At 39.6% G+C, this 57671-nt stretch carries 46 protein-coding genes (2 of these 46 running past the window's edge); 20 read left to right on the forward strand and 26 right to left on the reverse strand.

Features of this window, described 5'->3' with window-relative positions; all coding sequences use genetic code 11:
- The 5 genes from CLV94_RS06530 to CLV94_RS06550 form a co-directional block, all read left to right on the forward strand.
- Positions 1-276, forward strand: partial view of an iron-containing alcohol dehydrogenase gene (locus tag CLV94_RS06530; RefSeq protein WP_121375606.1) — the 3' portion only. Its footprint begins 885 nt before the window's first position; 276 of the gene's 1161 nt are visible here — the last part of the coding sequence; the start codon falls outside the window, past its left edge; the stop codon is at positions 274-276.
- A gap of 328 nt (positions 277-604) precedes the next feature.
- A complete protein-coding gene (locus tag CLV94_RS06535; protein ID WP_121375607.1) occupies positions 605-1600 on the forward strand; it encodes an NAD(P)H-dependent glycerol-3-phosphate dehydrogenase in 996 nt (331 codons plus the stop codon).
- A gap of 8 nt (positions 1601-1608) precedes the next feature.
- The gene (locus CLV94_RS06540) at positions 1609-2607 is read left to right on the forward strand and encodes a TerC/Alx family metal homeostasis membrane protein (protein ID WP_121375608.1); all 999 of its coding nucleotides are present in this window, start codon (positions 1609-1611) and stop codon (positions 2605-2607) included.
- 81 nt (positions 2608-2688) lie between these two features.
- Positions 2689-3858, forward strand: a complete 1170-nt coding sequence (locus CLV94_RS06545) for an ankyrin repeat domain-containing protein (RefSeq protein ID WP_121375609.1) — start codon at positions 2689-2691, stop codon at positions 3856-3858.
- Between the two features lie 24 nt (positions 3859-3882).
- Positions 3883-5214, forward strand: a complete 1332-nt coding sequence (locus tag CLV94_RS06550; RefSeq protein WP_245982470.1) for an ankyrin repeat domain-containing protein — start codon at positions 3883-3885, stop codon at positions 5212-5214.
- Here the strand turns inward: CLV94_RS06550 and CLV94_RS06555 are convergent, their stop codons facing one another.
- The 3 genes from CLV94_RS06555 to CLV94_RS06565 form a co-directional block, all read right to left on the reverse strand.
- Entirely contained in the window at positions 5215-5622 is a 408-nt protein-coding gene (locus CLV94_RS06555) for a hypothetical protein (RefSeq protein WP_121375611.1), read from the reverse strand.
- A gap of 88 nt (positions 5623-5710) precedes the next feature.
- A complete protein-coding gene (pheS, locus tag CLV94_RS06560) occupies positions 5711-6730 on the reverse strand; it encodes a phenylalanine--tRNA ligase subunit alpha (RefSeq protein ID WP_121375612.1) in 1020 nt (339 codons plus the stop codon).
- Between the two features lie 96 nt (positions 6731-6826).
- The gene (locus CLV94_RS06565; protein WP_121376250.1) at positions 6827-7183 is read right to left on the reverse strand and encodes a hypothetical protein; all 357 of its coding nucleotides are present in this window, start codon (positions 7181-7183) and stop codon (positions 6827-6829) included.
- A gap of 96 nt (positions 7184-7279) precedes the next feature.
- On the opposite strand from CLV94_RS06565, the gene CLV94_RS06570 reads away from it, so the two are divergent.
- Positions 7280-7819: a CvpA family protein gene (locus tag CLV94_RS06570; protein WP_245982473.1), complete on the forward strand. Its 540-nt coding sequence runs from the start codon at positions 7280-7282 to the stop codon at positions 7817-7819.
- 126 nt (positions 7820-7945) lie between these two features.
- Here CLV94_RS06570 and CLV94_RS06575 read toward each other — a convergent pair whose 3' ends face one another.
- The 8 genes from CLV94_RS06575 to CLV94_RS06610 all read right to left on the reverse strand — a co-directional run bounded on the left by CLV94_RS06575 (position 7946) and on the right by CLV94_RS06610 (position 16987).
- The gene (locus tag CLV94_RS06575; protein ID WP_121375614.1) at positions 7946-8689 is read right to left on the reverse strand and encodes a tetratricopeptide repeat protein; all 744 of its coding nucleotides are present in this window, start codon (positions 8687-8689) and stop codon (positions 7946-7948) included.
- A gap of 38 nt (positions 8690-8727) precedes the next feature.
- Positions 8728-10488, reverse strand: coding sequence for a BatD family protein (locus CLV94_RS06580; RefSeq protein ID WP_121375615.1), 1761 nt, complete (start codon positions 10486-10488; stop codon positions 8728-8730).
- Between the two features lie 15 nt (positions 10489-10503).
- Entirely contained in the window at positions 10504-11286 is a 783-nt protein-coding gene (locus CLV94_RS06585; protein ID WP_121376251.1) for a tetratricopeptide repeat protein, read from the reverse strand.
- Between the two features lies 1 nt (position 11287).
- On the reverse strand, positions 11288-12328 hold the full coding sequence (locus CLV94_RS06590) for a vWA domain-containing protein (protein WP_121375616.1): 1041 nt from the start codon (positions 12326-12328) through the stop codon (positions 11288-11290).
- A gap of 6 nt (positions 12329-12334) precedes the next feature.
- Positions 12335-13333 (reverse strand): vWA domain-containing protein, encoded by a 999-nt coding sequence (locus tag CLV94_RS06595; RefSeq protein ID WP_121375617.1) that lies wholly within the window; start codon positions 13331-13333, stop codon positions 12335-12337.
- Position 13334: 1 nt separating this feature from the next.
- Positions 13335-14945 carry a hypothetical protein gene (locus CLV94_RS06600; protein WP_121375618.1) on the reverse strand — a complete coding sequence of 537 codons (1611 nt, stop codon included), beginning with the start codon at positions 14943-14945 and terminating at the stop codon, positions 13335-13337.
- Between the two features lie 43 nt (positions 14946-14988).
- The gene (locus tag CLV94_RS06605; RefSeq protein WP_121375619.1) at positions 14989-15858 is read right to left on the reverse strand and encodes a DUF58 domain-containing protein; all 870 of its coding nucleotides are present in this window, start codon (positions 15856-15858) and stop codon (positions 14989-14991) included.
- Positions 15859-15982: 124 nt separating this feature from the next.
- Positions 15983-16987, reverse strand: a complete 1005-nt coding sequence (locus CLV94_RS06610; RefSeq protein WP_121375620.1) for an AAA family ATPase — start codon at positions 16985-16987, stop codon at positions 15983-15985.
- A gap of 167 nt (positions 16988-17154) precedes the next feature.
- Here CLV94_RS06610 and CLV94_RS06615 point away from each other — a divergent pair, with 167 nt between their 5' ends.
- The 3 genes from CLV94_RS06615 (at position 17155) to CLV94_RS06625 (ending at position 20071) form a co-directional block, all read left to right on the forward strand.
- The gene (locus tag CLV94_RS06615; RefSeq protein WP_121375621.1) at positions 17155-18027 is read left to right on the forward strand and encodes an aldo/keto reductase; all 873 of its coding nucleotides are present in this window, start codon (positions 17155-17157) and stop codon (positions 18025-18027) included.
- A gap of 63 nt (positions 18028-18090) precedes the next feature.
- Positions 18091-18846, forward strand: a complete 756-nt coding sequence (locus tag CLV94_RS06620) for an SDR family NAD(P)-dependent oxidoreductase (protein WP_121375622.1) — start codon at positions 18091-18093, stop codon at positions 18844-18846.
- A 64-nt stretch (positions 18847-18910) separates the two neighbouring features.
- Positions 18911-20071 carry an ATP-binding protein gene (locus CLV94_RS06625; RefSeq protein WP_121375623.1) on the forward strand — a complete coding sequence of 387 codons (1161 nt, stop codon included), beginning with the start codon at positions 18911-18913 and terminating at the stop codon, positions 20069-20071.
- On the opposite strand, the gene CLV94_RS06630 is transcribed toward CLV94_RS06625, so the two are convergent.
- Complete coding sequence (locus CLV94_RS06630; RefSeq protein WP_121375624.1) at positions 20060-22453, reverse strand: DUF5686 family protein; 2394 nt, start codon at positions 22451-22453, stop codon at positions 20060-20062. The genes CLV94_RS06625 and CLV94_RS06630 overlap by 12 nt on opposite strands.
- Before the next feature lie 122 nt (positions 22454-22575).
- Between CLV94_RS06630 and CLV94_RS06635 the strand changes: the two genes are divergently transcribed.
- Together CLV94_RS06635 and CLV94_RS06640 are read left to right on the forward strand one after the other, a co-directional pair.
- Complete coding sequence (locus tag CLV94_RS06635; protein ID WP_121376252.1) at positions 22576-23304, forward strand: metallophosphoesterase family protein; 729 nt, start codon at positions 22576-22578, stop codon at positions 23302-23304.
- Positions 23305-23355: 51 nt separating this feature from the next.
- Positions 23356-23841 carry a DUF6646 family protein gene (locus tag CLV94_RS06640; RefSeq protein WP_121375625.1) on the forward strand — a complete coding sequence of 162 codons (486 nt, stop codon included), beginning with the start codon at positions 23356-23358 and terminating at the stop codon, positions 23839-23841.
- 91 nt (positions 23842-23932) lie between these two features.
- Here CLV94_RS06640 and CLV94_RS06645 read toward each other — a convergent pair whose 3' ends face one another.
- A complete protein-coding gene (locus CLV94_RS06645) occupies positions 23933-24301 on the reverse strand; it encodes a carboxypeptidase-like regulatory domain-containing protein (protein WP_121375626.1) in 369 nt (122 codons plus the stop codon).
- A 160-nt stretch (positions 24302-24461) separates the two neighbouring features.
- Between CLV94_RS06645 and egtB the strand changes: the two genes are divergently transcribed.
- The 4 genes from egtB to CLV94_RS06665 all read left to right on the forward strand — a co-directional run bounded on the left by egtB (position 24462) and on the right by CLV94_RS06665 (position 28516).
- Positions 24462-25607, forward strand: coding sequence for an ergothioneine biosynthesis protein EgtB (gene egtB / locus CLV94_RS06650; protein ID WP_121375627.1), 1146 nt, complete (start codon positions 24462-24464; stop codon positions 25605-25607).
- Positions 25608-25613: 6 nt separating this feature from the next.
- Entirely contained in the window at positions 25614-26573 is a 960-nt protein-coding gene (locus CLV94_RS06655) for an L-histidine N(alpha)-methyltransferase (protein WP_121375628.1), read from the forward strand.
- 385 nt (positions 26574-26958) lie between these two features.
- Positions 26959-27768 (forward strand): sensor histidine kinase, encoded by an 810-nt coding sequence (locus tag CLV94_RS06660; RefSeq protein ID WP_245982474.1) that lies wholly within the window; start codon positions 26959-26961, stop codon positions 27766-27768.
- Position 27769: 1 nt separating this feature from the next.
- Entirely contained in the window at positions 27770-28516 is a 747-nt protein-coding gene (locus CLV94_RS06665; protein ID WP_121375630.1) for a LytR/AlgR family response regulator transcription factor, read from the forward strand.
- Between the two features lie 4 nt (positions 28517-28520).
- Here the strand turns inward: CLV94_RS06665 and CLV94_RS06670 are convergent, their stop codons facing one another.
- From CLV94_RS06670 to CLV94_RS06690, 5 genes are all read right to left on the reverse strand, one after another.
- Positions 28521-29420: a DUF6268 family outer membrane beta-barrel protein gene (locus CLV94_RS06670; RefSeq protein ID WP_121375631.1), complete on the reverse strand. Its 900-nt coding sequence runs from the start codon at positions 29418-29420 to the stop codon at positions 28521-28523.
- A 172-nt stretch (positions 29421-29592) separates the two neighbouring features.
- Entirely contained in the window at positions 29593-31146 is a 1554-nt protein-coding gene (amaB, locus tag CLV94_RS06675; RefSeq protein ID WP_121375632.1) for an L-piperidine-6-carboxylate dehydrogenase, read from the reverse strand.
- Between the two features lie 124 nt (positions 31147-31270).
- Entirely contained in the window at positions 31271-32197 is a 927-nt protein-coding gene (locus CLV94_RS06680) for a magnesium transporter CorA family protein (RefSeq protein ID WP_121375633.1), read from the reverse strand.
- 254 nt (positions 32198-32451) lie between these two features.
- Positions 32452-32991: a 3-hydroxyanthranilate 3,4-dioxygenase gene (locus CLV94_RS06685; protein WP_121375634.1), complete on the reverse strand. Its 540-nt coding sequence runs from the start codon at positions 32989-32991 to the stop codon at positions 32452-32454.
- Between the two features lie 64 nt (positions 32992-33055).
- On the reverse strand, positions 33056-34102 hold the full coding sequence (locus CLV94_RS06690; protein WP_121375635.1) for an endonuclease/exonuclease/phosphatase family protein: 1047 nt from the start codon (positions 34100-34102) through the stop codon (positions 33056-33058).
- A 136-nt stretch (positions 34103-34238) separates the two neighbouring features.
- On the opposite strand from CLV94_RS06690, the gene CLV94_RS06695 reads away from it, so the two are divergent.
- From CLV94_RS06695 to CLV94_RS06705, 3 genes are read left to right on the forward strand one after another with little or no spacing between them, the layout of a single operon-like run.
- Positions 34239-37061, forward strand: a complete 2823-nt coding sequence (locus tag CLV94_RS06695; protein ID WP_121375636.1) for a carboxypeptidase-like regulatory domain-containing protein — start codon at positions 34239-34241, stop codon at positions 37059-37061.
- A gap of 12 nt (positions 37062-37073) precedes the next feature.
- The gene (locus CLV94_RS06700) at positions 37074-37679 is read left to right on the forward strand and encodes a choice-of-anchor J domain-containing protein (RefSeq protein WP_147406599.1); all 606 of its coding nucleotides are present in this window, start codon (positions 37074-37076) and stop codon (positions 37677-37679) included.
- A gap of 19 nt (positions 37680-37698) precedes the next feature.
- Positions 37699-39030 (forward strand): DUF5689 domain-containing protein, encoded by a 1332-nt coding sequence (locus CLV94_RS06705; protein WP_121375638.1) that lies wholly within the window; start codon positions 37699-37701, stop codon positions 39028-39030.
- 548 nt (positions 39031-39578) lie between these two features.
- Here CLV94_RS06705 and CLV94_RS06710 read toward each other — a convergent pair.
- From CLV94_RS06710 to CLV94_RS06720, 3 genes are all read right to left on the reverse strand, one after another.
- Complete coding sequence (locus CLV94_RS06710; protein WP_121375639.1) at positions 39579-41450, reverse strand: OmpA family protein; 1872 nt, start codon at positions 41448-41450, stop codon at positions 39579-39581.
- A 19-nt stretch (positions 41451-41469) separates the two neighbouring features.
- On the reverse strand, positions 41470-42402 hold the full coding sequence (locus CLV94_RS06715) for a PorP/SprF family type IX secretion system membrane protein (RefSeq protein ID WP_121375640.1): 933 nt from the start codon (positions 42400-42402) through the stop codon (positions 41470-41472).
- A gap of 71 nt (positions 42403-42473) precedes the next feature.
- Positions 42474-49853: a choice-of-anchor J domain-containing protein gene (locus tag CLV94_RS06720; protein ID WP_121375641.1), complete on the reverse strand. Its 7380-nt coding sequence runs from the start codon at positions 49851-49853 to the stop codon at positions 42474-42476.
- 527 nt (positions 49854-50380) lie between these two features.
- Here CLV94_RS06720 and CLV94_RS06725 point away from each other — a divergent pair.
- Together CLV94_RS06725 and hflX are read left to right on the forward strand one after the other, a co-directional pair.
- Entirely contained in the window at positions 50381-53554 is a 3174-nt protein-coding gene (locus CLV94_RS06725) for an RCC1 domain-containing protein (RefSeq protein ID WP_121375642.1), read from the forward strand.
- A gap of 49 nt (positions 53555-53603) precedes the next feature.
- On the forward strand, positions 53604-54842 hold the full coding sequence (gene hflX, locus CLV94_RS06730) for a GTPase HflX (RefSeq protein WP_121375643.1): 1239 nt from the start codon (positions 53604-53606) through the stop codon (positions 54840-54842).
- Positions 54843-54901: 59 nt separating this feature from the next.
- On the opposite strand, the gene CLV94_RS06735 is transcribed toward hflX, so the two are convergent.
- The 5 genes from CLV94_RS06735 to CLV94_RS06755 form a co-directional block, all read right to left on the reverse strand.
- Positions 54902-55789, reverse strand: a complete 888-nt coding sequence (locus CLV94_RS06735; RefSeq protein ID WP_245982509.1) for a DUF3078 domain-containing protein — start codon at positions 55787-55789, stop codon at positions 54902-54904.
- A gap of 67 nt (positions 55790-55856) precedes the next feature.
- A complete protein-coding gene (locus CLV94_RS06740; RefSeq protein ID WP_121375645.1) occupies positions 55857-56363 on the reverse strand; it encodes a DUF2480 family protein in 507 nt (168 codons plus the stop codon).
- A gap of 139 nt (positions 56364-56502) precedes the next feature.
- Positions 56503-56826 carry an SUF system Fe-S cluster assembly protein gene (locus CLV94_RS06745; RefSeq protein WP_121375646.1) on the reverse strand — a complete coding sequence of 108 codons (324 nt, stop codon included), beginning with the start codon at positions 56824-56826 and terminating at the stop codon, positions 56503-56505.
- 78 nt (positions 56827-56904) lie between these two features.
- Positions 56905-57330: a SufE family protein gene (locus CLV94_RS06750; protein WP_121375647.1), complete on the reverse strand. Its 426-nt coding sequence runs from the start codon at positions 57328-57330 to the stop codon at positions 56905-56907.
- Positions 57331-57335: 5 nt separating this feature from the next.
- Positions 57336-57671, reverse strand: partial view of a hypothetical protein gene (locus CLV94_RS06755; protein ID WP_121375648.1) — the 3' portion only. Its footprint extends 105 nt past the window's final position; only the last 336 of its 441 coding nucleotides appear in the window; the start codon falls outside the window, past its right edge — the gene reads right to left on this strand; the stop codon is at positions 57336-57338.

Below are 57671 nucleotides of genomic sequence, written 5' to 3' on the forward strand. Positions count from 1 at the left end.
GAGACTAAAAAGGAAAAGCTAGCACAATATGGAAAACGCGTTTGGAATATAACCGATGCAAGCGTTGAAGAAATGGCAACAGAAGCTATAGAAAAAACAGTTGATTTCTTCCATACCATGGGAATGCAGACCAAACTTTCAGAATACACACAAGATTATGAAAACACTGCCGATTTTGTAGTAAAACGTTTTGATGAAAGAGGTTGGAAGGCGCTCGGCGAAAAGAAAAACATTACGCTTGAAAAGGTAAAAATTATTGTAGAGCTAAGCTACTAGTCATCTAAAATCAAAAGCATTTATTAAGTCAAAAGGCACTCCTGAAAGTAATTTTCAAGAGTGCCTTTTTCAAAACACCAAAAACAAATCTTAACTAACTCAAATAATACGAGAGTGTATCATTTGTAACGTATATTGTAATCTAACCAACTCATATCAATAACGACAGTAGAAGGCTTGCATTGTATTGACAATCATAATTTTAAGTTAAATTTATACTGTTGCTCATTTTATGACGAAGCTTTCTGACAAAAAAGGCAATACTGCTACTGAATTAATTTCCTATTATCACTAATTTGAGTATTTTTGGGCAAACAAACGAAACAAAATGAGTGAACATCCAAAATTTGCCGTGATTGGCGGTGGAAGCTGGGCAACAGCAATTGCAAAAATGCTTTGCGTCAATCTTGATGAGATTGCATGGTATATGAGAAACGAGAGTGCGATCGAGCATATCAAGGAATTCAAGCACAATCCGAATTACTTGAGTTCTGTTGAATTCGACATAAAAAAACTAAAGCTTACCAGCAACATAAACGAAGCTGTAAAGTACGCCGACTATATCATTTTTGCTATTCCATCTGCATTCTTGAGTGGCGAATTGGACCATCTCACTGAAAGCTTAGACGGAAAAATTATTTATTCTGCAATCAAAGGTATCGTCCCAGAAACTAGCCTGATTGTAGGAGAACATTTCCATGAAAAATATGATATCCCTTATGATAATATCGGCGTCATCACTGGACCTTGCCACGCTGAAGAGGTTGCGATGGAGCGCCTTTCGTATCTGACAATTGCCTGCGGAGATTCTGACAAAGCTAAAATAATGGCTAAAAACCTGAGCGGCAATTATATCAAGACCAAAATTTCTGATGATATTATCGGGACAGAATATGCCGCGATGTTAAAAAATATTTATGCCATAGCGGCCGGAATGGCGCATGGCTTAGGATATGGCGACAACTTCCAAGCACTGTTAATGAGCAATGCCATACGCGAGATGAAAAAATTCATCCGAAAAGTCCACAAGATGAAACGAAACATCAACGATTCGGCTTATCTTGGTGACTTATTAGTTACCGGGTATTCTATATTTTCTAGAAATAGGATGTTCGGAAATATGATCGGAAAAGGCTATACCGTAAAATCTGCCATGATGGAAATGAGCATGGTTGCCGAAGGATATTATGCAACAAATAGCGCTTACAAACTCAATGAGGAATTCGGCGCGAAGACTCCTATCATTAATGCAGTCTACAGTATTTTATACGAAGGAAAAGAACCGAAAAAGGTATTCAAAAAACTGACCGAAAAACTTAATTAATCGAGACCATGCAAAATAATCATGTCGACCATCTGATCAACCATCCTGGAATCCTGGCAGGATTTTCAATCCTGATTATCATTATGTTGTTGCTAGACTTAGGTGTCTTCAACAAAAACAGCCATGTCGTTTCTAACAAAGAAGCGGCTACTTGGTCGATTGTATGGATTTCGCTTGCGATGGCTTTTAGCGGCGTGATTTATTATTTGATGGGAATGGAGCAGTTTACTCAGTTCCAATCGGCTTATTGGATAGAAAAAGCGCTTTCTGTAGACAATCTCTTCGTTTTTATTTTGGTCTTCGGCTTCTTTAATGTGCCAAAGCATTTGCATCATAAAGTTTTATTTTGGGGAATTATAGGAGCCTTGGTATTCCGAGCCATTTTTATATTCTCTGGAGTAGAGTTGATCAACATGACCTATCTTCCTGAAATGCAACTTTTTGGAAAGATGGTCAGCATCAATGTCATCTTATCCATTTTTGGGTTCTTCTTGATTTTTGCCGGATTCAAATCTTGGTTTTCAAAAGAAGATGATGATGAGAACAAAGATTTCACAAAAAGCCCAGGCGCCAAATTGGTACATCGTTTCTTCAAAGTATCAGAAAATTATGATGGCGACAAGTTTTTTACAATAAAAAATGGTGTGAAGATGGCGACACCACTTTTGGTTGTCGTTGCTGTTATCGAATTTACCGATTTGATTTTTGCCGTCGACTCCATCCCAGCTATTTTCGCTATCGCTCCAAATGACCCATTCATTCTCTATACTTCTAATATTTTTGCAATTTTAGGACTAAGAGCCTTATATTTTCTACTGGCCAATTTTATGTACATGTTCAGCAGGCTAAAATACGGACTGGCAGTTATCCTTGCTTTTATCGGCGTAAAAATGCTTATCCAGCCTTTTTATCACATCTCTTCACCAGCCTCGCTGACAGTTGTAGGAAGCGTCTTGATCTTATCTGTAATGGCTTCTTTGGCCTTTCCAGTAAAAGAAGAAAAATAGTCAATTTGTGAAAATAAAGTGAAAGTCTACGGATTGTGTTATTATTTTTTGTAACTATGAAGAATAATAACCATTCAATCTATGTTAGAACAACTTTTAGCCTCAGGAAAATATTCTGAAGTTTTGGACCATCTCGCGAATGGAGAAAAACTTCCCACCACTCTAAACGAATACAATAAGTCGAATATCTTCGATCGACTATTTCAAGAAAAACAATTCGAAATTATCCGGCTTTTTTTAGAAAACAAAGTCATTGAAACCGATGTTTATGAATTCGACAGCTTTGATAAAAGTATTTTTCAAAGCGTCACAAGAGGTTTGCAGAAAGACGAGGATTCGATTGCTTTTTTTAGAAAATTTATCTCAAACTTTGAAAATATAAATGATGAGGTCGCCGCAAAAACATTACTTGGATATTTCTTCGAAAGAGGTGCCAGTATCGAAAGCATCAAGGTATTAGTTGAAGCAGGATGCAATGTAAATTTTAAAAATAATGCCGAAGAAAGCTTCCTCCATCAAGTCATAAAGACGAACCTGATGAAACCTCAGCTTTCTTTGTCCTACCTCGAATATCTAATTGAAGAAGGCTTGGATGTGAATGCGCAAGATATCGTTAAAAAAACGCCATTAATCACGGCTATAGAATTCAATAGGAATGACTATCTCGACCTTCTTCTCCAAAATGGTGCAAATCCAAATGATGTAGATAAAAACGGAAATTCTGCTTTTTTCTATGCTGTTGCTCATAAACTAGATGTAAGATTGTACGATCAGCTTCGCAATTTCGACACACCTCAATTTGATATGCTTAACAAAGACCAAGTGGCGTTATTGTTTGAATACGTTAGGATGATGTATGATACTTCTGAAAGAAGCCTGGAGCTATTGCGGAAGCTAATTGAAGATGGTGCCGATATATATCAGACTAGCCTCTATTATAGCCAAGACACCACCCCAATTGATTTAATTGCCGAAAAGAAGGTAGAAGTGCTTCAAACTATTTTGGATACTGGAGCAATCGATATCAATCGCCAAGACGATAGTGGCAATACCCTTTTGCATAAAATCTGCGCCTATAACGTCAATTACGAGGCTGAAAAAGCAAAGGACACTTACAGAAAAGCAAAACTCTTGATTGAAAACGGAGCCGATATTTCCATCACAAACAATCAAGACCAAACTGCGCTTCATCTGGCATCTGATGATAATTTGAAAATAAAAACCGTAGAGTTGCTGATGAAGCAGTCTTAATCCAGAAAAAGAAAACTTATGTCAATGTCATTCATCATCGCCTGCGAAGGCGGAAAAAGAAAAATAGCCGAACTTTTATTAGCCAACAAAGAAGTAGATGTTACTTACACGGATGAAAAGGGCCGAACAGCCTTGCATTATGCAGCACATCATGGCTATCTTGATTTGGTACAAATGCTCATTGAGGAAGGAGCCGATATCGATTATGAAGATCATGCCGGAGAAACGCCTTTCTATTTTGCCTGCCTTCAAAAACAGAAGCAGACCGCCTTATTTTTATTTGAAAAAGGAGCCAAGACAAGCATCAAAGATTTAAAAGGGAATAGCCTCTTGCATCTAACCGCACTGACTGGACAGATTGAAATTCTTGAAAAACTGCTGGAACAAGGACTGAATGCAGATGTAGAAAATAATGAAGCTGAAACACCATTGCTCCTTGCAGCAAGTTGGAGAAATGCCGCAATCGTCAAAAAATTATTGGAAAACGGAGCAGATATCAACACGACCAACAAGCAAGGCAACTCGCCATTGCTATTTGCCGTAAAATCTAAAAACCAGCCTATGGTTGAGCTCTTGCTGGAAAATGGTGCCAATATCAACCATGTGAACCATTTGGGGGAAAGTGCTTTGCTTTTAGCCTGTTATGATAGCAATCGAATGCTGACCAAGCTTTTAACAGAAAAAGGAGCTGATCTTTTTGTTTCTTCTAAAAATGGCTTATCGCCAATCTGGTATGCCTGTGCCAACAACCAAAAAGAAATCGTCGAGCTTTTTATTGAAAATGGTGTTGATGTCAATTATTCGAAACCTGTCACTGGGAACGAAACCTCGATGTATTCTTATTTGGATTGGGTAGAAACGGCAGACAGTCTTAGCGTTTCAAGCAGTTTCTCTCTCGACACTACTTATGGCTACGGTGGCGAAAGCCTGCTGCACGTTGCGGCGAAAAGCGGCCATGTAAGCATGGTAAAATTACTTTTAGACAAAGGTGCCACTATCAATATTCAGGATGAAAGCGGTAATACTGTCTTGCATTATGCTTCAGCGAATGGTAAAAAAGACATGGTAAAGTTACTGCTAGAAAAAGGGGCCGATGCTTCTGTAGTCAATGCAAAAGAACAGAAGGCTATCGACTATTCTAACATTAAAGGATATAATGAAATCACAGAGTTATTGCTCAAGTTCAGTCCGTCGAATACTGTAAATCCTGCGGTTGCAAAAACAGAAACTGTTGTTCCGCCTGCAGATATGGCTTCCAAAAAACAAGCTTTGCTAGACTTAAAAGAATTATTGGATGCAGGAATTTTGTCACAAGAAGAATTTGATCAAGAAAAAAGCAAGATCTTAAAAGGATAATTATCGCACGATAACGCCATTTACGAATAGAATCGGCACTTCTTCTGTAGCTCGTTCATTTATCGTATTGGTGCGGAACGTAAATTTTTTATCGTATAATGTATTTCCTATGAAATAGGTAACCATGAACTCGTTATTAAGCGCTAAGACGCTTTTTTCGACCATTTCTACCTTTACGACAGAAACAGCTGGAACTTTCATAAAAGCGTGGCGTAAAAGCGATGTTTTTTTCATCTCGCCATCTATGGTTCCGAAAGCTTTTGAAACCACCATGACGCTGTCCAGATCAAAATCGCTGTCATTGACCAGATAGACATACCAAACGTTTTCCATAAAGTCGTCGTTCCATTCTTGAACGGCGGCCATAAAAACGTTTTCTACTTTTGGAACGATAATATCTTTTTTCATAATAAGAAGTGGGAAAGTGAGAAAGTCAAAGGTCGAAAGTTCTTGCTTTAAACAATTTCTTTACAACTTTTGACTTTCAACTTTATGATTAAATAGAAGATTTGAACTGTTCTAAGAATCGTACGTCATTTTCATAAAACATCCTGATGTCGCCAATCTGGTGCAACAGCATCGCAATTCTCTCGACACCCATACCAAAAGCAAAACCTGTAAATTCATCAGCATTAATACCGCAGTTTTTCAAAACATTTGGATCTACCATACCGCAACCGCCGATTTCTAACCAACCGGTTCCTTTGGTAATTCTATAATCCGTTTCGGTTTTTAATCCCCAATAAATATCAATCTCGGCGCTTGGTTCCGTGAATGGAAAGTACGAAGGGCGTAGTCGAATTTTCGACTTACCGAACATTTCTTTCGTGAAATATAAAAGCGTCTGCTTCAAATCGGCAAACGAAACATCTTTGTCAATGTACAATCCTTCTACTTGATGGAAAATACAGTGAGAACGTGAAGAAACGGCTTCATTTCTAAAAACACGCCCAGGAGAAATAGTCCGGATTGGCGGCTTGTTTTCTTCCATATAGCGAACCTGAACCGACGATGTATGGGTTCTCAAAAGAATATCTGGATTCGTCTGGATAAAAAACGTATCCTGCATGTCTCTAGCCGGATGGTATTCCGGAAGATTCAATGCCGTGAAATTATGCCAGTCGTCTTCAATTTCTGGACCTTCAGACACATTAAAACCAATGTTTGAGAAGATATCGATAATCTGGTTTTTGACTAAAGAAATAGGATGGCGCGAACCAATTTTCAATGGTTCTGCCGGACGTGTCAAATCGCCATAGACTCCTACAGTTTCTTCTTTGCTTTCAAGTAATTCTTGAATTGCTTTGACTTTTTCTTCAGCAGTATTCTTCAGCTGGTTGATCACCTGTCCGAATTCTTTTTTCTGTTCGTTTGGAACACTTTTGAATGCGGCAAAAAAATCTTTCAAAAGCCCTTTGCTTCCTAAGAACTTAATCCTAAATGCTTCAAGTTCTTCTTTATTTTGGGTTTGAAACGCTTCTGCTTCGCCAATATATTCTTTAATCTTGTCTATCATCTTCTTTTGGTAAAGGTGCAAATTTACTATTTTTCGTTGAAAATCGGCAGTTTTCAGCAGTTTTCAATCGGTATATTCTTTCTGAAATCTAAAATTTTAATCAATAACTTCTCTTTCCAGAAAATAATTGACAATCGCTTCTTTCATCAGCACCGATTGTTCGCCCGCTTTCAACGGAGGCAATTCTTCTTTTACTTTATAATGTGGCCATCCCTCGCTGTCAAAATAATCGAATTCGTAGAATCCGTAAGGCTCAAGCAGACGACAAATTGCGATATGCATCAAGTTTACTTTCTCGTCTTTTTTGAATTTTTGATGAACTTTTCCAAGTTCTTGGACACCGATCAAATAAATGATAGAATCCAGATCCAGCACATCACCTTCGGCAAATTGCTTGGATAAAAGGGTTACGAGCTTTTCCCATCGCTCTTTTAATTGTATATCTCTAGACATGTGAAATTTAGATTTTTGGTTTATGATTTTGGAAATTTCCATTCCATAAACGATAAAATTAGTCTGCAAAGATACGTTGTTGAATTTTGTTTTTCTATGCAAAGTCGACTATCTTGGCTGCTTACTATTTTCTTGATGGGATTTTTAGATATTATTTTAGGTGTATTTTTAGTTTATGGACTAGTTCGTGGCCTTTGGAACGGTCTTTTTGTAGAATTTGCTTCTTTGGTTTCGCTGCTTTTAGGAATTTATATTGCAATAAAATTTTCTTTCCTTACCGCAGATTTTCTTTCAGATCTATTTTCTTGGAATCCAAAAACCATTGCTATCTGGGCTTTTATATTGACATTTATCGGAGTCGTCTTGGGCGTTTCGTTATTGGCAAAATTTTTTACTTCGATTGCCAATTTTGCAAGCTTGGGATTGCTGAATAAAATTGCGGGAGGAATTTTCGGCGTCTTGAAAATGTGCCTTATCTTAAGTTTTGCTTTGGCTTTGTTCCAAAAAATCAATTTCAACCATACGTTTGCTGAAAAGAAAACGCTAGATGATTCGCTATTTTATAACTCTATTTTAAAAATTTCAGAGTTTGTCTTTCCTGTTTTTGAGGAATGGTTTGATGAGTTGAAGAAATAAATTTATGATTTTAGATTTCTGAGCTTAGACTGATGAAACCCGTTATCTCTAAAAGATAGCGAATTTTTGATTTTTGATTGCGAGCTCCAGACTCAAATCATAAATCTAAAATCACAAATTCCAAATCTACTTTATCTCTTTCAAAGCCTCTTTGGTGATCCAGCCTTCTTTTTCATCTGCCAATTGGATTTTTCTCCAATTATCCAAAACTTCTATAACCTGAACTTTTGTTCCTTCATGGAGGATGAAAGCATCGTCGGCATTTTCTTTAGGCTCATTTTTTACGCCAATGGTATCGGCAAAAATTATCGCCGGCTTGTCATTTTCATATCTCGTTTTTTCGGCTATCGCTGAAGCTACACAGATAATCAATCCGACTAAGGCAATAAATAATCCGACAAAGAAAATACGTTTCAACATTGTCGCGGCAGAAAAATAATACCCAATAAAAAACAAAAGAAAAATCACCGAGAAGCCGATAGCAATTTTAGCCCAGCCGTCATACGTATGGGAAGAGGTAAAATCATGGATGACTTTTCCAAATCCGACTTCTTGTACTGGCTTGATTTCATCAATTGTCATGTTTTGGGCAAATTGCAGGTTGTTTTTTGCCTCTGAATAGCCTGGATTAAGCAACAGGGCCTTTTCGTAATTATAAATCGCTGGAGCCGTCTTATTTAGTTTATAGTAGGCGTTTCCAAGATTGAAATACAATTCGGCGGAGTGCTTTTTGGTTTTCAGGACATTTTCATAGGCTTTTACAGCTTCTTCAAATTTATCTTGGCGGTATAATTTGTTTCCCGCCTCGAAATTATCTTGAGCCCAGAAAATTTGGGTAAAAAGCAATAGTATGTAGAATACGTTTTTCATTTTTTTCAATTTTCAATTCGTAAAAGAATCATCAATTGTTAGATTTGTTTTTCCAGTTCGGAAATCACGGTTACGGCTTTGTCAAAATCCTGTTGGATGGCAACGCTTGAATACGGCGCATATCTTGCAAACTCGCAGTTTTCTGTCAGATTTATAAAATCATCGATAGTTTCTGGCCTTGCATTTCTCTCTAAAAGAATTTCTCTGATCTTATCTTTGCTCATTTCCGAAGTCTCAATATGCAACTTGGCTTTTAAGAAATTGTGCAATGCCTTTTCGAGAGCAATATAAAATGGTTCTTTGTTGTTGATCTGTTTTTTAGCTTCCGAAAGGTATTTTTTAGCCAATCTGTTTGACATTTTTCTTTTATTGCCCACAACATCGCTGTCGATTGCCTCTTTTTTCTTTTTAGCCAAAACAATAATCGGAATAAAAAGGAATGGCAGGAATAACAATGTATAGAATAATCCCGAACCAAAGAAATCATCTTTATGAATCGGTTTCAATTGTGTCTTAAGCGCTATAAATCCAAATTGGTTTGTACTTTTCACAGCTTGTTTCGTGGTTCCAGAGCTTGGCGTAGCAGCAACAGCTGGATCGGAAGATGTCGGTCCGTCCAAAACCTTGATTACGATATCTTTAGAAGTTATCGTTTTATAGGATTTTGTAGCGAGGTCGAAATACGAGAACGACAATCCCTTGATGGTATAATTTCCTTGATATTGCGGAATAATCGTGTATTTATCTGATATTTTGCCTTGCATTCCTGAAAGTGGTGTCGAAACTTGTTCATTATGCACCGGATCGTACATTTCTAGTGCGCTCGGAACAATCGGTTTTGGCAAAGTGAATAGTTTCAAGTTTCCTTTTCCAGAAACGCTGATGTCTAAATCTAACGATTCCCCGTGCTTCAATTCGGTTTTAGAAGGTTTTACCACAAAATCAAACTGACCAACCGCACCCGTAAAATCTTGAGGTTTTCCAGTTTCTGGCAAGGCTTTAACGTTAATGATTTTGCTTCCTGCGGAAACAGTTTTGTTGGCCGTTACAAATTGGACTCTCCCAAAGATATCCCTACGGTTCGTCGGCTGATCGACAACAATATCTAACGAAAGTGGTTCAATGGTAAGCTTTCCAGATTTTTGAGGATATAAAACGGTTTTGCGCAAGACGACATAACGGTAATCTTCGCCGTTGTATTTTCCGTTTTCGACCACCAGATTTTTGATATCAATATTCTGGCTCCAGAAATCATTGAATTTCGGACTGTCGATTTCTTTCCAGTTTCTGACGCTCACATTATTGCTGACATATAGCTTGTATACTACGGTTATCGGCTGGTTGAGATACGGATTTGCGTTGGAAATTTCGGCAATAAGGTGGATTCCTCCGCTCGGCACATAATCCGGACTGCTCGGATCTTTTGATTCATCGACAGCAGCGGTCACGTTTATTTTTATCGGTGCCGTTTTGTAGGTCTGTCCTTTGATTTCTATCGTTGCCTGCTTTATCGTAAGCGACCCGCGTTGTAGCGGAAGCAGAATGTAAATGTACGATTTGTTGAAAGTAGCTCTTCCGTTGATCCAAGTCTGGCTTACTTGCTGGCTTGGCCCACCGACAACGCGAAAGCCTTCGAAAGAAGGAGGCGTAAAATTGTCTCCGTCTTCATTCATGACGAAATCAATTCGAAGCCGCTCGTTTATCCCAAGTGTCTGCTTGCTGACTTTCGCCTCAAACTGAACTTGAGCCGATAGCCCTTGAAAACAGAGTAAAATTAATGCTATTATATATTTTCTCATCACAATCAACATCTATTACCAGTCTTTTTCTGTTTGAACAGGCTTGCCTTTTACTTTTCGGGCATTGACCTTGTCTTGGATTTTCTTTTCTTCATTATTTACGGCATCGAGCAGGTTTTCAATTCGTTGTTTCGACGGACTGTTGCCTGGCTGCGGTTTCGGCTGGCCTTTTTGGTCGGAATCTTTGTCTTGCTTTCCGTCGCCATCTTTGCCGTCCTGCTTGTCTTTTTTATCGTCGCCTTTTCCTTTATCGTCTTTTTTATCTTTATCTCCTTTGTCTCCGTCTTTTTTGTCGTCTTTTTTATTTTCCTTGTCTTTATCTTTCTCTTTTTTATCCTTGTCCTTCTTTTTGTCGTCTTTTGGCGGTTCCGGATTGTTTTTCAAATATTCTTTTGCTAGCGCATAATTGTATCTCGTCTGTTCGTCAGCCGGATTATTTCTTAAGGCATTTTTATACGCTTCGACGGCATCAGAATATTTCTTTTCGGTCATGAAAATATTGCCAAGATTATGGAACGCTTTGTGTTTTTGAGGCTTCGTCTTGGCATTTTCGATAGTTTTTACATACGCTAGTTTTGCTTCGCTTGGCTGTTTCTGCTTGTAAATTGTATTTCCCAAATTATAAGATGCCATCGCTTTTGTAGGCGATTTGGATAATGAAATCCTATATTCGGCTTCAGCATCAGCATAGTTTTTTTCTTTGAATTCTTTGTTTCCTTTTGGCAAATTTTTGTCTTTTTCCTGTGCTATGGCTGCAAAGGAAAAAAATAGAACTGCATATAGCAATAGCTGTTTCATATTATTCCTTTTCATTAAATAAATTCATCTTTTTCACCCAGGTTGTTTTTTTCTCCAAGAAGAAAATATCTAAGAAAAACAAAAAGAAGGCGATTCCCAAAAGCCATTGGAATTGCGATTGGTAGTTAGCAAATTGCTTGGTCTCGAATTCGCTTTTTTCGATATTATCCAACGCATGCTTCACATAGTCTATTACTTCTTTGGTATTGTTTCCGTTCACATAACCGCCTTTTGTGTTTTTGGCAATTTCTTTTAAGGTAGTTTCGTTGAGTTTTGTCACGACAATCTGGTCATTTTGATCGCGCTGGAAACTTTCGACCACACCATTTCTTTTTAATGGAATCGGGCCTCCTTTTTCAGTACCAACACCAATCGTTATGATCTTTAGGCCGTTCTTGTTTGCTTCTTCTGTCGCATCTTCAATTCCTTCGGAATGGTCTTCTCCATCAGAAATCATGATAACCAACTTGCTAGTCTTGCTGTCTGGATTAAAATAAGTCGACGACAACTGGATTGCTTCGTCGAGTGATGTTCCTTGAGACGAAACCATTCCAGGATTCATGCTTTGGAGGAACATTTTTGCTACGCTATAGTCTGTCGTAATCGGCAAAACCGGAAAAGCGCTTCCAGCATACGCTACGATTCCTATTCTGTCACTTCCAAGCTGATTGATAATTTGCGAGACAATTTGCTTGCTTTTTTCTAAACGGTTGGGCGCCACATCTTCGGCCAGCATTGACTTTGAGACGTCGATAGCGAAAACAATATCAATTCCTTCTCTTTTAACGGTTTCTACTTTGGTTCCCAGTTTAGGGTTTACTAATCCTAAAATCAGGCAGGCCAGCGCCGAAAGAAAAACCGTGATTTTTAGGGTTGATTTGAAAACCGATTTTTCGGGAGTTAATTTTTTGACCAGTTTCAAATCTCCAAATTCTTTCTGCTTTCTTCTTTTCCAATAGAGATTGAATAGGAAAATCAGCACCAGAATAGGGATGATGATCAAAAGGTATAAATATTTTTTTTCGTCTAATTCGTCGTACATAATTTTTTAAATAAAGCTTCTAAAAACTGTATTTTTCAATAGAACTTCTAGCAATAAAAGCAAACCTGCAGCAATTGCAAAAGGCCTGAATCGTTCATCATAATTGTAGAATTTTTGTTCTTCAATTTCTGTGGTTTCCAGCTTGTTAATCTCATCATAGATGGCTTTCAGGCTCTGATTATTCTTGGCTCTAAAATATCTTCCGTCTGTATTTCTTGCAATTTCCTTCATCAATTGCTCGTCGATTTCGACTTGCATCATTCTGTAGACGAATTCTCCATTTGGACCAATCGCGTATGGAGATTCAGCCATTCCAGTAGTTCCAATTCCGATCGTATATACTTTTATTCCGTATTCTCTTGCGATATCCGAAGCCATTCTTGGATCGATAAAACCTGAATTGTTGACTCCATCCGTAAGCAAGATAATCACTTTGCTTTTTGCTTTGCTGTCTTTCAAACGGTTTACTGCAGTTGCCAATCCCATACCGATTCCGGTTCCATCTTGCAGAAGTTGGTCGTATTTTACGCTATTCAACGCATCAAGGACTACAGCTTTGTCGCTGGTCACTGGCGTCTTGGTGTAGCTTTCCGCCGCATACACAACCAATCCGATTCTATCATTTGGACGGGCTTCGACGAAATCTGAAGCGACTCTTTTCAAGGCTTCCAGACGGTTCGGTTTCAAATCGCGCGTTAGCATACTTCCAGAAACGTCAATAGACATCACGATATCGATTCCGTTTGTAATGTTGGTCTTGTTACTGATGTCTACACTTTGCGGTCTGGCCAAAGCAACAATCAAAAAGCTCAATGCCAGAATCCTGAAAACAAACAATAAAGGTTTCAATTTTGCCAAAACTGATGGTTTTGCCTTGAATCCTTTTAGCGAGCTTACTTTTAACGAGGCTTGTTTTTTTCCTTTCCAGATCTGCCAAGCAATAGCAATCGGAATTAGGACAAACAGCCAGAAAAACTCAGGGTTTAAAAAGGTAACATTCTTCATCTTAGTTTACTCTTTTAAGTTCGACTGAGTTAATTATCCTATCGGAGATTTTAGAGCCGAATTCATCATTATCACGATAGGTGATGATGATTTCCTGAAGGCCTCGTTCTTGTGCAAATACCAAGATTTCATAACCGATCTTGATTTCTTTATCGCTGTCTTCTTTAAAAATGACCATCGACCCATAGGCTTTTATTCCTGTAATGCCTTCTTTGGTGTCAAATTGGTCTTGTTTTACGAAAACATCTTTGGCTTTATATTGTTTTTCAAACGACTTGATTTCTCTTTCGACTACTTTTTCTAGCGGTCTGCTCAGTGTATCTTTAAATGATGTTGTCGAAACATTTACAGATATTTCATCGAAAAAGCTTCCATACGAGAAGGCTTGGCTTTCTTTTACGCCCATGTCTTTTCTGCCGTTCGGAAGTTTAGTCCTTTTTAATACTTTTGGCGTTTCCATGGTCACCGCAGGATTACCATAATCGCTCGTGATCCATTCGCCTTCATATAATTCTTTTGTCGGATGTCCTAAAATAGACTCTAATCCTTTAGTCGTGATAAAATAAGTGAGCGTTCCTACAACCAAAAAGGAAATTGTAAAAACCGCAATAGCAATCTTGCGTTTGCGTTTTTTCTTCAACAATAATTCTTTTTTCTGTGCATCCAGCATCAGCATCTCGTCGTCTTCCTCTTCTACTTCTGGTATGGCTTTGTGTAATGTAAAAATTGTCTTTTCTATCTTTTTTCTGTCTTCGGCTATCTCGAAATCAAGCGGTTTTGATTTGGCAAATTTCACCAAATCGGCCTGACGCAAAACACGCTCAAGATTTTCTACCGTTTCTTGAGAAATCTTCATTTTCTTTCTGACTGCGGCATTTCGCAATCCTATGATAACTTCCGAAGTCGTACTTTCCATGGCTGGAACTTGAATTTCTTCTTCGATATAGGTTCTGGCAATATCGGTCAATTCAGAATAATAATTTTTGACTTCTCCTTTTTGCCAAAGTTCTTTTTGCTCGAGATTTTTAAGCAAGCCTACCGCTTTTTCAATCGGTGTTGCATATACGATGGCTTCTGGCTTTTCTTTCTTTTTGCGGTTTTTAACGAAATAATAAATCAAGTATCCGATTCCTGCCAATAGCAGTATTCCGAGAAGGTATTTCCACCAATTCCCCATCGACTCTTTAACCTCTGCAATTCCTTTGATATCATACATTTTTTGTTTTAATGTATCGACTTTGACTCCGGCAACGGCAACAAAAAGGGAATCTGTTGCGAAGGGCTTGTTGTTAATCAATACTTTCAAACTTGGAATCAGATATTTTCCAGAATCAAATTGCGTCAATCCGTATCTCTTGGTCAGCAGGTAGCGGTCTTTTTCTTTAACGGTATCTGTTGGATACGATTCCAAGACTTCTAACTGGCCGAAATTAGTTCCTTCCGGAAATACGACGTTCGACAACGTATCGACCGAAGTTTTTAGCGTAAGGTTGATTTGTGCTCCAATTTTGACCTTGGTAGAATCTACGGATGTCGTTACCCGTTTTTGCTGTCCGAAAGCAAATGTCCCAACCAATAAAAAGAGCAGTATGTAAAGGGTGTTGTTTTTCATTTTTTTAGTTCCTAATCTTTATTCATGAAAGGGGGAAAAAAGATTAACCTCTCGATTTAAAATAGCCCAATAATTTTGTCACGTAGCTTTCGTCTACTCTAGAATTTACAGTTCCTGAGCCGCATCTGCTGAATGTTTCCTTGAAATATTTCATTTTCTCCTGATAGTATTTTTCATATTCCAGACGAACTGATTTGGAGCCGGTGTTGACCATCATCGTTTCGCCTGTTTCCGCATCCAGCATATTGACCATTCCGATATTTGGCATTTTTTCTTCTCGAGCATCATATACTCTAATTCCTGTCAGGTCATGTTTCTTTCCGGCAATTTTCAGCGTATGCTCATAATTATCATCTGTCATAAAATCTGAAATCACAAAAACAATGGCTTTCTTTTTTATGACTCCTGACAAGAATTTCAATGCCTGTGATAGGTTTGTCTTATGACTTTTAGGCTTGAATTCAATCAACTCGCGAATGATTCTCAAAACGTGCGATCTTCCTTTTTTAGGAGGAATGAACAATTCAATTTCATCAGAAAATAGGATCAGCCCGATTTTATCATTGTTCTGCGTTGCTGAAAAGGCCATAGTTGCAGCGATTTCTGTCACAATATCTTTCTTGAAACTGTTCTGTGTACCAAAACTTTCCGAACCGCTGACGTCTACCATTAGCATCATAGTCAGCTCTCTTTCTTCTTCGAAAACTTTGATATACGGTTCATTATAGCGCGCCGTTACATTCCAATCAATTGCGCGCACATCATCTCCAAATTGGTATTGGCGGACTTCGCTGAATGTCATCCCGCGCCCTTTGAACGATGTATGGTATTCTCCCGAAAAAATATGATCGCTCAATCTTCGGGTCTTGATTTCTATTTTTCGTACTTTTTTGAGTAATTCCTTTGTATCCATTTTTGTTAGTTGATAGTTTTTAGTGGATAGTGAATAGTTTTTAGTGGATAGTTTATAGTGGATAGTTCGTTTAAAACAAGAAGAACCCTCAACTATAAACTATAAACTGTCAACTATCAACTTTCTAAGGTACTTCAACTTCGTTTACGATCTTGTTTATGATATCAACAGAAGTAACGTTTTCGGCTTCGGCTTCATACGTAATTCCGATTCTGTGACGAAGCACGTCATGTACCACCGCACGAACATCTTCTGGAATCACATAGCCTCTACGTTTGATGAAAGCGTAACATTTAGCCGCATTGGCCAAGTTGATACTTCCACGAGGCGAGGCCCCAAAGCTGATCAATGGTTTCAGGTTTTCTAGTTTGTATTTTTCTGGGTAACGGGTCGCAAAGACAATATCCAGAATATATTTTTCGATTTTTTCATCCATATACACTTCACGAACGGCTTCTTGAGCGCGAAGAATCTGGTCGGTTGAAATTACCGGATTTACTTTTTCATAAGAGCCTTTTAGGTTCTGGCGTATAACCATTCGCTCTTCATCGATTTTTGGATAATCGATAACTGTTTTTAGCATAAAACGGTCTACTTGCGCTTCTGGCAAAGGATACGTTCCTTCTTGTTCTACAGGATTTTGCGTAGCTAAAACCAAAAATGGCTTGTCTAGCTTGAAAGTCGTATCGCCAATCGTCACTTGTTTTTCCTGCATGGCTTCCAATAGTGCCGACTGCACTTTTGCAGGAGCACGGTTGATCTCATCTGCCAAGACGAAATTAGCGAAAATAGGTCCTTTCTTGATGGAAAAGACATTGTCTTTGATGTTATAAATCATGGTTCCGACAACGTCGGCAGGAAGCAAATCTGGTGTAAACTGAATACGGCTGAAAGAACCTTGAACTGCTTGCGAAAGCGTATTGATAGCTAATGTTTTTGCCAATCCCGGAACGCCTTCCAGTAAAATATGCCCTTGTCCCAAAAGCCCAATCAACAATCGTTCTACCATGTGCTTCTGACCTACGATGACCTTATTCATTTCCATCATCAACAAGTCAATAAAAGCACTTTCTCTTTCTATTTTTTCATTAATTGCCCTAATGTCTAATGCAGTAGCATTTTCTTCCATAATCTGATATTTAAAAGCCGTGAAATTAGTATTTAATTTTAACAGTGCAAATTGAAAATTTATTTAAAGGTAAGTTGTTAACATTACGTTAAAATACATTTGAATGGCTTGGTTTTAAGGATGATTTATGATTTTGTTTTCATAAATTTAAAAACTCAAAACTAATCATCGTGAAAACAACATTATCTCCCATAATTGCGGGAACTATGAATTGGGGCGTTTGGGATAAAAATCTCACAACTTCCGAAATGGCAAACATGATTCACGTTTGCCTCGAAAATAAAATCACCACTTTTGACCACGCCGATATTTATGGCGGTTATACTACGGAAGCCTCTTTTGGAAAGGCTTTCACAGAAAGCCAAATCGACAGAAAAAAAATACAACTAATCTCAAAATGCGGCATTCAGCATATTGCTGAAAACAGAGACAACAAAATCAAGCATTATGATTATTCGAAAGAGTACATCATCTGGTCGGTAGAAAATTCATTAAAAAATCTGCATACTGACTATCTTGATGTCCTTTTGTTGCACCGTCCAAGTCCATTAATGCAGGCTGATGAAATTGCGGAAGCTATAGCGAAATTAAAATCAGAAGGAAAGATTCTTGATTTCGGACTGTCTAACTTTACGCCTTCGCAAACTGACCTCATCCGTTCCAAAACAGAAGTCAGCTACAATCAGGTGCAATTTTCTGCAACCGACTTCAAAGCGATGCTTGACGGAAGCCTTGATCACATGCAGGTTCACAACATCCGTCCTATGGCATGGAATCCGCTTGGAACGGTTTTTAGAGAAAAAACAGACCAGACCAGACGACTAAAAACGCTTTTGGCAGAGTTGGTTGGAAAATACCATGTAGGTTCTGATACGATTCTTTTGTCATGGGTTTTGCAGCATCCGGCCAAAGTGATTCCGATTGCAGGAACTGTAAATGTTTCGAGAATACAGCAATTGTATAAAGCGACAGAATTTAAGTTGGAAAAAGAAGAATGGTTTGCCATCTGGACAGAAAGCATGGGAAATAAGGTTCCTTAGAAACACAAACTTGTTTATAAAAATGTTGAATCTTGAATTTTAAATTTTCAACAAAGAAATAAAATAATGAAAACAGTACTAATAACAGGTGCTACCAGCGGCATCGGAAGAGCTACGGCTATTGAATTAGCAAAACACAACTTTAAACTGATTTTGTGCGGCAGGCGCGAAGACCGTCTGGCAGAATTGCAACTTGAATTGGAACATCGCACGAAAGTCCATACTTTGAATTTTGACGTAAGGAAGAAAAAAGCCGTTCAAGAATCAATCGATTCTTTGCCAAAGGAATTTTCAGAAATCGACATCCTGATCAACAATGCAGGCAATGCCCATGGGCTCGATCCCATTGAAAAAGGTGATTTGGAGGATTGGGACGCTATGATCGACATTAACGTAAAAGGACTCTTGTACGTTTCTCATGCCGTCATTCCAAAAATGGTCGAAAAGCGAAACGGTCATATCATTAACATCGGTTCGACTGCCGCGAAAGAAGTTTATCCCAACGGAAATGTCTATTGCGCCACAAAACATGCTGTCGATGCAATCAACCAAGGCATGCGTATGGACTTGAACCAATATGGAATCCGTGTCGGAGGCATACATCCCGGAATGGTCGAAACCGAATTTTCACAAGTGCGTTTTAAGGGCGATGCTGAACGGGCTTCCAATGTCTACAAAGGATTTGAACCTTTAAAACCAGAAGATATTGCCGATATTATCCGATTTGTGATTACTAGGCCTTATCATATTAATATTGCTGATCTAATCGTCATGTCGACGGCCCAGGCTTCTTCGACGATTGTGAATCGTATCATCTAAAAATTGATTGTTGGATTTTTAGATTGTTACGATCTAAAAGTCTAACAGTCTAAAAATCCAATCCATGATCAACAAGCGTCTGCTCATAAAAAATCTTCTCGCTCACAATGACGAGAGCAGCTTTTATGACAAAAAGCGCCAGCTGAATCTTCATACCCGCGAAGGAAAAGGAAAATTCCTAAAGCACATCTGCGCATTGTCGAATTCTAATCCTGCAAACAATTCGTATATCGTCGTAGGCGTTGAAGACCATGACAATGAAATTGTCGGGGATGATTTTTTTGACGACAGCCGCATCCAGAATCTTGTGAATGCTTTTTTAGAAAATCCGCCAAAAATCCAATACGAAAATGTTCCGTTTCCGAATCTTCCAAAAGACAAAGTCGTAGGTTTGGTAACGATAAAACCGAGCAAAAGGGTATCTTTCTTCAAAAAAGGAATTCATACCATTTTGGCAAAATCTACTTTTATACGAAGAGGAAGCAATTCGGTTCCTGTGGATGAAATCCCAAACGATATCGGCAAAAATTACCAAAATATAGAAACCGTCATCAGCATTGAAAACAACTCTCGCAATAGTATCGAACATACTTTAGAAGGTGTCATCGACTTTATGAACAATCGCCATAAAGACATGTCTCCGAAATATAAAGTTTTTAAGGAATTATTTGTCGTCTGCTGGGCTGGGCATAAAAAGAAGGTCAAGGAAAAAACCTATTTATCCCGCGTAGACATTGAACTGGTCAATGAACAGGTGAAGCTTTTTTATTCAGCCCTAGATGAAGTTTCGATCGAATATGATAACCATACGTTTTCGATTACGGAATACCTTCCACTCGGACTGAATGACAAAACGAGTTACTATCCTTTAGAAAAACAGACGATTTCTTTTTACGACAACGGCTATTATAAAATCGAAACGCAATTTCTTTTTGAGCCGCCGCAGTACAACAGAAAAGTACTTTTTCACATCTATAATTCCAACTTATCGCTTCTTTCCAAATTAGACAAAGGATTAGCTCTTTCCGAAAGAGAAAAAAAAGATCTGGAAAATCTTCCTTCTACCTTTATGATCTGCTATCTCAACGGATTTGAAGACGCCAAGCAAAAACTCATTGACGCGAAACCTTTGCTGAAAAGTTTCGAAAATCCGACAGTTTATGTGAGCTTTAAGGAAGCTATGCGAATCTTGCGAAAGATGAAATACGATACATCACTTGATTGACATCGATAGCGAGAATTTAAAAGCCAGATTGTCATTAAATTCTGGATGTGAGTAAGCTCCATATCGGTAATATACCCCAAACCCTAATCCGAGGTAAGCCACATTCATATAGTTGGCTTTCAAAATATTGTCAATCTGCAGGCCTGTTTCCGTAAAAATCTTGTCTTTTGTCTTGAACCCTATCAATTGATGAGCGCTTTTGTTCGACAAATCTCCCCAGCCGATATTATTATGCCAAGTCACACCAGGCTGGAATTTTCCGGATTTGAAAAGCAGTCCTCCAAAATTGTGCGAAAGAAATAAGTTGACATAACGATTCGACAGGAATTCATACGGACGCAGAGTCTGAAACGTATTTTTCATGATAATTGCGGACTTGCTGTCATAACCTCCTTCTCCTGTAAATAAAAGTCCGTATGGTAACGGATTATCAACAAAACCAGCTTCTATGCGGTAATCGGTCTGGCCAAAATTCTTCGTGAAGAAAGACTGCTGGACCGTAGCTTCAATTTTGTTGTAACTGAAATCACTGTCCATAAAATTCTTGATTCCTTTGGTATACGCAAGATTCAGAACCGGATAGGTTGTGCCCATCGAATACCTTTGGTTAAGGCTGTTTATGAATTTTTCCTTATAGGCAAATCTCAAGTTGATTGTCAAGTCTGAATTGGTATAATCCACAAAATTCTGACCATTATTTTGGAAGACATAATCGTACTTCGGATTGGTTTTCGTGTGGTTAAAATCTACCTTGAATCGCAAATATCGTAGGGTTCGAAAACTAAAGTTCAGGTTAGACTGTCGAATCATGTCGTATTGAAATCCGATATAATTCCTAAAATTATACAGACCCGGCTCATAATTATTTAAGCCATAGTTCCCCGTTTCAATAAGATTCTGCTGGAATTTTGCTCCGATCTTCATTTCGTTTTCTTTAGAAAGCTTATAGGAAACTTCACCTCCGTATTTCCAATCATGATCTTCCAATCCGTAGCCGAAAAATCCGCCGAGTTCTAAATTTTTGAACAACTTATCGTTGGTATAGATGCCCGTGCCCAAACGAAATCCTTCGTATTTATTATAACTGAATGTTTTCGACAGGTCGATATCAATTGGTCCTATCGGAATCCTTCCTTGCGAAAATCGCTCCATAAAGGTTAATAGACCGTCAAAATTCGCTTTCTTTCCAATGCTATCAATGACTCTATACGTAGTTTCTTCGGTACGATTTAATTTTTCGGCTCGTGAGTTTGCCCAAAAAAGACTGTCTTTTTGGGCCGCATTTTCATCCATCCGCACCGATTCTAGCGAAAAATCCTTTTTCCGCAGTGGCACATCTACCTCAACCTGATCAATATAGCTTTTGCCGTCAATAAGCATCCCTATTCTTGGAGTCGGGAATTCGTTAAAAACCAAGGCATAATTGAGCTGTTGCGGAAACCAATATTTATCGTCTGCTAAAACATACTGTTGCTGTATCTTGATATCAATTTTACCTTTTTCAAATGGCGAGGCAATTACATTCTGCACGGCATATTTGTTCGTGTTGATGTATAAAAACCCTTTTAATCCTTCGAAATTTTTATTCGGCAAGGGTTTAAATGACAGGATATAGACCGTATCTTTCTGCTGATAGATTGTATCTTCTATACGGAATTTATACTTTTTTAAGCTTCCATTGCTGATCGGGTTCAGATAGTTGATATTGAACAGCTTGATGTTGTCTTTATAAAAAGAAAAAGGCTGGAAATCTGTCGCCAATGAAGCAAATGTAGGGTTCGTAAATCCGGACACTCTAGTTGCTACTACAACTTCTTCGCTGACATCTGGTTTTATAAATTTCCTATTGGTTACAGATTCCATCATAAAAAAGTGGCTCCCTTTTAGCTTTTGGCGCATAAAAATGCTGTCCCTTTTATCAGCCGATTCAGACCTATAATCATAAATCAACTTGTTATAAGACCGATATTTGAAAGAACTTATATTCTCCGGATTGTTGATTTCCTTATTCGCGATTACCTTTCTCATTATTGCATTGGCTGGATTTTCGCCAGATTCTATCACTACCTCCGTCAGGTCAAATTTTGATCGAACCAGCGCAATCACTATTTCAGTATCTCCTTTTGAAACAGGCGTTGAAAAATTTTCATAACCCATATAACTGCAACTGATTGTTGAAATTGGAGAGGAATTTTTATAGGAAAAAAGCCCCTCAATATCAGAAGAAACCCCTTTGCGACTGTCACCATTAATCAAGACCGTTGCAAAAGCTAGGGGCTCTTTAGTTTCAGAATCTATGATTTTTCCTTTGATAGTATTCTGGCCGTATAAAATTTGGCCCACAAGAAGCAAAAAAACAAGTAGGGGGAAGATGTTTCTCATAGCAATTTAAAAAAGTAAGAATTTTAAGTTAAATTATCATTCCTAACAAAACGATAAATATGAATTTTTCTTTTACATAGTCGATTGTTTTTATGATATTTGAATTCAATACTTTTAATTCAATGAACAGAACCCTAATCATTGGAGACATTCACGGCGCATTGAAAGCCCTGCACCAAATTTTCAAAAGAGCCGATGTAACCAATACTGACACTTTGATTTTTCTTGGCGATTATGTCGACGGCTGGAGCGAATCTCCCGAAGTAATTGACTTTTTAATCGCTTTAAAAACTACGCACAATTGTATTTTTCTGAGAGGAAACCACGACGACTTGCTATTGCAATGGCTGGAAGCAAAAAAAGACAATCCGCAATGGTTCAATCATGGCGGGCGGCTGACTATGGAAAAATACAACCTTCTGTCACAAGACGAAAAGCAAGTTCATATTGATTTTCTGAAAACTTTGGAAAATTATCATCTCGACGAGCACAATCGCCTCTTTATTCATGCCGGATTCACCAACCTCAACGGCGTTACGTATGAATATTTTCCGAAAATGTTCTATTGGGAACGAACATTATGGGAAAATGCCCTGTCCTTGGACAGCACTATAGAAAAAGACAGTCCATATTATCCAAAACGATTCAATCTTTACAAAGAAATATTCATCGGTCATACGCCGGTTACCAGAATTGGAGAAACTGTTCCTATCAACAAGGCCAATATCTGGAATGTAGACACTGGCGCAGCTTTTAAAGGACCGCTGACGATATTAGATATTGATACCAAGCAGTTTTGGCAAAGCGATCCGGTCTATCAGCTATATCCTGAAGAAAATGGCAGAAATTAAATTTGTTTCAAAAACTCATAAAAACCCATATATTTGCACAAAATCTTAATTATGAAGAAAATTATAACATTTGGTTTGCTTTTAAGTGCTTTTTTAGGAAATGCTCAAGCTTTTAATGGTAAAGGAGATAAAAAATTTCAAGTGGGAGCCAACTTTCAAGATCATGCAATAGGAATTATGGCTACGTATGACTATGGAATCGGAGAAAACATGTCTATCGGAGGCTATACTACTTATTTATTAGGCGTAGACGGCGACGGCTCAAAGTTTGAGGACCGATTTGACCTTAAAGCGCGTTTTAATGCTAACATCGGAAACGTGATGGGCTTGCCTGAAAATTTTGACATTTATCCTGGATTGGATTTAGGTTTACGAAATTTTGGCGGGCATTTGGGCGGACGCTATTTCTTCACCAACGGATTTGGCCTATTTACCGAATTCAATATTCCAATTGCAAAATATGAAAGCGACGTATTTGGCTATGAACATCTGAACAACCAATTCGTCTTTAGTTTTGGCGCATCGTTCAATCTATAATTGAACCTGCTTTATATAGAAAATCCGATTCAATAAGAATCGGACCTCTGAAATAATAACGAAAAAAGTCCCGGTGGTATCGGGACTTTTTTTATTCCGGTTGCAACGCAATGGTTACATTCTTCGGAATAACGTGACATACATCTGCAGTTACTGTTATCAAACCTGAAGCAAAAGATTGATAACCATTTGCAGATACTGTCAGAATATAATTTCCTGGCCTTTCAAATGCTCCGACAAAAGTCGATGTACTAGTCGATCCGTATTCTAATATTTCAGAATAGCTCCCATCCGTAGCAGTAACAACTACTCCTTCCTGAAGCTCCAGATTAGTAACGGCATCTTTGACTCTGACAACAAGCCCTGCACGAATTTCTTCAGTGCAGTTCACACTATCATTATCATCATCGCTATTGCACGAAAGCAGGATAACCATAAAAAAGAACAAAATATTTTTCATTCTCCATAGCAATTTCTATAGAGATGCAAAAAAACTGTCGAGGTTGCTTCAACTGACTAAAAAAATTTCAACAACTGTTATAAATAGGTTAAAAATCAGTTGCTTTCAAAATGGCTCTGAAACATTCTTCGTAAATTAGATATCTCCAACCATCAATAAAATGACACTTTCAGACCGTTATAATTCCGTTAGAAAACATACCGAACATCTCTGTAGCCCATTAAAAACAGAAGATTTCGTACCCCAGCCCGTCAACTTTGTGAGTCCGCCGAAATGGCATCTGGCCCATACCACATGGTTTTTCGAGCAATTTATCTTGAAAGAACATCTTCCAGACTATACTCCTTTTGATAAGGACTTCAGTTTTCTTTTCAACAGCTATTACAATTTTGTCGGAAAGCGTGTTTTTAGGGCCGACCGAGGAAACATCACGCGTCCGGGAGTACAAGAAGTTTTTGAATACCGCGCGTATGTCGATATGCACATGCACATACTGCTACAGCTTAAATCAGAAGAACTAAAAGAATTGATAGAATTAGGCCTGAATCACGAACAGCAGCATCAAGAATTACTTTTGACTGATATTAAATACATTCTCGGAAACAATCCGATTTTTCCAATCTATGACGAAAATATCGAGTGGGAAAACCAGAAAAATGCCGAAAGCGGATTTGTCAAGATAGAAGAAGGCATCTATGAAATAGGTTTTGAAGAAGAAGGCTTTTCTTTTGACAACGAACATGGCAGGCATAAAGTATATCTGCATGATTTTGAAATCTCAAAGTCCTTGGTTACCAATTCAGACTATCTTGGATTTATCAACAGCGGCGGCTATCAAGATTTTAGTTATTGGCTGGATGAAGGTTGGTCATGGGTAACTGAAAACAAAATTGAAGCACCCTTGTATTGGCATAAAATTGATGGAGAGTGGCACAGCTATACGCTCAAAGGATTAGAAAAAATAGATGCTGATGCCATCTTAACGCACATCAGTTTTTATGAAGCCTCTGCTTATGCTGCATGGAAAAAAATGCGACTGCCCACAGAATTCGAATGGGAAATCGCCGCCGATAAATTGGATTGGGGAAAACGTTGGGAATGGACAAACAGCGCCTATTTACCGTATCCTAATTTCAAAAAACCAGAAGGCGCTATTGGCGAGTACAACGGAAAATTCATGATCAACCAGATGGTTCTGCGCGGTTCTTCCTGTGCTACATCGCCACACCATAGCCGAAAATCCTACAGAAACTTTTTTCACGCAGACGAACGTTGGCAATTCAACGGCATTCGTCTTGCAAAATAACTGCTTATGAACACAACGCCACAAATTTATACTACCGCTTTTGCGGAAGATGTCTTGGAAGGACTGACTGCAAAAAAGAAACATCTTTCTTCTAAATATTTTTATGATGATAATGGAAGCCATATTTTCCAGCAGATCATGAAAATGCCGGAATACTATCCGACAAATTGTGAATTCGAGATCTTGTCGGAACAATCAGAACAGATTTTAGAACGGCTTGAGTTTAAAGGCAAATTCAATATCGTGGAATTTGGTTCTGGCGATGGCACAAAAACAAAACAGCTACTTCAAGCGTTTTTGAATAAAAATGCTGATTTCACCTATATGCCGATTGATATTTCTGAAGAAGCTATTCTGATCTTAGAAGAAAACATCCTGACCTCGCTTCCAGAAATCAAAATGCAATCTAAGATTGGTGATTATTTTGAGGTTATAAAAGACATTTCAAAGGAGAACACGCCAAACTTGTTCCTTTTTCTTGGCGGCAATATTGGTAATTATAAAAAAGAAGATGCCTTTGACCTGCTTCAGAAATTTGCTTCGGGCATGAAAAAAGGAGACAAGCTATTATTAGGAATTGATTTGCAGAAAAGCCCAAGGATCATACAAAAAGCCTACGATGATCCGCATGGTATTACGAAAGCCTTTAATATCAACCTGCTTCACAGAATCAATCGCGAATTGGATGCTGATATCGATGTGAGCCAATTTGATTTTTATTGCCACTACAATCCCGAAAATGGTGAAGTCAACAGCTATCTGTACAGCTTAGCGAAACAACGATTCTACAGCCGCGTGCTTAACAATTCATTTACGTTCCAAAAAGATGAAACCATTTGGACGGAGCTTTCGAAAAAATATAGTTTTATAGAAATAGAGGAACTGGCCGAACATTTGGATTTTAAAGTACTTGAAAATTTTCTAGACAGTAAGCAGTATTTTACGGATAGTTTATGGGAGAAATAAGCAAAAATCATTCATACCATGAGTAACTTCTGCTTTTAGTCAAAACACACATGCCATTGGTCAAATATTTTTTTTAAAGAGCAATAATCTTCCCTTCTTTGCATAGTATTCCTAACTTTAACGAAGCAAGAGTATCTTTGCTCCTTTCCGCATGAAGAAAAATTCACAATACCGACATTGGCTATTTATAAGCATCTTTTGGTGCGTATTAGGCTTTGCAATATGGGCACAAATTATTCAAGATTTTAGCTTCTCGTATGCCGTCTACCAGACAATGCTTTTTTTACTATTTTCTATTACTATATCTCACACTCTTAGTGACATTTTACTGCCAAAAGCTCTGGATAGAGGTAAGATGCGGTTCTTTGTAGTACAGTTTATTTTTATGGCGTTTCTTCTCGCCGGATGCTTGGCACTCATTTCTATTGTATTTGCGAGCCATGAAATAGGAGAACCTTATCCACAATCCAAATTGCCAGTTTTAGAGCACTTTTGGTTTCGTTTTTATACTTCGATTCCTGCAGCTCTTTTAATAAACGGCACAGCTTGCGGCCTTCGTTTTTACCAAGAACATGGGATAATGGAGAAAAAGCATGCCTTACTAAAGCAAAATCATTTAGAAGCACAAATTAAGATATTGCAAGACCAGATCAATCCACATCTGATGTTTAATGTGCTTAATCATATCCACATCCTTATGCAACGGAATGTACCTCTTGCTTCTGAATTGCTTATAAAATTTTCGGATATTCTGCGTTATCAATTGTATGAATGCAATCGCGAATATGTACTGCTGGAAACAGAAGTCAAATACCTAAAAGATCTTGTGGGTGTTGAACAAGTGCGTTGGGGGAATGAATTGGATGTCGATTGTAGATGGGAAATCCAAAATGGCAATCTCCAGATTATGCCATTATTATTGATGCCTTTGGTAGAAAATGCTTTCAAGCATGTTTCTAGGTTGCCTCATGAGAACGGCTATGTCAATTTACTATGCAAACAAGATGGCGAGCATCTGATGCTAAAGATAGAAAATTCTTATACCGAACACTATAGAGCATTGTCGAATGACCATGGACTTGGATTAGAAAATGTGCGTAAAAGACTCGACATCCAATATCCAGACCGTTATGATCTGACTATTGAAAAGACAGAAGATAAATTCACAATTATTCTTACTTTAGTGCTCAACTGATATGAACTTGAATCTAGAACAGCCATCGAAACCCCTAATTAAATGCCTCGTTGTTGACGATGAACCTTTGGCGCGCAATAGCATCATCGATTTTATTGAAAAAATAGATTTTCTAGAAGTTGTCGGTTCTTGTGCCTCTGCACTCGAAGCATCAGAATACATTCAAAACGGACAAGTAGACTTACTGTTTCTGGATATCAACATGCCTTATCTTTCTGGATTGGAATTTTTAGATTCTTTAGACCGGCCTCCAATGGCGATTTTCACCACAGCCTATTCTGAACATGCTTTAGAAGGATATCGCTTGCAAATTGTAGACTATCTGTTAAAACCTATTACGTTTCAACGGTTTTATCAAGCTTCTTTAAAAGCACAGCAATTATATTCGTTGACTGCTTCGGCAAAACAGCAAGTTCCGGCTGATCCATTTTTATACATTCGCCAAGGAGAAGGTTTTCAAAAAATATCATGGGTTGACATCCTTTATATTGAAGGAATGCAAAACTATGCCAAGCTGCATTTTAAAAATCAAGTTCTAATCATCCATCAAACCATGATTTCGTTAGAAGAAACGCTACCGAAAGAAAAATTTTTCAGAATTCATAAATCCTTTTTAGTCAATATCGACCATATCGATTCTATTGCTGGCGGACGCCTTTCTATTAATAATCAGCAACTACCTATTTCAAGAACACGCAGGGAAGCACTCTTAAAAGAGGTAGTTTATAAAAATTTGCTGAGCCGTTAAGTCGCTAAAACTTCCATTTCAAAGCTGCAGCACCATAAAACGTAGTCGTAAATCTTGGATTGGCCATATCTTTTTCTTTAAAAATATCGCTTATCTTTCTATCGTTTGTCTGAAAAGAACGCGTCAAAGTAGAGCCAGCTGTCAATTCAAAAAACCAGTTTTCTCCTAATGTAAACTGAGGCCGTATCCCTGCTATTATTTGCTGATACCCTAACAATTTCGATTTTCCATCTTTCGTAATTTCAGCCGTCATGCCATCCAATTCAACAACGGCTTTCAGATCGAAATTAGGAGCAAATCTATAACCTATTTCCGCTCCTTCTGGAAATGCAACCTTAAAATGCAATGCGCCTTGAGTCTCCCAATTAAGGTAAATTCCAGGCAATACCATTGGAACACCAAAAGCATTAGTCAGCACCGGCCCAAATCCGAAAGCCAGATTAGGTTTGAAATTTTTAATAAATAAAACACCTCCTTGTAAAAGGACATCGTCGATAGTAATTTGTTCCATATCAGTATATACTCCAACAGATAGAGTTGCCATCATTGACCATTTGCCACCGATGGGACGGATATGCTTCACTCCAACTTGAGCATTCATCAGCTTCGTCGGAAATAATTTCTCGTCATAATATTTGTTTTCCATAGCCGCATAGCTTCCCTGAAGATACAGCGACCATAATTTGGGCTTATTCTCTTCAATCATCGTAAGTGATAGCGGAATTTCCAAAGCGCCTTGTATTCTTTTAAAATTGCTTTTAGAGTCTGTCTTTACGCTGTCGATTGGACGAACATAATTAGAAAAAGGCACATAATCTGCCTTGACTTGTCCTGAAATACCCGTTTGAGCTACGCCAATAATCGGCGTAAAAAATAACGCTAAATAAAAAACCTGTTTCTTCATGTCAAATTTATTTTTGCACGAAGTACGCGGTTCAACGGCACAACATAAAATTCATTTGACGAATGGCTCAGCCTTTATGACGAAAGGTTTTATTGCGGAAAATAAAAAGTCCTAAAACAAAAAATCCCGCCAATTCTCATCAGCGGGACTCTTAATTATGTATGTTTAATTCTTACAAATCAAACTTGATTCCTTGCGCCAATGGCAAGTTTGTCGTGTAGTTGATCGTATTGGTTTGTCTTCTCATGTAAACTTTCCAAGCATCAGAACCTGACTCACGGCCGCCTCCGGTTTCTTTTTCACCACCAAAAGCACCGCCGATTTCAGCACCAGAAGTTCCGATGTTTACGTTAGCAATTCCACAGTCAGAACCAGCAACAGAAAGGAATCTTTCTGCTTCACGCAAGTTATTTGTCATGATAGCAGAAGATAAGCCTTGTGCCACGCCGTTTTGAAGATCGATCGCGTTTTCAACTTCTCCTGAATATTTCAATAGGTATAAAACTGGCGCAAATGTTTCGTGCTGTACGATTTCAAAAGAATTGTCAGCTTCTGCAATTGCAGGTTTTACGTAACATCCGCTTTCGTAACCTTCGCCAGAAAGAACACCACCTTCAACAATAATTTTTCCGCCTTCGGCAACTACTTTATCTAAAGCCTTGTTGTACATTTCAACGGCGTGCGTATCGATAAGCGGTCCAACGTGATTGTTTTGGTCTAACGGATTTCCAATTTTTAATTGTCCGTAAGCTGCAACGATAGCATCTCTTACTTTATCATAAATGCTTTCGTGTATAATCAAACGACGTGTCGAAGTACATCTTTGTCCTGCAGTTCCTACGGCACCGAAAACAGCACCGATAACCGTCATTTTAATATCCGCATCCGGAGTTACGATGATTGCATTGTTTCCTCCTAATTCCAATAAAGATTTACCTAAACGTCCGGCAACAGTTTGAGCAACGATTTTACCCATTCGTGTCGAACCTGTAGCAGAAACCAAAGGAACACGAACGTCAGAGGTCATCCACTCTCCTACTTTATAATCACCATTGATCAAGCACGAAATTCCTTCTGGAAGATTGTTTTCTTTTAAAACTTCGGCAATAATATTTTGGCAGGCAACGCCGCATAAAGGTGTTTTTTCAGATGGCTTCCAAACACAAACGTCTCCGGCAATCCAAGCCAAGGCTGTATTCCAAGACCAAACGGCAACTGGGAAGTTAAACGCAGAAATGATTCCTACAACTCCCAACGAATGGTATTGCTCATACATTCTGTGTCCAGGACGCTCAGAATGCATCGTCAAACCGTGCAATTGGCGAGACAATCCTACTGCGAAATCACAGATATCAATCATTTCTTGAACTTCTCCAAGACCTTCTTGCAAAGATTTTCCCATTTCGTAAGAAACCAATTTGCCTAAAGCTTCTTTTTTCTCACGTAATTTTTGACCAAACTGGCGCACGATTTCTCCACGCTGTGGCGCTGGCATTAATCTGAAAGTCTTGAAAGCTTCGGTCGCGCTTTTCATTACTTTTTCATAATCTTCTTTAGTAGTTGTTTTTACTTTTCCGATTAACTGACCGTCAACTGGAGAATAGCTTTCTAAGATTTCACCATTTGAAAACCAGCTGTTTCCTGTTGAAGTTCCTTCATTAATTGCTGCCAAGCCCAATTGCTGCAAGGCTTCAGTCATTCCGAATTGATTTGCTGTTGTTGCCATTTATAACTTTTTGATTGTAAATTGTAATATTTTTTGCGAAGTTATGATTTATAGGTGGATTTTGCGAATGAAAATGATTTTTTAGCAATAATCCGCCTTCCCTGCCTTATAAAATAATGTTTGCTTAAAATAGATTTCTTTTCTTGAACATGAATACTCCGAAAACAGATATCAAAAGCGAAATCAGTAAGATAATCCAAAATCCAAACGGACTGTCTTGGAGGTTGTTCGGTACGTTCATTCCGTATAAACTTGCCACAAGCGTCGGAATCATCAGGATGATCGAGATAGAGGTAAGTCGTTTCATGATAATGTTCAGGTTGTTGGAAATTACCGAAGCATAAGCATCCATCATGCCTGTCAAGATATTGCTGTAGACATTGGTGGTTTCTTCTGCCTGGCGCAATTCGATTTCTACGTCTTCAAGCAAATCTGGATCAAGAACATCTTGTTGGTTTTTCAGATTTTTAATCCTGCGAAACAAGATATCGTTCCCTTTTAGCGACGTAATAAAAAACACAAGGCATTTTTCAATCTGCAGCAATGCTTGAAGCTCTTCATTCTTGATTGACTTTTCCAAATTGTTCTCGGCCAGCTTGATGCGCTGGTTGATATGCTTTAGGTATTTTTGGTACCATACACTTGACGATAGCAGCAGCTTCAACACTAAATCATAGTGCGAAGTGATTGTTATTTTTTTGCGCTGTGTATAAAGCACAAAATCATCGAGCATATCGTTGGGATGGAAACAAAGAGAAACAAAAACGTCTTCGTTAAATATCAGCCCGAGTGGCGCCGTATTGAACGGCAGCTTTGCATCGTCGCTTTTAAAAGGAATTCTCAAGACAATAAGATTCCAGCTGTTTTCAGTTTCGAGACGCGGACGTTCGTCAATGTCTTCGATGTCGTTATAAAACGCTTCGGGAATTTTTAACTCTTTGAGAAGGTAGTTTGTTTCTTCTGCTGTTGGAGAAACGGCATTAATCCAGCAGCTGTTGTCTGGATTTTGGGCGTGGATAAGCCCATTGTTGTTTTTGTAGAATGTGATCATAATGCAACGCTATTTCTAAGAACAGCTTGCAAAATGACATGCTGTCCTTAAATTAATGAAATGTTCTTCTGATAATAATCGTCCATTTTTCGGATAATTTAATTGTGGCGCGAAGGTAGAACTTTAAAAGTGAAGCTGTTGCTTTATTATGTTTTTTTTAGGACAGTCGATTTCGGCCTGAAATTTATTCATAAAAAAGCCTTTGGTTTAAATCAGCATTCAAACAAAAGGCTTTTAGAAATCGGAATCAGTTTTTACCTTTTTAAGGTATACTTTTTATCGGCTTCCATGATAGTGCCGCATTTAGTACAAGTCCTTAAGGTCTTGGAATTATAGAAATGCTGGAAATGAGGCAGAAAGTCCTTTTCGATATCCTTAAGCTCAAAATAGACTTCGTAAAGTTTATGGTTGCAGTTGTCGCAGAACCAAAGCAGTCCGTCGGTATAGCCTTTTCCAGCGCGCTTTCTTTCGATTACCAAACCGATTGATCCGGCAGAACGTACGGGAGAATGCGGTGTTTTTGCAGGATGCAGGTACATATCGCCAGCATTCAGCTCCATTTCCTTTCGCTCACCATCTTCTTGGATGATTACTTTTATAGAGCCTTCGAGCTGGTAAAAAAGTTCTTCCGTCTCATTATAATGATAGTCTTTTCGGGCATTAGGTCCGGCGACAACCATTACGATATAATCTCCAGAATCTGCATAGATGTTTTTATTTCCGACAGGCGGTTTTAGAAGATGCCTGTTTTCTTCAATCCATTGGTTGAGATTGAATGGTTTTGAAATTGCCATAATTTTAATATTTCTACTAAATTACTAAAAATAAAAAAGGCTAGCGAAAACTAGCCTTTAAAAATTATTTTACTTCTTTGATCAGATACAGATAGACTGGAAAGTGATCGCTGAATCCAACCTGACCATTGGAATTCCTAAGCGGATATCCTTTATATTGTCCGGTTGTCTGTGTCAGGAAGGGTTTGTTATAAACTCCTGCCTTCCAAAAACGATACGAAGTATAGTCTTTTCTGATGAATGGTTCCGAAAGAATCATTTGGTCGAACAAGTCCCACGCATCGCGGTAGGCCAAAGTACCAATTCCTTTATTAGACATTTCTTCCATCGGATTGTACATGCCTCTCTCTTTAGTCTCTTCTTTTTTAGCTTTAGCACCCAATTCAATTTTCACACTCTTATTATAAGGACCATCATTCAAATCGCCCATAGTGATGATTTTTGCATTTGGGTTTATAGAATATAAAGAATCGATTATTTTTCTGTTAAGTCTTCCTGCCGCTTCACGATTCGGGCTAGACTTTTGCTCGCCTCCAGAACGCGATGGCCAGTGGTTTACGATGAAATGCATTTCTTCGCCATCTAGCAATCCCGTCACTAGCAATTGGTCACGTGTATAAATTCGTTGTGTCTTGTCAGACTGGTCATAGATGATCAGCGGAACGTTTATAGAGCTTGTTGGCTTAAAGTGTTTTTTCTGATAAAGCAACGCAACATCAATCCCTCTTTTGTCTGGCGAATCAAAGTGTACGATTCCGTAATCTTTGTTGATTAAAAGTGGTTGTTTTACCAAATCCTCAAGAACGCCGCGGTTTTCGATTTCAGATCCTCCTATAATTACAGGAGATTCTTTTTGCTGGTCGCTGGTTCCTATTTCATTTAATACTCTGCTCAGGTTTTCAAGTTTCTTTTTGTACTTCTCCGCCGTCCATCTTTGAGTGCCCGTTGGTGTATACTCTTCATCATTCACATTCGCATTATTGATCGTGTCAAACAGGTTTTCAAAATTGTAGAATGCAATCGTTTGCACTTTAAATTTCTTATCCTGAGCTTTCGCTATTGTTATTGAAAATAATACAATGAAAAGGGCAATAAATTTTTTAATTCTCATAAATCCAATATTAATTAAATATGAAGTTTAACATAAACTTGGGAGCAAAAGTAAATAATATTAATTAATAATGTAACTTTGCGCCCGTTAAGAAATTGTTTTTCTAACAAAAAGGGATTAATCATTAAATTTATTTATGAAAAAACTTGTATTTAGTATTTTATTTGTACTGCAAGTCGTTTTTGCTTTTGCTCAACAAAGCTCTTTGGTAAAAGGTAAGGTTGTTGATTCAAAAACTCAAAAACCATTGCAAAATGTAGTAGCTACGCTTCGAAACACGACATTGACAGCATTGACAAATTCTGATGGTGTTTTTGTTTTCGAAAATGCACCACACGGCAGCCACATCCTTGAGGTTTCAAGTACTGGCTATTCTCGTCAAATCTTATCTATCGATGTGGCTGATCAGCCTTTAGATTTGGGAGTTGTTGTATTAGAAGAAGACATTACTTCTGAGCAGCAATTAAGCTTGATTACCATTACCGAAAATGACCTTGGTGACGACAACAGTGGTTCTGAGAGTACATCAGGATTGTTGCAGGCAACAAGAGATGCTTTCCAGCAATCAGCGGCATTCAACTGGGGTCAGGCTCGTTTCAGAATCAGAGGTCTTGACAATGAGTACGGAACAACTATGATAAACGGTATCGTAATGAACAAAGTTTATGATGGAAGACCACAATGGAGCAACTGGGGAGGTCTAAACGACGCTACTAGAAATCAAGAATTTACAATGGGTTCTGCTCCTTCAGATTATACTTTCGGAGGTATCTTAGGAACTCAAGAAATCAATACAAGAGCTTCTTTTTACAGACCAGGTAGCAGAATTTCCTTCTCAGGAACCAATACAAACTACAGCTGGAGAATGATGGGAACTCATGCTTCAGGAATGAATAAAGACGGAATTGCTTACGTAATTTCTGCTTCAAGAAGATGGGCGGAAGAAGGCTATTTCGACGGAACTGACTACAGCGCAAACTCTTTATTTGCAAGTATCGAAAAGAGATTTAATGACAACCATAGCTTGAACTTTACAGCAATCTATGCGCAAAACAGCAGAGGTAAAAACTCTCCAAATACGGATGAAACTACAAGAATTGCTGGTGAAAAATACAACTCATACTGGGGATGGCAAAATGGCGAAAAAAGAAACTCTAGAGACAAAGATGTTGAAGAGCCTATCTTTATGCTAAGCCACTACTGGAAAATTACGGAAAAGACAAACTTAAACACGAACGTTTCTTACCAATTTGGTGAAATCGGAAACAGCCGTCTTGATTTCCAAAACGTAAACAATCCTGATCCTACGTACTACAGAAATCTACCTAGCTATTATACTTCTATGTATGATGGTAATACTTTTATCGGGAACACAGAGGCAAACCTTTTGGAAGCTTCTAGAGCTCGATTCTTAACAAACCGCCAAATCAACTGGGATGCAATGTATGCTGCAAACCAAAGAACAGAGGCTGGAAATAGTGTTTACGCACTTTATGAAGACAGAACAGATGACAAAACTTGGACAGCTAATTCAATCTTGAACACGCAATTGTCTGACAACATCATTCTTAATGCTGGTGCAACCTACAGAAAATTGAAATCGCATAACTTCCAGAATATGCTTGACCTTCTTGGAGGACAGTATTTCAGCGATTATGACAATTTCTACACAGGAGACTTCGCACAGTCTGACTTGAACAATCCAAACAGACAAATTGGTGTAGGTGATACGTATGGTTACAACTATAACTTGCTTGCTGATATTGCTGATGCTTTCACGCAGTTCAAATTCAATTACAGCAAAGTTGATTTCTATTTGGCACAATCATTCTCTCGTTCTCAATACCAAAGAGAAGGTTTATACAGAAACGGATTGTACGCGAACAACTCTTTTGGAAAAAGCGACAAGATTATTTTTGAAAACTTCGGATTCAAAGGAGGTTTCACTTATAAAATGACAGGAAGACAATTATTCGATGTGAATGCAATCTATATGACTAAAGCACCTTCATTGAGAAACACATTCCCTAATGCACGTTTGAACAATCTTATCGTTGGCGATATCGACAGCGAAAACATCATGAGTGTTGACGCAAGTTACATCATCCGAGCTCCTAAATTAAAAGCAAGATTGACTGGTTTCTACTCTACAATCAAAAATGCAACTGAAACATCTTTCTTCTTCGCAGAAGGTGTATTTGAAGGTGACGGATCTGACGCTAACGCATTTGTGGCTGAAACAGTAACAAACATCAACAAGAAAAACATGGGTGTTGAATTGGGTATCGAATACCAAATCATACCAACATTAAAATTCACTGCTACCGGTACTTATGGACAGTATACTTATGACAACAATCCAAACGTAAGTATCAACAATGATGCCCTTGCTGCACTGGTACAAGAAGGTTCTGCAACATCTGTTGGAGCTCCAAACACACAAGTAAACTTTGGTCAAGCTTCATTGAAAAACTATCGTCTACCTGGTATGCCGCAACAAGCCTACTCTGTTGGTCTTGAATATAGAGATCCTCATTTCTGGTGGATTGGTGCTAACGCAAACTACTTGGCAAGCAATTATTTAGATGTATCTGCGTTATTAAGAACTAGCAATTTCTTCGAAAACTCTGCTGATCCATATGGTTTAGACCTTCCTTTCTCTGACATCGATCGTGAGAACGCAAGAAAATTACTGAAACAAGAAAAATTTGATGATTTTTATTTAGTAAATTTAACTGGAGGAAAATCATGGAGAATCGATGGCAAGACTGTAGGATTCTTCGCAAGTATCAACAACGTGTTTGATCAAACTTACAAAACAGGTGGATTTGAACAGGCAAGAAATGCCAACTATCAGGAATTAAACAGAGATGTTTCTAGCGGAACACCTGCATTTGCTCCAAGGTATTTCTACGGATACGGAAGAACCTATTTTGTGAACCTTTACATCAACTTCTAATCTATGTCTATTATGAAAATAAATAAGCTAACAACACTATTATTCGCATCTCTTTCGATGGGAATACTGTCAAGCTGTGTAAATGATGACGACACTAACCTTCCTGAATACACTCCATTAATTTTTGGCGAAAACTTTTCAGAAGGTGCAGACAATACATTATTCGAAAAAGAAGGATGGACAAACTTTGCTGAAGCGGGTACTGTTCGTTGGACAAACCAAGTTTTTAGCGGCAATGGTTATGCTGAATTCACTACGTTCCAATCAGGCCAAGCTTCAAATATCGGCTGGTTGATTACTCCAAGCATCAATCTTGACGCTCAGGAAGGCGAAAAGCTAGTATTTCAAGTAGCGCAAGCTTTCGTTGACAATGCTGCCAATACAATCGAAGTATTGATCTCAACCGATTATGACGGAACCAATGTTACTGCTGCAACATGGCAGTCATTAAACGCGACTTTGCCAACAGTTAACTCTGTACGTTATGAGTTTATCAAATCTGGAGTAATTGACTTGTCAAGATATACCGGAACGGCTCATATCGCATTCAAAGTAAAAGGTAATGGTACGACGCTAGACGGTACGTATCAAGTTGATAATATTAGAGTTTATAATTAATTCTATTAAAAGTAAAAAAATGAAATCTACAATATTCAAATCTATATGTATCGCTGTTATCGCTGCTAGTCTATTCTCTGGCTGCGCAAATGATGATAACTATAGCAGTCCGAACCTAGACTGTGTTGATCCAGGATTAACAGCTACAAAAACGGTTCAGCAAATCATTGCTATGGCAACTACGACTCCTAAACTTTACGCAGATGATGATGTTATCGAAGGCTACGTAACTTCTAGTGACGAAAAAGGAACTTTCTTCAAGACTATCTCTTTACAAACGCTTCCTGAAACAGGTGCGCCAGTGGGATTCAGCATTGCTTTAAACGTTTCTTCAACTTTTACTGAAGGATTTACTCCTGGAACTAAAGTGTATATCAAACTAAAAGGTTTGTACTATGCTAATGTGTTCAACTCATTACAAATTGGTGCATTATACCAAGGTACTGAAATCGGAAGAATCTCTGAGAACGTTTGGAGAGAGTCTATCTTCCCTTCTTGCACAAAAGTGAATGAAAACGATATGGTAAGAACAGTAACACTTGCACAAGCCTATACAAACGCAAACTTGAATACATTGATCGAGATCGATGATGTACGTTTTGCTGATGCTTCTGTGGGAAGAACGTATTATGATATCGATTCTGGAGGTGGCGCAACAAACCACTACCTTACGACAAATGCAGGCGGTATTTCAAACATCATCCGTTTTAGCAGCTTTGCTCCTTTCTCAGGAAACAGAGTGCCTTCTGGAAGCGGAAAAGTAAGAGGTGTTATGACGAAATATAATTCTGATTTCCAATTCATCGTAAGATACGAAAGCGATATCAAATTGAGCGGTACAAGAACTTTCACTTTTGCTGGAAGCCTTAACGAGAACTTCGAAAGCTATGCTGCAAACCAAAGCAACTTCATCAACTACTTTAACGATCCTATCATCGGAACTAAAGTTTGGAGCGTGAAGACTACAGCTTCAAAATATCTTGAAATGACTTCTTTTGGAACACCAAATGAAGACAACAGAACGATGTTCTTCGTGCCAATCGATATGACTGCGGCAAGCACAATGACTTTCAAATACAAAGTTTCTTTCCCAGTAACAGGTCACGCACCACTTAAAGTATACTACACGACAAACTACACTCCTGGACAAGACATCAGGACTGCAGCTATCGTTGATATTACTTCAAGCTTCAACATCGGAACAAGCCAAAGCTTTGTAAACGCTGGAACATTCAATATTCCTGCTGGAGTAACCGGAAACGGATTCTTCATCTTCGAATATACTGGTTCTGGACTTTCAAACCCAAGATTGACGACTAACTTCGGTATAGACGATATCCTAATCAACTAAGACGAAGCCTGATAATATATCAGATTCCTAATATAAAAACCCCGTTGAAATTATTCAACGGGGTTTTTGTTTATACTACTATTTCGTTTCTTTAAAACAATTTACATCAAGCGAGATTTTCTTTATAACTATTCTTCTCTTAGAACAGCAAAGGCTTACATCATAAATCATACTTCATAAATGTAGATGATATACGCTATTTCTTCTTCATTGCTAGCTTTATCTTATCAATCCTATTGACACTATTACAATTAAGCTCAATTTTCAAATTAGCAGAAGGCCATTTTCTAGCCTATAAAAACAGAAAAGGCATACGCGCGGGCAAATTGCCAACCTTGACACAAAACGGCCTTAAACACCTTAAAAACGTCTGTTTATAGCAACTAGCATCGCCGTTTATAAATGCATTCCCATCCGGAAGCTATAAAAGGGGAAACTAAGGCTTTACTTTCCATCGAAGACGTATAATATACACATACAGGCCGGTCATTCATGGCATAAAAAAAGGGATGCCGATTGGCATCCCTTAAATTATATAACTTTAGAAATTATCTCTTGATGATCAAGAATTCACTTCTTCTGTTTTGAGCATGTTGCTCTTCAGTACAGTTTTCTTTGCAGTCCACTTTTGGTTCGCTTTCGCCATACCCTTTACCAGAGATTCTTGATTTGTCGATGCCTTTAGAAATAACATACTGTACAGTCGATTTTGCTCTTCTGTCAGACAGGTTCATGTTGTACTCGTCGCTACCTCTGTTATCCGTATGACTTTTTACCATGATTACTAGCTGGTCGTTATTTTTCATTACTTGAACAAGTTTGTCTAGCTCAAATGCACCTTCTTGCGTAATGTTGCTCTTGTTGAATTCGAAGAAAATCTCTTTCAAGACAATTTCTGTCGGAGTCACAATCACGTCGATAGGCTGTAAGTCAGCATTGATGTTTACAGTACCGCCATTTGTTTTCGCAACTGGGAATACATTGCTTTCGTAGCCGTCTTTTGCAACTTGAAGCGTATACGCTCTGTTACAATCAACACTATATACTACTTGGCCATCAGCTGCTGTAGTTCTAGTTTCGATTACGTTTTTCTTATCATCAAGAATAGCCACTCTTGCATCAGACAAGATAGCGCCTGTTTTAGCATCTCTAACTAAAGTAACTACTTCTACACCGCAAACTGGCGTCGCTTGGTAGATATTGTCATTTCCAGTTCTGTTGCTTGAAAAGAAACCGATATTTTTAGTCGTATTAAAAGAAAATGCGAAATCATCTTTAGCCGTATTAACTGGCGCTCCAACGTTTACAGCATCTGTCTTTTTATTAAAGTCGATTACAAAAATATCCAATGCTCCAAAACCTTTTCTTCCGTCAGAAGCAAAGTACAATCTGTTGTCATCAGTAATAAAAGGGAAGCTTTCGTTTCCTTCAGTGTTTACTTTAGTTCCCAAATTTTCTGGAGTTCCAAAGCTACCGTCAGCGTTTACAGCCACTTTCCAGATATCGTTACCGCCAATAGAACCTGGCATGTTCGATGAGAAGTAAAGTGTTTTGCCGTCTTTGCTGATGCTCGGGTTACTTGTAGAATACTCTTTGCTGGTAAATGGCAATGCTTTCACATTTGTCCATTTATCCCCTTCTTTAGTTGCTTTGAACAAATAAACCTGTCCGAATTTTAGTTTTTTAGATTTGTCTTTTTCAAACTGACCTTCTTTAAAACTTTCGCTGGCAAAATACATCGTATTACCATCAGCAGAAATCGTAGCAGGTCCGTCGTGGAATTTCGTATTGATTTCCGAAACAGTTACCGGCTCGCTGAACGTTCCGTTAGCATTATACGTTGATTTGTAAAGATCCAAAAATGGCTCTTCATTCCATCCGTACGTCTTTCTAGACTTGTTTCTTGCGCTGGCAAAATAAAGCGTGTTGTCGTTTGTCAATACCGCTCCAAAATCAGACTGGTCGCTGTTGATGTCTAATGATTTTTCATCAAAAAGCTTTGTCTGGCTTTTCAGCTTCGGAAGATAGTTAGGGTCTTGCTTGAACGTCACGGCTCTTTGGTCGTTTGGCGCTAAACCAGCAAATTTTTGCATTTGCGCATTCGACTCTTCATATTTTCCTTCCGCCTTTAGCATTTGAGCATAACGGTAGTACGTTTCAGCATCTTGCTTTTCTTGCGTTGCTTTCGCGTACCATTTGATAGCTTCTTTTGTATTAAAGACATTATAATAACTGTCAGCCAATTGCTTATACACATAGCTGTCAGCCTTTCCTTTGTCTACAAGCTTTAGGTATTCAGCAGAGGCATCTACGTATTCGAATCGGTTAAACAGCTTGTCGGCCTTCTCGGTATCCTTATTTTGTGCTGATAGTGTCATACTAGCGATCACAAAACTTAATGTAATATATAAATTCTTCATTGTCTAGGTCGCTTTTAGGTTAGAAATATCTTGGTGAACGTGATACCTTTTTAGGGAAATTCAAGTCAAATAACAGGATTACCTCGTGAGAAGCCGGAGTCGTTACTTTCAGGTCAGAAATGATTCTGTCATAAGCATACCCGATTCTCAAGCTTGGAGTAATAGCATAGTTTACCATACCTCCAAAAGAGTCATCCAATCTATAAGTCGCTCCAATCTCAAACTTCTCATTGAATAAGAAGTTAGTCGAAACGTCAAAAGATACAGGAGCATCAAACGCTGATTTAATCATCGTAAAAGGCTTGAACTTGATGTTATCTGTCAATTGGAACACATAACCACCCGTCAAGAAATAATGCTGCGTTTCTTCACCATAGTGTCTTTCCTGCCCATCTCTCCTAACGCTCAAATGTTTTGATTTAAGCATGTTCGGAACCGATAAAGCGATATAATAATTATTGGTATAATAGAAAAAACCTGTTCCTATATTAAAATAGGTATTGTTGCTGTCTTCAGAGAATGCCTCATCATCTGGATCAGGCAACGACCCGTTAATATCCGAAAACAATCCTATTTTTTGGAAAGTAGCACCAGCCTTGATCCCTAGGGCAAGACGATGTTCTCCTCCAAGATTTAATGTATACGAGAAATCTCCATAAACGTTTTGTTCTTTTACAGGTCCGATTTCGTCAGAAATTACAGAAAGTCCCAAACCTACATTCTTTCCGGCAGGACTATGTCCTGAAAAAGTTAAGGTTCTTGGAGCATCCTCGATTCCTTCCCATTGTTGCCTGTATAATACTCCAAAAGACAGGTTTTCTTTTGAACCCGCATAAGCTGGATTGATCACGTTCATATTATACATATACTGCGTATAATGCGGATCCTGCTGCGCTTCAACATCAACAAGAGCCGATAGTGCTATCAGTGCGGTGAAAAATATTTTCTTCATTGGTTTGCTTTTTTTTATATCATTAAAACACTGCCGGCCTTAACAGCAGGCAGTGTTTTTAATATATCTATTTAGTTTCTTTCTCTATTGATTTGAATCCATCCTGTTTTAGAAGATACACCGCTTCTTTCTATTACATAATAGTAAGTTCCATCAGGCAGTTCTTTTCCTCCGCTAGACTGTCCTCTCCATTGGTTCGTATAGTTTGTAAAGCTATATACTTCGGTACCGTAGCGGTTAAAGATAGTTAATTTCTTCACATTGAAACCGGTAAGGTCAAAAGTTTCGTTATTACCATCATTATTTGGCGAAATACCTTTTTGGATATCACAGAATGTGCTTGAAACCTCAACTGGTTTAACACTTTCACAACCAGTAGCCGTAATAATGGTTACTGTAAAGTTCAACGGATATTGAACCTCTCCAGAAAGTGTAGCAACATATTGCGATACATTGAAAGTACTGCTGTTGGTACCTACTTGTTCATTCTGAGCGTTTCTCCACACATAGGTGTAGCTTGGGTCAGAAGGCGAAGCAATTAGAACATACTCATTATTTTGACATTCATTAGCGAAAGTAATGTCAAGCTGATTCTCAATAGTTACAGTAAATGAAGACTCTGATCTATTTCTACATGTAGCCGGATCTGCTGTAATTAGATAAGTAACTACATACGTACCTGGAGCACTTGTGCCAGCTATGATTTCACCCGTATTCGGGTTCAAGGTTAAGCCTGTGCTTGGGTTGGCAGTAAACTGTCCACCTGGAGTAAATCCGCCAGTTGGTATAGATCCTTGAGTTCCTGAAGAACAGAAACTATCATCGCTATAAGCAAAATCCGTTACTGGGTTGATTGCCGTAGTAATCGTAATTGTAGTATCAAAACTTCCTGCATCTCTACAAAGCCCATTATCTTGAGGTACTGAATACGTGATCGTATACGTTCCTATTTGAGAGTTTGCTAAGTTGATTTCTCCTGTAGTCAAGTTCACAGACACATTCGGATCAGTCGAAGTATATTGTCCTCCTGTCACGAAACCTGCTCCTGGAACTGGCATTGGGTTAACCGTTGCATTCTTACAAACTGGTGTTGCATAACTGAAGGCTACCGCTGGCTGCGTAAGTGCATTGATAACGATAGTCGCATCAGTGTTTCCTCCTAGACCACATCCTGAAGCAGCTACAGTATATTTGATAGTATACGTTCCTGGCTGAGAATTAGCAAGATCAATTTCTCCTGTTGTAGGGTCAAATACTACACCTGTACCAGCTACTAAACTATAAGTACCGCCAGTTACGAATCCTGAAACAGGAATCGGCATTGGGTTCGTACCGCTAATACAAACTGGGGTCGTATATGTGAATCCTGTCGTAGCCGTTCCAGAAGGATTGATACGGATATCAAAGAAACTTTGAGAGTACGCTCTACAAAGAGCTGCATCTTCTTCTATCGTATAGAATACTCTATACAATCCTGCTGTACTTGTCGTAAAGTCGATAGCACCAGTAGTAGCATCTAGACCAAGACCTGTAGCTGGGGTAGCCGTAAATGTACCTCCTGCTGTATATCCAACACCTGGAATGACCGCAATTGGGCTAGGATCTGTGATACAGTATTCATCTTGTGGATACGTGAAGGCTGTACCAGGCGTAACTCCGCCAGTAACCGTAAACGTAAACGCACCTGTTTTGTCATCCGTACAATTTGTAATCGCAGGAGTAACCGTATAAGTAACAACATAGTCACCCGCAGCTGCGCCATCAAGAGTAACTTCTCCTGTAGTGGCATCAATTGGCAATGCTGGAGAAATAGTATACGCTCCTCCTACTGTAAATGCAAGAGCATCTGTCAATTCTGGAGTAATCGTTCCTGTTGGACACACTGGCGTTTCATACGTAAAGTCAGTATCAATTTCATTCACTTGTAATACAAATTCTACCGTCTCTTCACAACCATTGCTCACTTTTACGCTATACGTACCTTCCTGTGTATTGGCTGGAGTAATATTGAAAGTACTTCCAGTTTGGTCAGAAACCGTTCCGTCAGGTAATGTCCATGTATACGTTCCATCTGCCAAGTTAAAGTTTGTCGGTACTACAGTAGCAGTAGTCGAATCTCCTTCACAGATAATCATATCGCCATCTACCGTATACGCTGGCAGTGGATTGTTTGGTTTGATATTGAAATCTGTAATGATATGACATCCTGTTGAAGGCTTGTCAATTCTTACATACACTGGAACATCAACAGTAGTAGTAACAGAAGTAACAGCACCTGTTGTTCCGTCTTCTGCCTCTGGAAGAGTCAGATAGTACGTAATTACATAGTCATCTGGATTTTCAATACCATCAAGAATCACATCAGTGTTAACAGTTACGTCAAACTGAGTTGTAGTTCCTGTACACGCTTTTAAATCTTCTGGCTCGTTTTCTGGGAATACATCTTTAATAAGTTTCACCTCAGCTTTTCTTTCTACAGTTGTCCCGTCACATTTGTCATATAACGCTACCGCTTGCATTAAAGCAACCTCTTCGATACAAACATTGATGTCTAGATCGTTGCTGTAGAATTCTCCGTCTTTAAGCCATTTGAATACCACATTAGACAAAGCTCCGTCTGGAACAAATCTCCAAGCTTCATTCTCAGCGGTCCATGCTCCAGTATTTCTTCCTGGAGGAACAGCAAACTCTGTATTCGTATCGCCTTGGATACCGATTATACCACGTCCGCCATTGTGGCCTGGACAAGGAGTTCTCTTTTCTACATAAACATCAATGATGTTGCTTCCTTCATACAATACAATCTGGCTAGTCTGTAATTGACTAGTACAAGCTGTAGAGTAAGAAGCCATTTTATAAACATTCAATACGAATGCTCTACAAGGAGCCGTACCTAAAACGGTATAGTTGATAGACGCATCTGCTGGAGATTGCTCCGGCCAAAGATCTTGCAATACTCCAGAAATAGAATTTCTATACGGTAATTGCGTTGTAGCTGCCATAGGTGGAATCAACGGAATAGTACTGTTAGCATTTAATACCCATCCTGCAGCTCCAGATCCTGGCTCATACATCCCTCCGTTTCCTGTAGGCCCAGAAATACTGAAGGTAATCGCACCGTTATCCGTAACTAATAATTTGCTATAAGCATCCCCGAAGAAACAGAAATTAAACGGTCTGCTTTGTCCGGTAGAATCACTTAATAATGTCAAGTCAACCAATGGCGACCAGTCGTCATCCGCATTAATCGGAAGTACGATACTAGAAGATCCCGCAGTATATGGGAATGGCGGCGCATAATCAATACGTTCCACACGGTAGCTTGTTGTAGCCTGTGTTTGGAAATAAGTTGCCGATAGATCGATACACAAATCATCTGGACAAAGAATTTTTTCTTCTCCCAAAGACATTGTAATACCCTCAATATCCACACCAATACAACCTGGTGAGTTGTAAAGCGTAAATTCATAAGGTCCTGACCAGTAGCTCACGTTATCCGGTCCACAGATGGCTCTTACATAATATTCTTGAGGTATTGTAGGTGGTATTCCGATAAGGTTAGCATTCGGTACAGTCACACGAGTTCCTGGTAAAGATCCTGGGTAAGGACCGCCTGCTGCTTGGTGAACATACTCCCATGCTGTCTCTGTTCCTCCTGGTGTCCAGCTGATGTTAGCCGAAGTAGGAGAAGTCTGCTCTACCGTTAAGTTAGTCGGATAAGGACAAGTAATTGCAGAACAGAAAGGCATACCTCTGTACAATCTACTATTTGGTCTTCCAGTTCCTGGAGGTTTAGTATAGATTTGCTCGTTATAGAAGTTGGTTATCGTTAATCCTACTTGGCCTAAGTTAGCCGTAGTAGCTGTACTAGGATTCCAGAACACTTCAAATTGAACGCCAGGACAGAAACTAACAACTTGGTCTACAAAAGTAACCCCAGCTGGAGGGCCTGTCAAGGTAGCAACCAACAATCCGTTTTGCATAACGCTCATCGTAACGCCAGCGCCCCATCCGTTAGATGCCGTATCGGTCAATCTAAAAGTATAAGCACACAGATCCGCTGTTTCGCAAAGCAAGGTTCTAAATACGATTGGTCCAACCCATTGGCTTACGTTCGGATCAGCACATACTGCTCTTACATAGTACTCATATTGGTTACCTGGCTGTAAAGGCGCTCCAGTAACAGTATTCGTATTGGCAAGGAAGTTGATATTATTCGTAGTAACAGCACCTGCAAAGGTAGCAGACGGAACTCCCGTTCCTACCGGCTGTACCGCAACCTGCCATTGTGTTTCTTGGTATCCTGGTGTCCAGAATAATTGTGCAGAAGTCGAAGTGATGCTTCCCGCTACTATACCTAGATCCATCGGATCCGGACAAGCTGGGATTGGCTCAATCACAATATCGTCAATAAAAATCTTAGTTTGGCTATTTGCTCCTTGTGGAATATGGAAAGCAATGTTTACCAAAGTTCCCGGAGGACCGCCTTCTCCAACTAAGTTAATAATGCGTTCTCTGTATTCTGTATTGGTCAATGTGCCTCTCCATAAAGGAGTTGTTGTGTTAAAGTTGGCTGGAGCAATAGAACCTCCATTTGAAAGGACAACTTCAAGCGTATTGGCTGCTGTAGCACTCGCTACTTTATATTTATAACGTATTCTATAGCCTGTTCTCAAATCTAATACTGGCGAAATCAACCAGTCATCATTGTTTGTTCCAGCATTTGGCGTGAACGTAGCTACTTCGTTACCTTCAAAAGGTGTCGCAGTGTCGTTCATGTTCCAAGTATTCGTTCCGCTAACACTCAATGTAGACCAGCAAAGCTGTCTTGGAGAAGTGCTGTTGAATCCTTCAGAATAGGGAACTGGTATCGGATCACACGCTGTATTGAACAAGAATGGACCTACCCAACGGCTAACGTCAGTACCAGAACAAACCGCTCTTACATAAAACTCATACTGAGTTGCTGCTTGCAATGCAGTACCTACTGCACCTGGAACTCCTGATCCATATGCTCCACCATTCGCTATTGTTACAGCAGCAGGATCATTATAAGTAGGAACATCACCACCTGGTGCCTGAACCACTACCTGCCAAGAAGAAGCTGCTCCCAATGCTGGCTGTGTCCAGCCTAAAACAGCACTAGTTGTTCTTATGTCAGAAACATTTAAGTTAGTCGGGATACCACAAGATACCGCCGTTCTAAACGAAAATGGACCTACCCACAAACTCGCCCTATTAGGACCACAGACTGTTCTGATATAGAATACATAAGGAGTATCCGAAATCAATCCAGTTCTTGGATTAGGACGTGTGCTGGTAACGTTGGCTAAATTGATAGGATCTGTATTCAATGGAACTACTGCCGATTCTTGTGGCGACAGATAGATTTCCCAGTCCGTAGTTGGTCCAGATGGAAGCGATGCCGGAGTCCAAGTTAAAGTGGCTCCATTGGCAGTAATTCCTGTAGCGCCCAAGTTAATAGGAACTGGACATTTTGGGAATTCACAATCGACCATTTCTGTAAACAGTGGCGCAGTGCCAGGGGCTCCTGTACCGGCTGTTTTTTGATACAATAATTGTCCGAATGAATTTTGGACAACAACTCCTACGGTTGCAGGAGCAGTTCCGCCCGTTACCCATACCAATTCGAATGGGATACCATGACATAATGGAACTGGTACTACTAAAGAAGTACCTGATGTAAATTGTGGTCCAAGGACTTTTACCGTGATACCGTTTTGTCTCACATGCATCACTGCTCCCTGCCATCCGTTAGTACCGGTTAGCCTGAAGTTATGGTTACATGGACTCGACGTAGTCGGATCCGGATTACATATAGGAGTAAAGAACTCAAACGGACCTGCCCAAGGGCTATAGGTCGAACCACCTGCTACACACAAAGCTCGTACCCAGTATTGGTAAGATGTTGAACCTGTTAGAGCAGTTCCATCAGCCATTTGAGTAAAAACATGTCCTGTATTAGTAGTCACTGTTTGTGAAGGCGATCCTACAGCAGGAATAGCAGATCCTGCTGGCTGAATAGCCACTTGCCACTCCGTATAGCCAGGAACATTGCCCCACGATAGAGTTGCTTGAGTCTGTGTAATATTTGATGCTGCTAAGGCAGTAGGTTCATCACAAGTAATGTATTGTAATTCTAGGTAATAGCCTATCGTTTGGTTGGCGCTTGTAGAAGAAACAACCACAATATAGGTCTGTCCTGCAGTTACAGAAAGAAGCGTAACAATTCTAGTCGTACTGTTAGTATTCGCAGCACCCGCAACGCAGCTTACTCCTACGTTCGCACAGCTGCTGTATACAAATACACCAGAGTTAGGTCCGGTTGGAGTCATCTCTACACGGATATCGCCACTTGTCGGAGCAACAAAAGAATAGAATACCTCATTACCAGTCATATAATTGGTTCCGGCAGGAACCGCCCCGCAACCAGTTCCCTGTGCTACGTCTGTTCTGTCGTTAGAATTCGTAGTATGGTTCGTAGTAGAATACGGTATACCCGGCATCACGATAGGATCCGCGCACGTTTCTCCTAAAGAAGCCGTCGTAAAAAAGTAAGGCGTTGTCCAATCACTCTTGTTGGTTGGCGAACAGACTGCTCTTACATAATATTTATAGTTGGTATCTGGAGTTAATGTTCCAAGAGGAATATTATAGGTTGTCCCAGTTACTTGTACTATAGTACCATCCGTGATTTGTTGGTTATCACGAACGATAATCACTTCAAATTCAGTAGCGCCTCCAGTTGGAACAGTCCAAGTTAGAGTTGCATTCGTCATGTTGATCGTAGGAGCCTGCAAGTTATTAGGCATGTCGCATTTTTTAGAAACGCGCACGTCATCAATATAGAAACGGTCTCCGCCAATTCCAGAACCAGTTTGTGTTTGTACACGCACAAAGGCTATATACACCTGTTCCCCTGCATTATAACCTAATGCTTTCAGGTTGACCGTTTTTTCATCCCAGCGTGGTGTGGTTCCATTCTCTTCATAAATCCCGTTAGGATTTAGCTCGAGCTCGGTCCAGTCTTCTGCCAGAGTATAATCTGACAAAACATTTTGGATAGGATTCCTTGAAACTCTAACTTCATAAATGGTTCCCTGATCATCGTTCAGGAAAGCCCTAGTTAAAAATTGCAATTGGGCATTGTCAGGAAGGGTTACACGGGTCGTTGCTAACCAGTTTCTCGCAGTGTTCCCTTGACCTATTTGGTAATTCTGCACAAAGGCAGAATTAGGAGCCGAGGCTGAAAAGTTTGCCTGTGTATTAATCTGCCAGTTTCTTTGTGCGAACTGAGGTGGAAGAGGACCATTAAACCAATTCCAACCTGTCGGCAGAGTCGTACCTCCATCAAAGTTCTCCGTCAGACCTTGCCCAAAGGTGACGAGAGACATGAAAAAGGTAAGAAGTAATAAGGTAATTTTTTTCATAAAATGAAAAGTTTAGGTTGTTTAATATATTTTGATAAAAATTTAAGAACTTCAAATTTAACTATTTTTAAGAATATCATAACAAAAAAATGACATTTAACTAAATTGTTTTGTGATAAACCGTAATTTTTGGGCTTCTCGCCTCTCTTATTCGCATCATTTCTTCTTGTTTTTGAGTTTTTTTTGCTGTTTTCTCGGTACCCATCGCCCAAAAATAGGCGCTTTTATCAAAAAATACATTTTTTAACATTTTTTATGAAAGATGTGACAATATATCGTAATTTGCACTAAAATTCCTGCAATCCGTTGACATAAAATAGGTTATAGGGTACTCCAATTGGCCTTTTTGGCACAACATTGGGATTTTCATGGATCAGATACGGCTAGACGTAAAGCAAGAAACAATAAAGGTAAATCTTAGAAAAAGCAAAAATTACCAATAAGAAAACAAGGTAAATACATATGAACATTATATATTATAAGGAACAGTTTACATTTTTATTAACCATTTAAAACAATTTAGATTTATGAAAAAAACAGTACTTTTTTTACTTTTAGCTTTATGCTGGAGTAAGGTGGATGCGCAATGCTGGAAATCAGCTAATTATTGTACAGGCATTAAAATGGACGGAACTTTATGGAAATGGGGACCGAACCAATCTGGACAATTAGGGAATGGTACGTCTGGAGACGGAAACACCACTCCAATAAAGATTGGCACAGATACTGATTGGAAACAGGCAAGTTGTACAGAATATTTTACCGCAGCCATAAAAAACAACGGGACTCTATGGACTTGGGGCGAAAACTACGATGGTGAATTAGGTCTAGGGGACAATATGACATATCGTACTGTACCTACACAAGTCGGTACAGGGACCAATTGGAAAACAGTAGCTGCGGGAGCAGACCATTGTTTGGCCATAAAAACAGATGGTACTCTATGGATGTGGGGTGAAACAGGAACGGCCGGTGAACCAATATTATCTCCCGTTCAAGTTGGCACGGACACAGACTGGGAAAAGATTTTCGCAGGATTTAGCTATTCTTTTGCCATAAAAACGAACGGAACTTTATGGGCTTGGGGACGGAACTATGAAAAGGTGGCACTGGGCCTCGGTGCCTCAGCCGCTGAGGTTGTATACACCCCTACCCAAATCGGGAATGATACTAATTGGGTAGCTATTGCCACTTATAATGAATTTAACCCTGTAGAAAGCACTAATTATGCATTAAAATCTGACGGAACATTATGGGGTTGGGGCGATAACAGTCTCTCTAATCCTTTGGGTGATGGAACCACAACAAAAAGATATTCACCAGTTAGAATCGGATCAGATAATGACTGGTCTAAAATATCGCATCAGTCAGGCATCAAAAGTAACGGAACACTTTGGGGATGGGGATATGGCCATAATTTAGGCACTGGAAGCACTACCCTAGTTAGTACCCCAATACAGATTGGAACAGAAACGGATTGGGCTTCTCTTAATAGATATGGAAGATGTTTTGAAAAAATAAAAACAGACGGAACATTCTGGAATACCGGACAGAATTTTGATGGCGACTTAGGTACCGGAAACTATACACCTTCACTTATTTCGATACAAATCCTCACAACCAATTGTCCTCCACCTGTAATCGCTAACAACGATTCAGGAACTGCCCTAAACGGACTCTCAAACACGCCCGTTGCTAACGTACTTATCAATGACACCTTTAATGAACTTTCAGCTACCTTATCAAATGTTACATTGTCTTTTGTGAGTGCTACACATAGTGGTATTACTCTAAATGCCACAACAGGCGCAGTCAATGTTGCTTCAACTGTACCTATAGGAAATTACTCTTTAGTCTATCAAATCTGTGAAACGGCAAGCATTTCCAACTGCGATACGGCTACAGTCACTATAACCGTAAATCCGCAGACCGTCAATGCCGTAAACGATAATTTTTCTAGTACGCCAATCAATTACTTGACCGGAGATATGACATCATCAGTGCTCTCTAACGACACGGTCAATGGCATTACTGCCAATACTGCCGAGGTGATCATAACACTTACCAATAATGGCGGTATTGCAGGAGCCTCGATAAATCCAGACGGTACGATCTGGATTCCGGCAGCTACGCTCATTAATACCTATACCCTACAGTACAGCATCTGCTTGGTATCAAGCCCGTCCATTTGCGACACTGCTACAGTAACCGTCTCGGTAGCCGACCCAGTGACTACGACGCCAGAAATTGTTTTTGCCATCCGTGCGAACAAGACAGTATATCAGTCAGAGCTCCAGAGTACTGGAAAAATCATCATCGGCGGCATATTTAACAAATACAATAACGTCAGTGCCAAACACCTGATGCGATTGAATACCGACCTTACGCAAGATACTTCTTTTCCTGCTTTAGGAACCTTACCCGATCCGCCGTATGACTTTAAAGTGCTCTCCAACGATAAGATTATTGTAGTTGGAACCTTTACTTCTGTCAACGGAACCTCAACAGGAAAAGGTATCGCTAGGCTAAATGCCGACGGAACCGTCGATTCCAGTTTTAATGTAGGCGGTGTCGGTATCGGAGTTAATGACAGAGTGTTGGCCTGTGCCATACAAAGTGATGGAAAGATTCTATTGGGTGGTGGCTTTATCCGTTCTTATAATGGCGTGCCGGTGCGAAACATGATTCGTCTTAATGTCGATGGCTCTCTGGATACGTCTTTTGTATACCCTTATACCTATGAACTAGGTACTTTTGGATCCATACATACCATAAATGTAACTACTGACGACAAGCTAATTGTTTCCGGAAATTATAGCACGGAGCCGGGAGGACAGGTCAATCTTTTCCAGCTTAATACAGACGGATCGCTTGATGAAAATTTTGTCAAGGCAACAGTGGGGCAACAGTATTATAGAGATACGAATTACTGCTCATCTTGTATTGCACCAATACAGAACGTAGTATTACAGTCTGATGGTAAGATTCTCGTCGTGGGAGCCTTTAACTCCTATTTAAAATACGTAAGAAAAAACATGGCCAGATTGCAAAGCAATGGAGCCATGGATCTTCAGTTTGCCCCTCCACTCGCAAACAGAGTTATCAATGATGTGGTGATAGAACCAGACGGTAAGTTCATTATCGCCGGCGAATTTACAACATTGCAGGGCTTTACCCATGCCAAATTAGCACGATTAAATGCTAATGGAACGCGCGATGCTTCTTTCAGTTCGGGTAGCGGTCCGACACACACTTCTATTCCAGCACCTATGCCGAGTGTCATGGACCTAAACCGCCAAGTCGACGGAAAAGTAATCGTTTCAGGAATCTTTAGCCATTACAACGGTATCTCTGCCACTAACATCACTAGGATAACCCCTGAAATTCCGGGTGGACAAGCCAGAGGTACACTACAGTTATGGAATACCGAACCAGAAATCGAAAACAGCCTGGTGTTGGCAGATGGAATCCGCATCTACCCAAACCCAAGCAGCGGTATCTTTACGATCGACCTGACCGAATCCAAAGGCCAGTTCACCACAATTGCCGTATACAATGCATTAGGCCAGGCCGTATATCAAAAAAATACCCTGCCCGAATCCGTAAACGAGATCGACCTGTCGGCACTGCCGAGCGGTTATTATTATGCGAAAATGGCAGGCAGCAGCGGCAGCGTACAGAAAGTACTGTTAAAAAAATAATGCCAATGCCTGGCGTATATTTAGGCAAACTGTTTTTATCTTTGCACTTATGCTAGAAAAAGAAACCATAAAGTTTGAAAAGACGGTAGTCGTAGGGATTATAACGCAGCAACAGAATGAAGAAAAGCTCAACGAATACCTCGATGAGCTTGAGTTCCTGACCTATACCGCCGGAGGGGAAGTCGTAAAACGATTTTCCCAAAAGATGGAACGTCCGAACCCAAAAACCTTTTTAGGGACGGGAAAAATGGACGAAATCCACCATTATGTCAAAGAACACGCCATCAATACCGTTATTTTTGACGACGAGCTTACGCCATCGCAACAAAAGAACATCACCAAGATACTGGACTGCAAGGTTCTGGACCGTACGAACCTTATCTTGGATATTTTTGCCCAAAGGGCCGAAACTTCCTATGCCCGCACGCAGGTAGAATTGGCACAATGCCAGTACCTATTGCCAAGGCTGTCGGGAATGTGGACCCACTTGGAACGCCAAAAAGGAGGTATCGGGATGCGCGGTCCCGGAGAGACAGAAATCGAGACCGATAGGCGTATCGTCCGTGACCGTATTGCCCTGCTAAAAGACAAGATCAAGGTCATCGACAAGCAGATGTCGGTACAAAGAAGCAACCGAGGCGCCATGGTACGCGTCGCTTTGGTCGGCTATACCAACGTAGGCAAGTCAACACTGATGAACGTCATCAGCAAAAGCGAAGTCTTTGTAGAAAACAAGCTGTTTGCGACATTGGATACCACGGTACGAAAGGTAGTCATCAAAAACCTGCCGTTCCTGTTGTCTGATACCGTTGGATTTATCCGAAAATTGCCGACCCAGCTGGTCGAATCGTTCAAGAGCACGCTTGACGAAGTACGCGAAGCCGATTTGTTGCTGCACGTCGTAGACATCTCGCACCCTGATTTTGAAGAACATATTGCCTCCGTAAACCAGATCTTGGCCGATATCAAGAGTGCCGACAAGCCGACTATCATGGTCTTTAACAAGATCGATGCCTACAAGCACCTGACCATCGACGAAGACGACCTGATTACAGAAAAGACCACCAAGCACTATACCCTAGAGGAATGGAAAGCCACTTGGATGTCGCGTATCGGAGAAGACAAAGCGCTGTTTATCGCGGCAGTCAACAAAGAAAACTTCGAGGAATTCCGCGAAAAAGTATACGAAGCCGTACGCGAAATACACATCACGCGCTTCCCGTACAACAAATTCCTGTATCCTGACTATAAGGAAGCTCCGGAAGATAAAAATACCGACGGCGAATAAGCCAGACATAAAAAAAGCCTTCAGTAGTGAAGGCTTTTTCTTTTATAATAGTATGTAATCTAGAATCCGTAGTTCGCTCCTACCCCGAATACCTGCCTGATCTGGAATCCTTGGAAGGCATTGTCGTCATAAATCGTCTGGAACGACAAGTTGGTAGAAAGATATTTGTTGATTTTCATCACGATATTCAGCTGGTAGTCCAGATCCACATTTTGAGGATCCTCCAGATAATTCGAATACAAGCTCAAGATGTTCTCGAACGTCACGTTGGCCATGATATCCAGCTTATAATAGGCCGAAGCATAAGCACCCAGCTCATAGCGCAGCGACTTGCCTTCTTTTACGCCAAAATAGGCTTCGTCAGGCAACGTAAAGTTTTTGTCTACAAACGTAATTTTAGAAGTAGCAGGAGCAAAGTTGAATTTCAAGTTATCATCCCTTTTCCAAAGAATACCAGGACCAAAAGTCAGATACGCTGGCGATAAGAAGTTCGTGTACTCCGTCCTGATTTCGACACCATTGGCATCTTTGCCATACTCATACCCTTTGGTAAACTGCGTCTTAAAGTTCAAGAAAGCCGAATAATACCAGCGGCTGTCCGGCTTGAATTTTTTACCAAGCAAAGAGTTCAGTTCCAGACGGTCGTCGGTCTTTTTCGCAAAAGAACTCGTACGCGTTTTCACGATACCATACGAAGCAATGACCTTGTTGTCCCAAGTAATATCATCCTTCTTGTAGTTAAAGTCATAATTAACCCCTATGGTTCCAGAGATATTGTTCTCTCCTCCCGCAAGCCAGTTGTCGAAGGTAGATTGGTTAAAAAGAAGCGACGCATTCCCTTTGGTTTGCCAAGTCTTTACAGTATCGGCAGGTGTAGCCGATGGCTCTTGAGCTTTTGCCTGAGTCATTCCGAACAAGCAAAGCAGCAGTAAGGTGAGTTTCTTTATCATCGTGTTGGGTTTTACACAAAGATATTAAATACCCCTTTTTAAACCCGAAAAAGTACTAAAAAAGTTACTTTTTCTTATATAAAGGCACGGCAGAACACGCCTCGCCATACATAATGCTTCGCGCAAAAGGCTGTAACTTTTGGGCGGCCAAAAGATAAGCTCCCATCGGTACCGGCTTTCTGGAACACCCCTTGATAATGACTGGTTTTCCTTCGTATTTTGAATAATCCAGAGTGGAAAGAATTGCTTCATACAGCGAAGTCTCCAGATCCTCCAGTCGGCCATAAGCCACCCTTTTTGCAAACGGCGAAAGATACACCGTCACCAATATAGTAGCCCAAGCCGGAACAATCGCATCCGTACTGCAGAATACCGCAACATACTGATCCTGATACTGCGCCCAGTCATGGTTTTTCAAATACTCGCGGAAATCCTTCTCCCGCAACAAAAAACCCTCCAAAAGCCATTGCGATATATCCAGCTCTGCCCGCTGCCCTTTCGGATAATAATCCTCCAGGTCAAACACTTCCAGCGCGCTGTTCGCAACCTTATTTATAATTTCTCCGTCCATTGAGATAGTTGATAGTTAATAGTGGGTAGTTGGTAGTGAATAATGGATAGTGAATAATGGATAGTGGATAGTTGAGAGTAGACAGTCAATACTATACGATCACAAAAACTATCAACTACCCACTATCAACTATAACCTACTAAAGCATTCCCAATTCCAATTTCGCTTCCTCGCTCATCAAGTCCTTGCTCCAAGGCGGGTCAAAAGTGATTTCTACCTCAGTAGCTTTCACGTTCTCGATCTTGTTGACTTTTTCTTCCACCTCTCTCGGAAGGCTTTCGGCCACAGGACAGTTAGGCGACGTCAGCGTCATTAATATTTTTACCTCATAATCCGTATTCACCATGACATCATAAATAAGCCCCAGCTCATAAATGTCTACCGGAATTTCAGGATCATAGATCGTCTTCAGTATTTTTACAATATCCTCGCCCAATTGGTTGGTATCTATTTCGTGTTCCATGATTGTTGTACTTGTTTTGTTATTCGAATGTAACTTCTTTTATTTGATGGCTTTGCCCAATTCTGTCACTCTTTTTAGCTAGGAACCCGACTGGAAAGCCAGCGCATACATCTTGATCTGCTTGATCATCGACACCAGCCCGTTGGCCCGCGTTGGCGACAAATGCTCCTTTAGTCCGATTTCATCAATAAACTTTGTATCCGCTTCCAAGATGTCCGAAGCCTTCTGGTTAGAAAAAGTCCGGATCAAGATCGCGATAATGCCTTTCGTCAAGATCGCATCGCTGTCGGCCGTAAAGACGATCTTGTCGTCCTGCTTTTCGCCGTGCAGCCATACCTTCGACTGGCAGCCCTTGATGATATTGTCTTCTGTTTTGTATTGGTCATCGATCATCGGAAGCGTCTTGCCCAGATCGATCACATATTGGTAACGCTCGTCCCAATTCTCATCGTCAAACATCGAGAATTCGTCCTTTATTTCGTCTTGTATTTCTTGAATCGTCATAATTTTTAATCTTCTTTTTGCATATCCGAAGCCGCTATGATTTTCTCCACCAGCTTTTCAATTTCTTTAGGAGGTGTTCCATGGTCAAACGAAGTGCTCTTATACGTATCCTTGCCGTGGATCACGGTCAGGCTCGCAATCATGGCGCCGTCATAAAACCTTTTTTCAGTAGGCGCTTTTAAGTTTTGGATGTTATTCTTGTCAATCTTTGCCAATAAATCCAGCATCTCGTTCCAATCGCTTCGCGACAGCTTTTTCTCCACAGCTTCCCCTTTTCTTCCCTTGATTGTAAAGATCGTGTCCTGCTTGGCGATAATTTTAGCATAGTTCCCTCGGGTCGT

The sequence above is a fragment of the Flavobacterium endophyticum genome (genome assembly GCF_003634455.1).
GTDB lineage: Bacteria > Bacteroidota > Bacteroidia > Flavobacteriales > Flavobacteriaceae > Flavobacterium > Flavobacterium endophyticum.

Excerpts from the sequence above, each read along its gene's own strand:
- CLV94_RS06535 (WP_121375607.1), top strand. The coding sequence starts at position 605 with ATGAGTGAACATCCAAAATTTGCCGTGATTGGCGGTGGAAGCTGGGCA.
- CLV94_RS06540 (WP_121375608.1), top strand. The coding sequence starts at position 1,609 with ATGCAAAATAATCATGTCGACCATCTGATCAACCATCCTGGAATCCTG.
- CLV94_RS06545 (WP_121375609.1), top strand. The coding sequence starts at position 2,689 with ATGTTAGAACAACTTTTAGCCTCAGGAAAATATTCTGAAGTTTTGGAC.
- CLV94_RS06550 (WP_245982470.1), top strand. The coding sequence starts at position 3,883 with ATGTCATTCATCATCGCCTGCGAAGGCGGAAAAAGAAAAATAGCCGAA.
- CLV94_RS06555 (WP_121375611.1), bottom strand. The coding sequence starts at position 5,622 with ATGAAAAAAGATATTATCGTTCCAAAAGTAGAAAACGTTTTTATGGCC.
- pheS (WP_121375612.1), bottom strand. The coding sequence starts at position 6,730 with ATGATAGACAAGATTAAAGAATATATTGGCGAAGCAGAAGCGTTTCAA.
- CLV94_RS06565 (WP_121376250.1), bottom strand. The coding sequence starts at position 7,183 with ATGTCTAGAGATATACAATTAAAAGAGCGATGGGAAAAGCTCGTAACC.
- CLV94_RS06570 (WP_245982473.1), top strand. The coding sequence starts at position 7,280 with ATGCAAAGTCGACTATCTTGGCTGCTTACTATTTTCTTGATGGGATTT.
- CLV94_RS06575 (WP_121375614.1), bottom strand. The coding sequence starts at position 8,689 with ATGAAAAACGTATTCTACATACTATTGCTTTTTACCCAAATTTTCTGG.
- CLV94_RS06580 (WP_121375615.1), bottom strand. The coding sequence starts at position 10,488 with ATGAGAAAATATATAATAGCATTAATTTTACTCTGTTTTCAAGGGCTA.
- CLV94_RS06585 (WP_121376251.1), bottom strand. The coding sequence starts at position 11,286 with ATGAAACAGCTATTGCTATATGCAGTTCTATTTTTTTCCTTTGCAGCC.
- CLV94_RS06590 (WP_121375616.1), bottom strand. The coding sequence starts at position 12,328 with ATGTACGACGAATTAGACGAAAAAAAATATTTATACCTTTTGATCATC.
- CLV94_RS06595 (WP_121375617.1), bottom strand. The coding sequence starts at position 13,333 with ATGAAGAATGTTACCTTTTTAAACCCTGAGTTTTTCTGGCTGTTTGTC.
- CLV94_RS06600 (WP_121375618.1), bottom strand. The coding sequence starts at position 14,945 with ATGAAAAACAACACCCTTTACATACTGCTCTTTTTATTGGTTGGGACA.
- CLV94_RS06605 (WP_121375619.1), bottom strand. The coding sequence starts at position 15,858 with ATGGATACAAAGGAATTACTCAAAAAAGTACGAAAAATAGAAATCAAG.
- CLV94_RS06610 (WP_121375620.1), bottom strand. The coding sequence starts at position 16,987 with ATGGAAGAAAATGCTACTGCATTAGACATTAGGGCAATTAATGAAAAA.
- CLV94_RS06625 (WP_121375623.1), top strand. The coding sequence starts at position 18,911 with ATGATCAACAAGCGTCTGCTCATAAAAAATCTTCTCGCTCACAATGAC.
- CLV94_RS06630 (WP_121375624.1), bottom strand. The coding sequence starts at position 22,453 with ATGAGAAACATCTTCCCCCTACTTGTTTTTTTGCTTCTTGTGGGCCAA.
- CLV94_RS06635 (WP_121376252.1), top strand. The coding sequence starts at position 22,576 with ATGAACAGAACCCTAATCATTGGAGACATTCACGGCGCATTGAAAGCC.
- CLV94_RS06640 (WP_121375625.1), top strand. The coding sequence starts at position 23,356 with ATGAAGAAAATTATAACATTTGGTTTGCTTTTAAGTGCTTTTTTAGGA.
- CLV94_RS06645 (WP_121375626.1), bottom strand. The coding sequence starts at position 24,301 with ATGAAAAATATTTTGTTCTTTTTTATGGTTATCCTGCTTTCGTGCAAT.
- egtB (WP_121375627.1), top strand. The coding sequence starts at position 24,462 with ATGACACTTTCAGACCGTTATAATTCCGTTAGAAAACATACCGAACAT.
- CLV94_RS06655 (WP_121375628.1), top strand. The coding sequence starts at position 25,614 with ATGAACACAACGCCACAAATTTATACTACCGCTTTTGCGGAAGATGTC.
- CLV94_RS06660 (WP_245982474.1), top strand. The coding sequence starts at position 26,959 with ATGGCGTTTCTTCTCGCCGGATGCTTGGCACTCATTTCTATTGTATTT.
- CLV94_RS06665 (WP_121375630.1), top strand. The coding sequence starts at position 27,770 with ATGAACTTGAATCTAGAACAGCCATCGAAACCCCTAATTAAATGCCTC.
- CLV94_RS06670 (WP_121375631.1), bottom strand. The coding sequence starts at position 29,420 with ATGAAGAAACAGGTTTTTTATTTAGCGTTATTTTTTACGCCGATTATT.
- amaB (WP_121375632.1), bottom strand. The coding sequence starts at position 31,146 with ATGGCAACAACAGCAAATCAATTCGGAATGACTGAAGCCTTGCAGCAA.
- CLV94_RS06680 (WP_121375633.1), bottom strand. The coding sequence starts at position 32,197 with ATGATCACATTCTACAAAAACAACAATGGGCTTATCCACGCCCAAAAT.
- CLV94_RS06685 (WP_121375634.1), bottom strand. The coding sequence starts at position 32,991 with ATGGCAATTTCAAAACCATTCAATCTCAACCAATGGATTGAAGAAAAC.
- CLV94_RS06690 (WP_121375635.1), bottom strand. The coding sequence starts at position 34,102 with ATGAGAATTAAAAAATTTATTGCCCTTTTCATTGTATTATTTTCAATA.
- CLV94_RS06695 (WP_121375636.1), top strand. The coding sequence starts at position 34,239 with ATGAAAAAACTTGTATTTAGTATTTTATTTGTACTGCAAGTCGTTTTT.
- CLV94_RS06700 (WP_147406599.1), top strand. The coding sequence starts at position 37,074 with ATGAAAATAAATAAGCTAACAACACTATTATTCGCATCTCTTTCGATG.
- CLV94_RS06705 (WP_121375638.1), top strand. The coding sequence starts at position 37,699 with ATGAAATCTACAATATTCAAATCTATATGTATCGCTGTTATCGCTGCT.
- CLV94_RS06710 (WP_121375639.1), bottom strand. The coding sequence starts at position 41,450 with ATGAAGAATTTATATATTACATTAAGTTTTGTGATCGCTAGTATGACA.
- CLV94_RS06715 (WP_121375640.1), bottom strand. The coding sequence starts at position 42,402 with ATGAAGAAAATATTTTTCACCGCACTGATAGCACTATCGGCTCTTGTT.
- CLV94_RS06720 (WP_121375641.1), bottom strand. The coding sequence starts at position 49,853 with ATGAAAAAAATTACCTTATTACTTCTTACCTTTTTCATGTCTCTCGTC.
- CLV94_RS06725 (WP_121375642.1), top strand. The coding sequence starts at position 50,381 with ATGAAAAAAACAGTACTTTTTTTACTTTTAGCTTTATGCTGGAGTAAG.
- hflX (WP_121375643.1), top strand. The coding sequence starts at position 53,604 with ATGCTAGAAAAAGAAACCATAAAGTTTGAAAAGACGGTAGTCGTAGGG.
- CLV94_RS06740 (WP_121375645.1), bottom strand. The coding sequence starts at position 56,363 with ATGGACGGAGAAATTATAAATAAGGTTGCGAACAGCGCGCTGGAAGTG.
- CLV94_RS06745 (WP_121375646.1), bottom strand. The coding sequence starts at position 56,826 with ATGGAACACGAAATAGATACCAACCAATTGGGCGAGGATATTGTAAAA.
- CLV94_RS06750 (WP_121375647.1), bottom strand. The coding sequence starts at position 57,330 with ATGACGATTCAAGAAATACAAGACGAAATAAAGGACGAATTCTCGATG.